We start from the raw sequence: 57671 nt of genomic DNA on the forward strand, positions 1-57671 counted from the left end.
CTGCCGTCCTCCCGGTCCAACGCCTCGAAGAACCGCGCCTTCAACACCGCGAAATCCACGATCCCCGCAACTCCCTGAACTCCAGGGTGTTGCGGGGATCGATAGAACCCGCCGTGGGCTCCGGCGGGGCGCTGTCGTGGGTGTCATGGGTTCAGCTGATGGAGACCTCGGGCTCGCCGGAGGCGATGCCGTCCTTCTCCATCTGTTCGGCGATCTTGAGGGCTTCCTCGATGAGGGTCTCGACGATCTTGGACTCGGGCACCGTCTTGATGATCTCGCCCTTGACGAAGATCTGGCCCTTGCCGTTGCCGGAGGCGACGCCGAGGTCGGCCTCGCGGGCCTCGCCGGGGCCGTTGACGACGCAGCCCATCACGGCGACGCGGAGCGGCACCTCCATGCCCTCCAGACCGGCACTGACCTGGTCCGCGAGCTTGTACACGTCCACCTGGGCGCGACCGCACGACGGGCAGGACACGATCTCCAGGCGGCGCTGCTTCAGGTTCAGCGACTCCAGGATCTGGAGCCCGACCTTGACCTCCTCGGCCGGCGGCGCGGACAGCGAGACGCGGATCGTGTCACCGATGCCCTCGCTGAGCAGGGCGCCGAAGGCAACGGCGGACTTGATGGTGCCCTGGAACGCCGGTCCGGCCTCTGTGACGCCGAGGTGGAGGGGGTAGTCGCTCTGCGCGGCGAGCTGGCGGTAGGCGTTGACCATCACGACCGGGTCGTTGTGCTTGACCGAGATCTTGATGTCGCGGAAGCCGTGCTCCTCGAAGAGGGACGCCTCCCAAAGGGCCGACTCGACGAGCGCCTCGGGCGTCGCCTTGCCGTACTTCTTCAGCAGTCGCGCGTCCAGCGAGCCGGCGTTCACGCCGATCCGGATCGGGGTCCCGGCGTCCTTGGCGGCCCGCGCGATCTCCTTCACCTTGTCGTCGAACTGCTTGATGTTGCCCGGGTTCACCCGCACCGCCGCGCAGCCCGCGTCGATCGCCGCGAACACGTACTTCGGCTGGAAGTGGATGTCAGCGATCACCGGGATCTGCGACTTCCGGGCGATCGTCGCGAGGGCGTCCGCGTCGTCCTGGGTCGGGCACGCCACCCGGACGATCTGACAGCCCGATGCGGTCAGCTCCGCGATCTGCTGCAGCGTGGCACCGATGTCCGACGTACGTGTCGTCGTCATGGACTGCACCGAAACCGGCGCGTCCCCGCCGACCGCCACCGACCCGACCTGGATCTTGCGGCTGACCCGCCGTACGGCGAGCTGGGTCGGAACGGTAGGCATTCCGAGAGAAATCGCAGTCATGCGCTGAGCATCCCCAAGGTTTGGATCAACGTCCCGAGATCGGCGGGCTCCGGCTTTCGAGGTTACGGCACCGAGGACAAGCTGAGGCACACGGCGTCCGGCGTCCGCACAAAATGTGGGCCACCGGACGCATCACGCGCATCCTTCGTCACTCGGGGTACATCGGGTGCGTCTGTCGTCCCGGTCAGGAGATCTTGACCGGATTGACGACGTCGGCCACCAGCACGAGCAGTGTGAAGCAGATGAACACTCCGGCGACCACGTAGGCGACGGGCATCAGCTTGGCGACGTCGAAGGGACCCGGGTCGGGGCGCTTGAAGACGCGCGCCGCGTTCCGGCGGAGTGCCTCCCACAGGGCTCCCGCGATGTGACCGCCGTCCAGCGGCAGCAGCGGCAGCATGTTGAAGAGGAACAGCGAGAGGTTGAAGCCCGCCAGCAGGAACAGCATCATCGCGATCTGGTTCTGCGCCGGAACGTCCAGCGTCATCACCTCGCCGCCGATCCTGGCCGCGCCGATGACACCCACCGGGGAGTCGTCCGCGCGCTCGCCGCCGTCGAAGGCCGCGTTCCAGAGTGCGGGGATCTTGGACGGCAGGGCGACGATCGAGTCGACGCCGTTCTCGAACATGTCGCCCATGCGGACGACCGAGTCACCGAAGGAGAGCGGGACGATCTCCGTCTGTGCGGCGAATCCGAGGTAGCCGGCGGAGACGAACTTCCCGGGGATCACCTCGCCGTCGGAGTCCTTCTTCGCCACCGCGTTCTTCGCGAGCACGGCGTGCAGGGTCTGTTCCTGACCGTTGCGCCGGACCGTGATGGTGGCGGGGCCGACCGTGTCGCGGATCTTGTCCGAGAGCACGGACCACTCGTCGGTCCGCTGTCCGTTGAAGGCGACGATCTTGTCGCCCTCGCGGAGTCCGGCCGCCTGGGCGGGCGAGACCGGGTCGGACGACTTGCAGGTCTCGCGCTTCTCGCTCTGGGAGATCACGCACTTCTGGACGCCGGCGACCTCGGTCGTCTGGGTCTGGAACCCGAAGGTCATGGCCACGCCGAGGAAGATCGCGACGGCCAGGATCAGGTTCATGAACGGCCCGGCGAACATGACGATGACGCGCTTCCACGGCTTGCGCGTGTAGAAGAGGCGCTTCTCGTCGCCCGGCTCCAGCTCCTCGAAGGCGGCCGATCTGGCGTCCTCGATCATGCCGCGCCACGGCGACGTGGAGCGTGCCTCGATCCTCCCGTCGGGTCCCGGCGGGAACATCCCGATCATGCGGATGTAGCCGCCCGCCGGGATGGCCTTGAACCCGTACTCCGTGTCGCCCTTCTTGCGCGACCAGATCGTCGGGCCGAAGCCGACCATGTACTGGGGTACGCGAATGCCGAAGAGCTTCGCGGTGGAGAGGTGTCCCAGTTCGTGCCAGGCGATGGAGAAGAGCAGCCCGACGACGAAGACGGCGATACCCAGAACGGTCAACAGGACCGACGTCATACTCATGCGCGCGCCTCCGCTGCGGCCTCGGCCGTGAGTTCCCGGGCCCGGGTCCGTGCCCAGGCCTCCGCTTCAAGGACGTCCGCGACGGTCAGTGAAGTTCCCGCCGGGGGTGTTCCGTGTTCGGCCACCACCGCGGTGACGGTGTCCATGATGCCGTTGAACGGCAGCCGTCCGGACAGGAACGCGTCGACGCACTCCTCGTTGGCGGCATTGAACACCGCCGGAGCGGTGCCGCCCAGGGCGCCCACGTGCCGGGCCAGGCCGACGGACGGGAACGCCTCGGTGTCCAGCGGGAAGAACTCCCAGGACGAGGCCTTCGTCCAGTCGAAGGCGGGGGCGGCGTCGGGGACGCGCTGCGGCCAGCCGAGGCCGATGGCGATCGGTCCGCCCATGTCGGGCGGGGTGGCCTGGGCGAGCGTCGAGCCGTCGGTGAACTCCACCATGGAGTGCACGAAGGACTGGGGGTGGACCACGACCTCGATCCGGTCGAAGGGGATGTCGTAGAGGAGGTGCGCCTCGATGACCTCGAGCCCCTTGTTGACCAGGGTCGCGGAGTTGATCGTGATGACCGGGCCCATGGCCCAGGTCGGGTGCGCGAGCGCCTGCTCCTTCGTGACGTCCGCCAGCTCGCTCCTGGTGCGTCCGCGGAACGGGCCGCCGGAGGCGGTGACGACGAGCTTGCGCACGTCGTCGCGCTTGCCGGCCGCCAGCGCCTGGAAGAGCGCGGCGTGCTCGGAGTCGACCGGGATGATCTGGCCCGGCGCGGCCAGCTCCTTGACCAGCGGACCGCCGACGATCAGCGACTCCTTGTTGGCCAGTGCCAGGGTGCGGCCCGCCCTGAGCGCGGCCAGCGTGGGCGCCAGGCCGATCGAGCCGGTGATCCCGTTGAGCACGGTGTGGCAGTCACTGGCGGCCAGCTCGGTGGCCGCGTCCGGACCGGCCAGGATCTCGGGGAGCTGTTCCCCGGCCCCGTACCGCCCGCTCAGCGCGTCACGCAGGGCGGGCACCGCCTCGGGAGCGGCGACCGCGACCGTGCGTACCCGCAGGCGGTGGGCCTGCTCGGCGAGGAGGGCGACCCGCCCGCCCGCCGCCGAGAGCGCGGTGACACGGAAGCGGGCGGGATTGCGCATTACCAGGTCGATGGCCTGGGTGCCGATGGACCCGGTGGAGCCGAGGATGACGAGATCCCGGCGTCCTTCCACGGCGTCGAAGACGAGGTGCGGGTCTGCCAGGGGGGCGGGGCTGTCGCTCATGCCCCCCATTGTTGCCGCATCCGCTGTGTGCGTGGACACAGCGTCCCTCACGCCGTACCTGCCTGTCCCCATTCGCCGGGTTCCCCTCGCTCGTCGCGCTCCGGCCGCCGCCCGGCCCTGTGGCCCTCAGAAGTGCGTGGTCACGCCGAACTCCGCGCGCAGCCCGGCCATGTCGTGGAGGTCGGCCGGGCCGGGACCGTACCCCTGGTGGAACTCGATCTGCTGCCGCACCGAGATGCAGGGCACCGGTGTCCCGCCGATGGTGCCGGTGACGAAGCACTCGGCCGGGTAGCGGAAGGGCGCCTGCGGGTCCGGCGAGGACTGGACGGCCGAGCCCTCGGGGGCGAACCGCAGGGGGTGCAGATCGATTTCGGGTCCGGAGGGGTGGCTGAGGACGAACCGTACGGGGCGCCGGTCGAGGGTCTGCGTGTAGCCGACGGCCGTCAGGGCGGCGACCAGGGCGGGTTCCTGCTCTTCGCGGTGCAGCAGGTCGAGGTCCCGGTGCTCGCGGGTCTCGGCGCCGATCAGGGCGTCGACGCCCCAGCCGCCGGCGATCACCACATCCGTACCGGCCTCGCGCAGCACCGACAGGACGGACAGCACATCGGCGCAGGACATCATGGGCGGAGCGTAGTGGCGCGTAGTGGCGCCTGCCCACCGGTTCACGCGCTTTTCGTGAGGTGCTCCGCGAAGGCGGCGAACTCCTCGTGGAAGCGGGGGTAGGTCTTGCGTACGCAGCCGGGGTCGTCGTAGGTGAGGCCGGGGGTGCGCAGGCCGGCGACGGCGAAGGACATGACGATGCGGTGGTCGCCGTGGGTGGCGATCTCGGCGGCGCGCGGGGTGCCGGGCCGGATCTCGATCCAGTCGGGGCCGGTTTTGACGGTGATGCCCATCCGCCGCAGGTTCGCGGCGCAGGCCTCCAGCCGGTCGCACTCCTTGACCCGGGTGTTGCCGACGTCCTCGATGCGTACCGGACCGGAGGCGTACGGGGCGATCGCCGCCAGCGTCGGCATGGTGTCGGAGATGTCGCGCATGTTGACGGTGAGGCCGTGGAGCTTCCCGGTGGAGCGGACCGTGGTGGATTCGGCGCCCGTGCGCACCTCGGCGCCCATCCGGCTCAGTACGCCGACGAACCCCAGGTCCCCCTGGAGGGCGCCCGTGCCGAGTCCGGGGACGGTGACCTCGCCGCCGGTGAGTGCGGCGGCGGCGAAGAAATAGCCGGCGGTGGAGGCGTCCGGCTCGACCGCGTAGGTGGTGGCCCGGTAACCGCCGGGCGGCACGGTGAAGACGTTGCCGCCGGGGCCGCCGCGGGTGACCTCGACGCCGAAGGCGCGCATCATCGCCAGGGTGATCTCGATGTAGGGCGCGGACACCAGCTCCGTGACGGTGATCCGCAGTCCGCTCTCCGTGAGCGGGCCGAGCATCAGCAGCGCGGTGAGGTACTGGCTGGACTGCCCGGCGTCCAGGGTCAGTTCACCGCCCTTGATGCCCGCGGCCCTGATCCGCAGCGGGTGGTGGCCCTCGGCCTCCTCGTGGTGGAGGTCGACGCCGAGGAACCGCAGCGCCTCGGTGAGCGGGGCGAGGGGGCGGCGGCGCATCTGGGCGGAGGCGTCGAAGCGGTAGCTGCCCCGGGCGCCGGCCGAGGCGAGGGCCGGCAGGAAGCGGGCGGTGGTCGCGCCGTCGCGGCAGTAGATGTCGGCCTCGGTGGCGGCGGGTCCGGCGGGGCGGCCCTCGATCCGCCATCGGTCCGGCTCCTGGACCACCTCGTAGCCGAGGCCGGTGAGCCCCTGCGCGAAGCCTTCCGTGTCGTCCGAGCTCAGCGGACGCAGGAGGGTACTGGTGCCGTTCGCGGCGGCGGCCAGGAACAGGGCGCGCGCGGTGACGGACTTGGAACCGGGGACGTGGATGACGCTCACGGGCCCCCATCCTGCCGTGTCGCGCGCGGGGGGGGGGGGGGGGGGGGGGGGGGGGGGGGGGGGGGCGGCCCGCGGGGGGGGGGGGGGGGGGGGGGGGGCGGGGCCCCCCCCCCCCCCCCCCCCCCCCCCCCCCCCCCCGCCCCGGGCGTCAGCGGCTCAGCGGACGGGCCGGTGCACGTTGTCCCGGGTGGACGGGCCGGGGGTGGCGTCGGCGATCCACGGGCCTTCGCCGCTGGGGTCGATGATGCCCTCCTCCAGCCAGGTGTAGGTGCCCGACAGGACGCCTTCGGTGACGCGCCGGTCCAGGTCGTCGGTGTTGGACCAGAGCCGGGTGAAGAGTTCCTCGACCCGGACGCGGGACTGGTGGCAGAAGGCGTCCGCGAGCTGGTAGGCCTCGCGGCCGTGGTCGTCGCCGGTGCGCAGGAGTTCGGCCCGGACGCAGGCGGCGCTCATCGCGAAGAGTTCCGCGCCGATGTCGACGATCCGGCCGAGGAAGCCCTGTTTGGTCTCCATCCGGCCCTGCCAGCGCGACATGGCGTAGAAGGTGGAGCGCGCCAGTTTGCGGGAGGAGCGTTCGACGTAGCGCAGGTGGCTGGACAGGTCGGCGTGGCCCGCGGGGTTGAACTCCGCGTAGGTGCCGGGGAGCTGTCCGGGTCCGGTGACGAGCTTGGGCAGCCACCGGGCGTAGAAGCCGGCGGCGTTGGCGCCCGCCTTCGCCTTGGCGGAGAGCGGCTTGTCGGGGTCGATGATGTCCCCGGCGACCTTCAGGTGGGCGTCGACGGCCTCCCGGGCGATCAGCAGGTGCATGATCTCCGTCGAGCCCTCGAAGATCCGGTTGATGCGCATGTCCCGGAGCATCTGCTCGGCGGGGACGGCCCGTTCGCCGCGGGCGGCGAGGGAATCCGCAGTCTCGAAACCCCGGCCGCCTCGGATCTGGACGAGCTCGTCGGCCATCAGGCAGCCCATCTCGGAGCCGAGCAGCTTGGCGAGCGCGGCCTCGATCCGGATGTCGTTGCGGTTCTCGTCAGCCATCTGGGAGGCGAGGTCGACGACCGCTTCGAGGGCGAAGGTGGTCGCGGCGATGAAGGAGATCTTCGAGCCGACCGCCTCGTGCCGGGCGACCGGCCTGCCCCACTGCTCACGGACCGCCGACCACTCGCGGGCGATCTTCAGGCACCACTTCCCGGAGCCGACGCACATGGCGGGCAGCGAGAGCCGCCCGGTGTTGAGCGTGGTGAGCGCGATCTTGAGCCCGGCGCCCTCGGGTCCGATGCGGTTCGCCGCGGGGACGCGCACCTGATGGAAGCGGGTGACGCCGTTCTCCAGGCCGCGCAGGCCCATGAAGGCGTTGCGGTTCTCCACGGTGATGCCCGGAGAGCCGGCCTCGACCACGAAGGCCGTGATGCCGCCCTTGTGTCCCTCGGACTTCGGGACTCGCGCCATGACGACGAGCAGGTCGGCGACGACCCCGTTGGTCGTCCACAGCTTCACCCCGTCGAGCACGTAGTCGGTGCCGTCCGGTACGGCGGAGGTGGCGAGTCGGGCCGGGTCGGAGCCGACGTCCGGTTCGGTGAGGAGGAACGCCGAGATGTCGCTGCGGGCCAGCCGGGGCAGGAAGGTGTCCTTCTGCTCCTGGCTGCCGAAGGTCTTCAGCGGCTGGGGCACGCCGATGGACTGGTGGGCGGAGAGCAGGGCACCGATCGCCGGGCTGGCGGAGCCGACCAGGGCCAGGGCCTTGTTGTAGTACACCTGGGTCAGGCCCAGACCGCCGTACTTCACATCGATCTTCATGCCGAGGGCGCCAAGTTCCTTGAGGCCGTTGATCACCTCGTCGGGGATCCTGGCCTCGCGCTCGATCAGGGCCCCGTCGACCCTGCTGTCGCAGAAGTCGCGCAGCCGGGCGAGGAACTCCTCGCCGCGCCGGACGTCCTCGCCCGCGGGCAGCGGATGCGGGTGGATCAGGTCGAGGCGGAAGCGGCCCAGGAAGAGTTCCTTGGCGAAACTGGGTTTGTGCCAGTCCCGTTCCCGCGCCTCCTCGGCCACCTGGCGCGCCTCGCGCTCGGAGACCTTGGGCGTGTGCTGTGGTGCGGATGGCCGTTGTGCGGATGGTGCGGACATGAGGAGCTCACCTCGCCGCTTCGTCGGGGGTCTTCTACTCGTCCGTATGTACCCGATTCCTGCCGGCGCCACCATCCTCGGGACGCCGATCGGGTCGCCCGCCACTCCAGTGACCGGGCCCGCTCGCGCAATCGCGGAACGGCTGGAACGGAGCTGAAGGTGTCCCGGATCCACGCGGTGGCACGGGGGCGGACTGAGCCGTGGAGGCCGGGGGGGACGTTCTTCGACAGGTGCGGTGGTGTCAGCGGTACGGCGACCGGCGGACGGACAGGATCGCGACGTCGTCGTGCCGGCTGCCCCCGCCGGCGAAGGCGCGCGCGTCGTCGTACAGGGCCCGGGGCAGTTCGGTGGGCGAGAGGGTGACGCGCCCGTTGAGGCGTTCGGTGACGGGGTAGAACGAGCCGTCGGCGTCGCGGGTCTCGGTGAGTCCGTCGGTGGTCAGCAGCAGTGTCGAGCCGGGCGGGAAGGCGAACCACTCGACGGTCGTGGGCTCGACGGCGAGTTCGGCGAGGCCGAGGGGGACGCCGGAGGTGAGTTCCGGGGTGATGACGGCGGCGTCCTGCACCAACTGGGGCGCGATGTGGCCACAGTTGATGACCTGCACCTCGCTCTGCGCATCGATGTTCACGATGAGTGCCGTGACGAACCGTTCGTCGTCGCCGGTCTGCGCGGCGTAGGAGTTGTGCCGTACGACCGAGGTGTCCAGGGCGTCGACGAGCGCCGTCAGGGTGGGTTCCCGGTGGGCCGCCTCGCGGAAGGCGCCGATGACGGCGAACGCGGCGCCGACCGCGGGCAGGCCCTTGCCCTGGACGTCGCCGATCAGGACGCGGGTTCCCCACGGGGAGACGACGACGTCGTAGATGTCGCCGCCGATGAGCCGGTCCTCCTGGACCGGCTCGTACACACCGTCGACCAGCACGTCGTCGGTGAGCAGCGGCAGCGGGCGCAGGATGTGGCGCTGCATCGCCGCGGCGGTGGAGCGCAGCCGCAGCATCTCCGTCTCGCGCCGGATACGACGGTGACAGGCGTAGACGGCGGCGAGTCCCAGGGCGCAGGTGAGCAGCATCATGAGGAGCCTGTCGAGCCACGACCGCCCGTCTCCGTGCCGGATCAGCACGGTGGCGACGACCACGGCCGTGGTCCACCCGGCCACGAACATCGTCTGGCGCGCGGTGCACAACGCGGACGCCGCCCCCGGCAGGAACACCAGGAGCCCGAGAAGCCACACCGGGGACGCGGACAGGGCGCCGAGCAGCACCACCAGGAGGGTCAGCGAGACCACTGCGATCACCACGGCACCGTCGCTGGGGGCTTCGACGGTTTCGAAGGGGCGTGCGGATCTCGTCGAGCGCGTGCGGGGCACGGGACCTCCCGGGCAGACGGTGTGCTCTCCGTACGTTAGGCAGCCCCGGCCGGGGCGGAGCCGCGCCCCGCCGGAAGGCGCCGGGTGGGCCCGGCAGGTCAGCGGGATATGGTTCGGCCGCAATGAATCCGATCGGTCCACCCGGGCTGCGCCAAGGCCCTCGGCGGTGGCCCGCCCGAGGGAGAGCCGGATGCTGCAGGCACTGGGACTGGGCCCGGCCGAAGAGGCCATCTACACCGCGCTGCTGGCCCGCCCGGCGGCCTCGGCGCCCGAACTCGTCCGGCAGACCGGGCTGACGGAGGCCGAGGCCACCCGCGTCCTGCTCGACCTGGCGGCGCGCGGACTGGTGGTGAGCGCCGCCGGGGCCGGGGGCGGGGTGGCCGAACCGGACGGGGGCGGGCCGGGCCCGCACACCGCCCGCTACCGGCTCGCGCCGCCCTCGGTGGCGCTGGCCCCGTTCCTCGTCGAACAGCGCAACGCGCTGCACCGGGCCGAGACCGCGTTGTCCATGCTGAGCGAGCAGTACCGCACCACCGCCGGGCACTCCGCCGGCAGCGTCGTGGAGCCGGTCGTCGGCGTCGAGCAGGTCGCGCACCGGTTCCACCAGCTGCAGCGGGGCGCCCAGCGGGAGCTGCTCGTCTTCCTCATCGGCCGGCCCATCGCGGTGCCGCGCGAGGACACCGACGCGTCGGAGAGCTCCGCGCTGGAGCGCGGCGTCGATTTCCGGGTCGTCGCCGCCAGGGACTACCTCGACGGGCCCGAGGTGGCGAGCGACATGCGGGCGGCCATGACGGCGGGTCTGCAGCTCCGCCTGGTCGATTCGTTGCCGCTGAAGATGGTCGTGGCGGACCGGGAGCGGGCCATGGTGCCGCTGGACACCGCGGACGCCGGCGGTGAGCCGGGCGCCATCGTCGTGTACCGCAGTGGACTGCTGACGGCCCTGGTCCACCTCTTCGAGAAGGAGTGGGTCCAGGCCCGGCCGCTGTATCCCGCCACCACGGGTGTGCGCGTGGAGCCGGTGGGCGAGCGGCGGCCGACCGAGGGGGAGCTGGAGGTTCTCGCCCTGCTGCTGGCGGGGATCTCCGACCGGCGGGCGGCCTCCCAGCTCGGCTTGTCCATCCGCACGGTGGAGCGACGGACCCGCCGTCTGATGGACCTCGCCGGAGCGGATTCGCGCCTGCAGCTGGGGTGGCACGCCGCCCGTGCGGGCTGGCTCTGACGGCAAGCGAGACCGGCCGTGTGTCGGAATTCCGACATGCGGGCGACCCGTCACGCGTGACGCCCCTATGCCATTCGCGTGTCTGCCAGGCTGCAGCGGCAGCACAGCTGTTCACGCCACCGAGTGGGGAGATTCATGCGCTCCGTCATGCGAATAGCCTTGGGCACGGCCACCGCCGTCGCCCTGGCCTTCACCGCGGCCACGCCGTCCGGGGCAGCGGATCCGCCGCCCGCCGGCGCCGCGGGCAAGAGACCGGTCGTCGGCAGTGCGGCCGCGGCGAAGAGCGGCGGGCAGGCGACGGTCACGCTCGTCACCGGCGACCGGGTGCTGGTGACCACGGACCCGTCGGGCCGTAGTTCCGCGGCGTTGCTGCCGCGCGAGGACGGCACCCGCCCGTTGATCCAGACCCGCCAGGTGGGCAAGGACCTCTACGTCTACCCCGACACCGCCTCGCGGGCGATCGCCGAGGGGAGGGTCGACGAGCAGCTGTTCAACGTCACCGGGCTGATCCGTCAGGGCTACGACGACGCGCACACCGGCTCGCTGCCGCTCATCGCCACCTACGGGAAGGGCGTGGACGTCGCGAAGAGCGCGCCGCCCGCGCCGCGCGGCTCCGAGCGGGGGCTGAGCCTCCCGGCCGTGGACGGAGTGGCCCTCAAGGCGGACAAGGACACTGCCGCCGCCTTCTGGCAGGACGTCACCGGCGCCCGCTCCCGGGCCGCGGCCACGCTGAAGAAGCTGTGGCTGGACGGCAAGGCCGAGGCCACGCTGGACCGTTCCACCGCGCAGGTGCACGCACCGGAGGCCTGGGCCGCCGGATACGACGGCAAGGGCACCAAGGTCGCCGTGCTGGACACCGGCGTGGACTCCGCGCACCCGGACCTGACGGACCGGATCGCCTCGTCCAAGAACTTCACGGACTCCCCGGCCACCGACGACAAGGTCGGCCACGGCACCCACACCGCCTCCACGGCTGGCGGGTCCGGAGCGGCCAGTGACGGCCGTCAGAAGGGCGTCGCCCCGGGCACCTCGCTGCTCATCGGGAAGGTCCTGGACGACCGGGGCTCCGGCCTGGATTCCTGGATCATCGCGGGCATGCAGTGGGCCGTCGACCAGCAGGCCGACGTCGTCTCGATGAGCCTGGGCAACCCGACGGTCGGGGACTGCACGGACCCGGTGGCCGAGGCCACCGGCCGGCTCTCGCAGGACACGCACACCCTGTTCGTCGTCGCCGCGGGCAACGCCGGTCCGGGCGCCGAGACCGTCTCGTCGCCCGGCTGCGTACCCGGCGTGCTGACCGTCGGCGCCGTCGACCACGACGACACCACCGCGCCCTTCTCCAGCCGCGGCCCCGTCGCCGTCACCCACACCCTCAAGCCCGAGATCGCCGCCCCCGGCGTCGGCATCTCGGCGGCGAGTGCGGGCGGCCGCGGCGTCTACGCCTACCGGACGATGTCCGGCACCTCGATGGCCACCCCGCATGTCGCGGGCGCCGCCGCCGTCGTCCGCCAGGCCCACCCGGACTGGACCGCGCAGCAGATCAAGGCCGCCCTGGTCTCCTCCGCCCGCACCGGCGGGAAGGTCGCGGGCGCCGACGAGACCGGCGGCGGGGTACTCGACGTGTTCGGCGCGGTGAACCAGCAGGTGGTCTCCGTACCGGCCGTGCAGGCCGGCAGCTACAACTGGCCGCAGGACGCCTCGGACCGCACCACGGTGCGGGTGCCCTTCACCAACACCGGCACGAGCGCCGTCACCCTGGGCCTGAAGGTCAGTGGTGTGCACGGCAACGACGGCAGCGATGTCGTCTCCGGCGTCGTCGGGGTCGCGAGGGACAAAGTGCGGGTCGCCGCCGGCGCCACCGTCCGGGTGCCGCTGCGGATCGATCCGACCGCCCGGCTGAAGGACTCCCAGTACGGCGCCGTCACCGGCCGCCTCCTGGCCACCGGCGGCGGGGAGCGGGTCTCCGTACCCGTCACGCTGTACGTCCAGCCGGAGACGGTCACGCTCCGGGTCAAGCTGATCGACCGGCACGGCGCGCCCGCCGCGGGCATCTCGTCGCTGGACCTGGCCGGCCTCGACACCGACACGGGGGAACGCCGCACCAACAACGGCGCGGGCGCCCAGACGTTCCGCGTGCGCCCGGGTGCCTACTCCCTCAGCAGCTTCGTGGGCAGCTACGGCGCGGACAAGGCGCCCGAGTCGGTCAGCTACCTCGCCAACCCGCAGCTGCGGATCACCCGTGACACCACCGTCGTCCTCGATGCCCGCAAGGCCCACCGGCTGAGCCTGCGCACCGAACGCCCCTCGACGGTGGCCAACACGACGCTCAGCTACGCCCGCACCTGGGACGACACCTGGCAGCTGTCCGGTTCGGTGGTGGCCGACTCCGTCCAGGAGTTCTACGCGGACATCGACGGACGCGCCGCGAAGGGCACCTACGAGTTCCGTCCCACCTGGCGCGCGACCGGCTCCCAGGACGGCAGGCCCTACGTCTACAACCTGTCCTTCCCGACGCGGGGCCCGCTCCACGCCGACCGGGTCTTCAGGCCGAAGGACGCCGGGCTGGCCCGGGTCAGCGAGACGTGGAACGCCATGGGCAAGGCGGGCGGCTACGTCGACGCGATGTTCGTCCGCCCCTCCGGCGGCTACAGCGCCTACCTCCCCGTGGCCCCGATGGACACGGTCCACGTCCCCGGCACCCGTACCGCCTACTACACGGCCGGCGACGACGCCTGGTACCACGGCGCGATGACCAGCTTCCCGTTCGCCGCGTTCATGGGCGACCAGGAGCGCAGTTACCGGGCCGGCGAGCGGCGCGACGAGGAGTGGTACGGCGGCCCCCTGCGGCCGGCCGCACCGCGCGACGCCGACGGCAAACCGATGCTGGCCGCCGAGCGGCAGGGCGACCTGATCGGCTTCCAGAACGCACTCTGGCTCGACGAGTCCGGCGACCACTGGACCTACGGCGGGTCGTTCGGTGACCTCGGCAAGCTGGTGCTGAAGCGCAACGGTGAACAGATCGGCAGCAGCTACGATCCGTACGGTGTGTTCACCGTGCCGGACGAGGACTCCGCGTACGAACTCACCCAGATCCTGGAGAAGATCCCGTCCGCGGACGGCAACTGGCTGCGCTCCACCGCCGCCACCACCACGTGGAGCTTCCGCTCCCGCCGGGAGCCGGACGTCTACTCGCGCGGCCTGCCGGTCCTCACCCCCAAGTACGACCTGCCGGCGGACGGCATGAACACCCTGCCTGCGCGGGGCGGCATCAAGGTCGGCCTGTCGGTCGAGGGCCATGCCGGGTACACCCCGGGCGCGGTCACGGCGGCCGCGTTCTCCTACTCCTACGACGGCGGCGCCACCTGGACCCGGGCGCCGGTCCAGCAGCACAAGGGGAAGTGGACGGCCGTCCTGGACCACACCGGCGCCGCCGGCCGGCAGGTCATGACGAAGACCGCCCTCACGGACGCCAACGGGAACGCGGTCACCCAGACCATCACCCGCGCCTACGACGTCCGGTAGCGGCACACGACGGCAGACGGCCGGGCAAGTCACCCACGAGGGGTGACCTGCCCGGCCGTCGCCGGTCCGACAGGGTTACAGGGCGAGACCGGTGAGGACCAGGACCCGCTCGTAGGTGTAGTCGTCCATCGCGTACCGGACGCCCTCCCGGCCGGTGCCGGACTGCTTGGTGCCGCCGTAGGGCATCTGGTCCGCGCGGTACGAGGGGACGTCGCCGATGATCACGCCGCCGACCTCCAGGGCGCGGTGGGCGCGGAAGGCGGTCTGCAGGTCGTGGGTGAACACGCCTGCCTGGAGGCCGTACTTGGAGGAGTTGACGGAGGCGAACGCCTCGGCCTCGCCGTCCACCTTCTGCACCGAGAGCACGGGTCCGAAGACCTCCTCGCAGGAGAGGCTGACGCCGTCGGGGAGGTCGGTGAGGACGGTCGGGGCGTAGGTCGCGCCGTCGCGCTTGCCGCCGGTGAGCAGTGTGCCGCCGGCCTGTACGGCCTCGTCGACCCAGGACTCGACGCGCTTGGCGGCGTCCTCGTTGACCAGCGGGCCGACGTCGGTGGCGGCGTCGGACGGGTCGCCGGTGACCTGGGCCCCGACGGCCGCGACGATCTTCGGGAGCAGCCGGTCGTAGACGGCGGCGTCCGCGATGACGCGCTGCACGGAGATGCAGGACTGGCCGCCCTGGTAGTTGGAGAACGTCGCGATGCGGGTCGCGGCCCAGTCCAGGTCCGCCTCGGAGGCGTAGTCGCCGAGGACGACGGCCGCGCCGTTGCCGCCGAGCTCCAGGGTGCAGTGCTTGCGCGGCACCGAGTCCATGATCGCGTAGCCGACCGGGGCGGAGCCGGTGAACGAGATCACGGGCAGCCGCTCGTCCTGGACGAGGGCGGGCATCCGGTCGTTGGGGACCGTGAGCACCGACCAGGAGCCGGCCGGCAGGTCGGTCTCGGCCAGCAGCTCGCCCAGGATCAGGGACGAGATCGGGGTGGCCGGGGCGGGCTTGAGGATGATCGGGGCGCCGACGGCGATGGCCGGGGCGACCTTGTGGGCGCTGAGGTTCAGCGGGAAGTTGAACGGGGCGATGCCCAGGACCGTGCCGCGCGGGAAGCGGCGGGTGAGGCCGAGCCGGCCGGTGCCGCCGGCGTCGGTGTCCAGGCGCTGGGCCTCGCCGCCGTTGAAGCGGCGGGCCTCCTCGGAGGCGAACCGGAACACCGAGACGGCGCGGCCGACCTCGCCGCGTGCCCACTTGACGGGCTTGCCGTTCTCGGCGGAGATCAGCTGGGCGATCTCCTCGGTGCGCTCGGTCAGGCGGCGGGCGACGTGGTCGAGCGCGGCGGCGCGGACGTGGGCCGGGGTGGCGGCGAACTCGTCACGCACGGCGTGGGCGGCGGCGACCGCCTCCTCGACCTGGGCCTCGGTGGGCACGCTGACGGTGCCGACGAGGCGGCCGTCCCAGGAGTTGGTGACGTCGAAGCTTTCCTCGCCGGTGGCCTCGCGGCCGGCCAGCCAGAAGGCGTGGGTGGAGGTCATGGAGGTTCCGGCCCTTCGATGTCGTGGGGTGTTCCGTCCCCCACCGTAGGGGCGCGCCGTCCGCCCGGCGTTTGTCCGGCGTGGAGCAGAGGTCCTCCGGGGTACGCCGGTTTGTCGCAGCCGACGGCCCGTTCCTACGACGCCGTCGGGGGGCTGGTGACCTTGAGGGCCAGCCAGAGCTCCATCCGGCTGTCCGGATCGTCCAGCGAACGGCCGAGGATCTCCTCCACCCGCCGCATCCGGTAGCGCAGGGTGTGCCGGTGCACCCCCAGGTCGGCTGCGGCGGCGTCCCACTGGCCGTGGTGGGAGAGCCAGGCCCGCAGCGAGGCGACCAGATCGCCTCGGCCCTTGGTGTCGTGTTCGTACAGGGGGCGGAGCATGGCGTCCGCGAAGGCGCGCACCGCGTCGTCGGCGAGCAGCGGGAGCACCGAGCCGGTCGCCAGCTCCTCGTGCTCGACCAGTGCCCTGCCCCGCCGGCGGGCCACCGACAGGGCCTGTTCGGCCTGCTTGTACGCGGCCGAGACGGCGATCGGGCCCGCGGGGGCGGAGAGGCCGACGACCACCGGGGTTTCGTCCGCCGGTTCGTGCGCGGGCCGTTCCTCCTGGGTCTCGGCGTAGCCGGTGCAGGCGCCGACCGCGGCGCCGCCGTCGGCGGCCAGGACGACGAGGCGTTCGCCCTCGGGGACCATCAGCACGGTCTCTCCGGACCGGGAGGCCGCGCTCTCCATCGCCTCGGCCAGCTGCGCGGTGGCCGAGGGTTCGGACGCCTCCGCGATGAGCAGCCGGAAGGGGGCGTCGAGCAGCCCGCCGTAGAGGTCTCCGGCGACCGCGCGCGCGTGGTCGGGCTGGCCGGCGAGCAGCATCCGCAGCACCGCGGCACCGAGCCGCTGTTCGGCGCCCTGGAGCGAGCGGGAGCGGGCGGTGGTGAGGGTGAGCAGGGCGACCGCCGAGTTCACGGCGTACCGTTCCGCGGTGCCGAGGGCCGCCCCGGTGCCGACCGCGAGGGCGCCGCGGGCCCGGCGGCCGGTGCCCAGGGACTGGAGCTCGACCCGGTCCTCGCTGCCGCCGACGACCACGCTGGCCGGGGCCGGGCGGTCGCGCAGGCGTTCCACGTCCGGGGTGAGCCGGGCGGCGCGGCGGGCGGCCCAGTCGGGAGCGGCCGCCACGACGGCCCCGGAGGCGTCGTACAGCGCGGCCCAGCCGTCGACGTGCGCGGCGAGCCGGGTGAGGAGTTCGCCTGGGCCGTCCCCGGCGAGCGCCGCCCTGGTGAGTTCGCGCTGCGCCTCGAAGCCGGCGGTGACGGCCCGGTACTGGTCGGCGGCGATCTCCGAGGAGACCGCCTTGGCGATGGCGATGAACGGGGTGCGGCGGGGCACCTCGATCAGCGGCAGCCCGGCTTCCTCGGCGGCGTCGATCAGCGCCTTGGGTACGGCGTCGTAGTTGACGCCGACGGCGAAGCCCACCCCGACGACGCCGGATCCGGCCAGCCGTCGCACGTACCGCTGCATGCCCTCGGGGCTCTCGGCGTCGAGGTTGGTCGCGGTGACCAGCAGCAGCTCGCCGCCCTCCATGTAGCGGACGGGGTCGGCCAGCTCGCTGGCGTGTGCCCAGCGCACGGGTGTGTCGAGCCGGTCCGCTCCCGCACGGACCGTGAGTTTGAGCGCCGAGTGCTGGACGAGCGAGGCGAGCGTGGGCGGCATGGGACGGGCGACCTTTGGGAGGGGGCGTCTGGGCGGGGCGCCTGAGTGGGGCGTCGATTGCGCCGTCACGTATGAACGGCCGCTATCGATTCTGCCAGGGCGGCAGGGTTCCCGTAACCGCTCTCAGCCCCTCCTGTACCGCCGCTCCCTCGGATACCCGTCAGCCACCCAGTTTCATCAGGAGCGGAGGGGCGTGCCGGCCGTCGACCGTGGTGAGGGAGACCACCGCGTGGCCCGCCGCCAGTTCGTAGGCGAGCCCCGAGGCGGACCAGCGTTCCCGTTCGACCTGGCGCACGGTCACGGCGTCCGTGGTCACCGCCTTGCCGGTGGCGAACTTCCGCAGGGCGTGCAGGGCCCGGGTGAGCGGCTGGTCGGCGAAGACGCCGTGCTGGGCGACCTCACGGACCTCCACCCATTCCTTGCCCCAGGCCTCGGCGAAGCGTTTCCCGTCCCAGGTGGAGACACCGGAGAAGGCCATGCTGCAGCCGACCGAGCCGAGCAGCGCGGTGTGCAGCGGCTCGGGCACGTCTTCCAGGGTCCGCAGGGCGAGGACCGCCCCCGCGTTGACGGACCGCAGCCGGCGGATGCCCCGGACGGTCTCGGCGGTGATGGTGTGGGTGGCGTCGTCCAGGACCAGGCAGACGAACAGCGAGCGGTCCGAGCGGGCCGCGGTGATCGCGTTGAACTGGGCGAGGACGAGGCGGGCCAGTACCTGGGACGCCTCCGCGTGGGCGCGCTCGGGGAGATCGATGCGCACCCGCAGCGGGTGCTGTTCAAGGGAGCGCAGCGAGAACGGCCGGGCGTCCTCGCCGGTGGCGAAGAATCCGGCGAAGGCCGGCCGGTCGAGGACCGCGATCCGGTCGGCCAGGACGGCGGCCGGATCCCCCGCGCCGCCCGCCTGCCGGGCCCGCGCGTCCAGCTCGCGCAGCATCGCGTGCCCGCCGGCCACCTCCAGGGCCTGGCGCAGCGCGGTCAGCGCGGGGACGGACCCTTCGAGGAGCTCGCGGAGTTCGGGCACGCCGGGGAACCTGCCGTGGACGGCGCGGTAGGGCCCGAGGAGGCGGCCGAGCACGGTGCCCGCGCGCCGGCTGTCCAGGCCGGGGAGGTCACCGACCAGCCCTTCCGCGAGGGTGGCCGCTGCCTCGTCGGGGTCGGTGGTGCCGCCGTAGAGGTCGAAGTCGTGCACGGAGGCGGGGTCCCCGATCCGGACGACGACGTCGTAGGCGTCGTCCGGTCCCAGCTGTGCGCCCGCGCCGCCGACGGCGAGCACCGCCGCCTGGCCGGTGAGCGCCCCGATGGCGAGGGATTCGATGACCGGCCGGACCACCCCGGCGGTCTTGCCCGAGCCGGGCGGGCCCACCGCCAGGAGCGAGGTGCCAAGCGACGCGGGCTCCAGGGCCAGGCCCGAACCGCGGCGCGGATAGGGGTTGCGCGGGTCGTCCGCGCAGCCGCCGATCCGGACCTGGCCGGTGAGCGGGTCGTGCGGGGCGGTGCGCAGCGGGAGATCGCGGTCGCCCGAGGGGTGCAGATAGGCGCCCGCGCCCTTGCGCAGCACGGTCTCGGTGAAGGAGGCGAGGCGGTCGGGGCGGGTCCGGGCGACGGCCCAGGCGTGCCGCAGCCGTACGCAGTCGACGTCGTTCATCCGGCCGGTGCGCACGGCGGCGGTCAGCGCCTCCGCCGCGTCCATCCGGCCCGCGGCCCGCAGCTCGGGCCAGTCCGCCGGGGCGGGGCCGGTCTCGGGGGCCGTCCGGGGGCGGTCGGGGACTGTTCCGGGCCGCTCCGGCTCCTGGTCGCGCAGGCGTCGCAGGAAGGGGCCGAGCTCCTTGGACCACTGGCCGATCCTCGCGAAGGGCCAGACGATCGCGGTGCCGATCAGTGCGTAGAGCACGATCGAGACGAGCAGCGCCGCGTACTGGTTGCCGCCGCCCTGCATCCAGCTGGTGGGCACGGCGGGCAGGACGACGTCGGCGAGCGGCACCCGCCGGGTCCAGACGAGCCAGACGGTGAGCAGCGCGCCGGCCACCGTGGTCAGGAACCTGGCCCGGTCCAGGCGGTCTCCCGCGAAGTAGCGGAAGAGGTCAGCCCAGGCACCGATCCGGGCGGCCCAGAAGCCGAGGGCGAGCACGAGGAGCTGGTAGTAGAGCGTGGTGGAGTTGACCACCAGGGCGGGCGCGTCCTTACGGAGGCCGCCGAAGGACCACCACTCGGGTCCGGTGATGATCTCGATCGGCTTGAAGACGTAGGGGACGGCGCGCTCGGTGAGCAGCAGCCACAGCAGGAGCCACAGGACCAGCGTGGCGGCCGGTCCGACCAGGGAGGGGCGCGGCGGCCGCTCGGCGGGCCTGGGCACGTAGGCATAGCGCCACACGCCGGGATCGCTGTCGGGGCGCGGCGTGTTCAGCCAGTCGGCGGTGGGCGATCCCGGCCCGGCGGGGCGGTGCTGGACCGGCATCGCGGCGGGGCGCGCCGGCCCCACCGTCGGCAGGAACGCGGGCGGGGCCGTCGGCGGCGGCCCCGGCGGGCGCGCGGGAGGCGGTCCGGCCGGGTGCGGCACAGAGCCCTTGGGGTGGCCGGCGCGGCCGTCGGGCGGCTGCGCACCCCGCGTGCCCCGGGTGCCGTGCGTGCCTTCGTTGTCCATGAACCGTTGCCCCCTGACCAGCCAGGTCCGACCGCTGCACGGCCAATCTAGTGCGCGGACACGGGGAGTTCAGCAACGCGCCCGGATAGTGACGGGGAACGGGCCGCCTCGCCCCCGTACCGCGTTCCGTCCATCCCCGTACCGCGTTCTGTCCGTCGCGGACAACGACACCCCCGCCACCACTCCCGATCGGAGCATGCCCGCGCACCGTCCCCACCCCTAGCCTGCAGAAACCGAAGCGTCCGAAACACCCCCCAGGAGCCCCGCATGACCGCAATTCCGCAGGAGCGCCGCGTCGTCACCGCCATTCCCGGCCCGAAGTCGGTGGAGCTGCAGGCCCGCCGCCTCGCCGCGGTCGCCGCCGGTGTGGGCTCCACACTGCCGGTGTTCACCGCCCGTGCCGGTGGCGGGATCATCGAGGACGTGGACGGCAACCGGCTGATCGACTTCGGTTCCGGTATCGCGGTGACGTCGGTCGGCGCCTCCGCCGAGGCCGTGGTGCGGCGGGCGTCCGCGCAGCTCGCGGACTTCACCCACACCTGTTTCATGGTCACTCCGTACGAGGGGTACGTCGAGGTCTGCGAGCAGCTCGCCGAGCTGACGCCGGGCGACCACGCGAAGAAGTCCGCGCTGTTCAACTCGGGCGCCGAGGCCGTCGAGAACGCGGTGAAGATCGCCCGCGCCCACACCAAGCGCACCGCCGTCGTCGTCTTCGACCACGGCTACCACGGCCGGACCAACCTCACCATGGGCATGACGGCGAAGAACATGCCGTACAAGCAGGGCTTCGGCCCGTTCGCGCCCGAGGTCTACCGGGTGCCGGTGGCGTACGGCTACCGCTGGCCGACCGGTGCGCAGAACGCCGGGGCCGAGGCGTCCGCGCAGGCCATCGACGAGATCACCAAGCAGATCGGCGCGGACAACGTCGCAGCCATCGTCATCGAGCCGGTACTCGGCGAGGGCGGGTTCATCGAGCCGGCCAAGGGCTTCCTGCCGGCGATCGCGCGGTTCGCCAAGGACAACGGCATCGTCTTCGTCGCGGACGAGATCCAGTCCGGCTTCTGCCGCACCGGCCAGTGGTTCGCCTGCGAGGACGAGGGCATCGTCCCGGACCTGATCACCACCGCCAAGGGCATCGCGGGCGGCCTGCCGCTCTCGGCGGTCACCGGCCGCGCCGAGATCATGGACGCCGCGCACGCGGGCGGCCTCGGCGGCACCTACGGCGGGAACCCGGTCGCCTGCGCGGGTGCGCTCGGCGCCATCGAGACGATGCGCGAGCTGGACCTGAACGGGAAGGCGAAGCGCATCGAGGAGGTCATGAAGGGCCGCCTCGCCGAGATGCGGGCCAAGCTGCCCAACGGCGACATCATCGGTGACATCCGGGGCCGGGGCGCGATGATCGCGATCGAGCTGGTGCAGTCCGGCACCAAGGACCCGAACCCGGCTGCGGCCGCGCAGCTCGCCAAGGCCTGCCACGCCGAGGGCGTGCTGGTGCTCACCTGCGGCACGTACGGCAACGTCCTGCGCTTCCTGCCGCCGCTGGTGATCGGCGAGGACCTGCTGAACGAGGGCCTCGACGTGATCGAGCGGGCGTTCGCCGGCGTCTGAGGCGTGCGGGCCCCGGAGCGGCGCGGCGTTTCCTCCGGGGATGCCCGGCGCCCTGGTGAGGGCCTGTGAAGAAGGTGTGCGGGGGCGATGGCGGGATAACGTTGCCGCTGTCGGACCCCCCACCGCCTGACGTACGGTTTGCGCAGATGAGAGAAACACCCCGCCCGCAGGGGACTGCCGGCGACACCGGGTCGGAGCTCCACCGGCACCGCCCTGGTTGTGCCTTCGCGCACACCACTGGAGCTTCGGGCTCCGGAACTCCTCACCGATCGGATGGCCGCCCGTCCCACACCCCCCGGGGCGCGCGGCACACCGGTCCGACCGTCCGCCCCGGAACAACCCCCCCTGTTCCGGGGCGGACGGCTCTTCTCGTTTCGGTGGTCTCCGGCCTGCTGGCCCTGTTCGCCCTCACCACCTGGCAGATCGCGGCCGACGGCCCGCTGCGCGGCCTCGACGAACGCACCGGCCGGGCCCTGGTGGGCCGGGGTCCGGCGGGGCTCACCGAATTCCTCGCGGATCTCGGCAACACGCAGGTCGCGCTCCCGGTGCTGGGCTGCGCGATTGTCTGGTCACTGGTGCGCGGTGCGCGCCGCGCCCCGGCCACGGCGGCGCTCACCATGGCCGCGGTGCCGCTGCTCGTCGTCCCGCTCAAGGACTGGATCGCCCGCCCCGGGCCGCTGACCGACGCCACCGGCTACTACCCCTCGGGCCACGCGGCGACCGCGGCGGTGGCGTACGGGGCCGCGGCGCTGCTGCTCGCCCCGTACCTGCGGCGCTCATGGATGATGCCCGTGGCCGCCGTCCTGCTGACGGCGGCGACGGGCATCGGTCTGGTGCTGCGCGGCTACCACTGGCCGCTGGACGTGCTGGGCAGCTGGTTCCTGTGCGGGCTGCTGCTCATGCCGCTGGTGACGGGGCGTTCTCAGCCGCCGAAGTAGGCGTCGAAGTTCTTCGAGAACTCCCAGTTGTTGAAGCGGTCCCAGTTGATCGACCAGGTCATCAGTCCGCGCAGTCCGGACCAGGTGCCGTGGGTGGCGTACGAGCCGCAGTCGGTCTTCTTCGTCAGGCAGTTCAGCGCCTTGGTCACCTCGGCGGGCGAGGTGTGGCCGTTGCCCGCCTGGGTGGAGGCCGGCAGACCGATCGAGACCTGGTCGGGGCGCAGCCCCGGGAAGACCTTGGTCTGGTCGCCCGCCACCGGGAAGCCGGTCAGCAGCATGTCGGTCATCGCGATGTGGAAGTCGGCGCCGCCCATCGAGTGGTACTGGTTGTCCAGGCCCATGATGGAGCCCGAGTTGTAGTCCTGGACGTGCAGCAGGGTGAGGTCGTCGCGCAGCGCGTGGATCACCGGGAGGTAGGCGCCGGCGCGCGGGTCCTGGCCGCCCCAGGGGCCCGAGCCGTAGTACTGGTAGCCGAGCTGCACGAAGAAGGTCTCGGGGGCCATGGTCAGGACGAACTTGTCGCCGTACTTGGCCTTGAGGGTCTTGACCGCGGAGATCAGGTTGACGATGACCGGCGTGGTGGGGCTGCGGAAGTCGGTGTCGCCGGTGTTCAGCGAGAGCGAGTGGCCCTCGAAGTCGATGTCCAGGCCGTCCAGACCGTACTCGTCGATGATCTTGCTGACCGAGGAGACGAAGGTGTCGCGGGCGGCGGTGGTGGCGAGCTGCACCTGTCCGTTCTGGCCGCCGATGGAGATCAGCACCTTCTTGCCGGCGGCCTGCTTGGCCTTGATGGCCGCCTTGAACTCGGCCGCCGACTCGACGTTCGGGCACTCGGCCACCGGGCAGAGCGAGAAGCGGATGTCGCCCGAGGTGACGGAGGTGGGTTCACCGAAGGCGAGGTCGATGACGTCCCAGGAGTCGGGCACGTCCGCCATCCGCGTGTAGCCGGAGCCGTTGGCGAAGCTGGAGTGCAGATAGCCGACGAGGGCGTGGGCCGGCAGGGACGTGCCGCCCTCCCCCCCGCTGCCGCCGGTCTTGGTGGTGGCGGGCACCGCGGCGGACTTGGCGGACTCGCCCGCCGCGTTGGTCGCGGTGACCTGGAAGCTGTACGCGGTCGAGGCGGCGAGGCCGGTCACGGTCGCGGAGGTGCCGGTGGTGGAGAGGACCTTCGTGCCGCCCCGGTAGACGTTGTAGCCGGTGGCGCCCGAGGAGGCGGTCCAGGACAGCGGGACCGAGGAGGCGGTGGCGGTGCCCGCCTTGAGGCCCGCCGGTACCGCCGGGAGGGCGACCGGGTCGCCGCCGGGGCCGACGAGGCTGAGGTCGTCGGCGTAGTAGGCGGGCGTGCCGTACCAGCCGTGCGTGTACACCTTGACCGAGGTGGTGGACGCGCCGGTCTTGAAAGTGGTGGTGAGCTTCTGCCAGGCCCCGGCGGACTGCGTCCAGGTGGACACGTCCGTCGTGCCGGTGCCCTCCGCGCCCAGGTAGACGTAGCTGCCCTGCACCCAGGTGCTCAGCGTGTACGTGGAGTCCGGCTTGACCGTGACGGCCTGGGAGCACTTGGCGTAGTCGCTGCCGGCCGGGGTCGCCTTCAGCGCCGAGGTGCCGCCGTGCACCGGGGTGCTGACAACGGCTCCGCTGCCGCCGGTACAGCTCCAGCCGTCCAGGCCGGCCTCGAAGGTTCCGTTGCGCGCCAGCTCGGCGTCGGCCGCCGCGGCGCTCGGCGCCGAGGCCGCCAGGCCGCCGGCGGCCAGCAGGGCGGCCGTGAAGGCGGCCAGCAGTCCGGTAATGCGGGCAGGGGGTCCCGTACGTTCCACAACGGCCTCCGTGCAGGGGGGAATTGGGTGGCCACAACATGGTCCAGACCAATCCGGTTGTCAAGACCTCTGGCAGCCACCCCGCTATTCCCGGCTCCCCGCCGCAGCCTCGTGCATCGCCAGTTCCAGCAGCGTGGCGTCGGTGAGCGTGCCCGAGCCGTCCGGCGGAATCAGCCAGCGGACCCCGCCGGCGGCGGACCGCCCTGGGTGGGGCACCACGATCCAGGTGCCCTGACCTGCGCCCCGCACCCCCGTCCCGATCCAGCGGTCGACGGTGCCCGGCGGCACGAAGAACCCCATGCGGGCGTCACCGAAGTCGGCGAGGACCGGCCCCGGCCGGTCGATGAGCCGGGTGAGCACATCGAGCGTCGGGTAGCCCAGCGCCCCCGGCAGGATCAGCACGTCCCAGCGCCGGCCGGCGGGCAGGAGCGCGATCCCCCGCGGATTGCGCTCCCACTCCCACCGGCAGGCGTCGGGGTCCGGTGCCACCGACACAAGCCACTCGACCGCTGCCCTGACTCCCGAGCCAGCCATGACCCGCCTCCGTTCCGTATGCGCACCCGCGGGGAGTCGCGGGTGCGTTCACGGGAGAGAGAGCGGTGGGGCCGATCCATTACGCGGGTTCGGCTACCAACCGGTAGTGAACTGGGTCACGCCCGGCTCAGCTGTCGAAGCCCAGCCCCAGCCGGTCCATCGTGCGCAGCCACAGGTTGCGGTGGCCGCCGTTGTCGTCGGCGCGGGCCAGGGAACGCTTCGTCAGCTCGATCCCGGCCCATGCGAAAGGCTCCGGCGGAAACGGCATGGGCTTGCTGCGCACCATCTCCAGCGCGGTCCGCTCCGTCTCCTCGCCGGCCAGCAGGTCGAGCATCACATCGGCGCCGAACCGGGTGGCCCCGACGCCGAGTCCGGTGTATCCGGCGGCATAGGCGACCCGGCCCTGATGGGCGGTGCCGAAGAAGGCGGAGAAACGGGAACAGGTGTCGATCGCGCCGCCCCAGGCGTGGGTGAACCGCACTCCCGCCAATTGCGGGAAGCATTCGAAGAACTGCCCGGCGAGCTTCAGGAACGTTTCCGGCCGCTGGTCGAGAGAGGCACTGAGCCGGCCCCCGTACGGATAGATCGCGTCGTATCCGCCCCACAGGATCCGGTTGTCGGCGGAGAGCCGGAAGTAATGGAACTGATTGGCACTGTCGCCGAGTCCCTGCCGGTTCTTCCAGCCGATCGCGGCGAGCTGTCCGGCGGTCAGCGGCTCAGTCATCAGCGCGTAGTCGTAGACCGGGACGGTGTACGGGCGTACCCGCTTCACGAGCGAGGGGAAGATGTTCGTGCCGAGGGCGACCCGGCGCGCGAGCACCCTTCCCTGCGGCGTGCGGACCGCCATTCCGGTTCCGGTTCTGGCCAGCTCCAGGCCTCGGGTGTGCTCGTAGATCCGGACACCCAGGTCGAGGCAGGCCTGCTTCAGGCCCCAGGCGAGCTTGGCCGGGTGGAGCATCGCCACCCCACGGCGGTCCCAGAGGCCACCCAGGAATGTCGGTGAGTCGACATGGGCGCGCAACGCGTCACCGTCCAGGAACTCGACGCCGCCAAAGCCGCGCCGCTCCAGCTCCTGGTGCCATTCCCGCAGCTCTTCGAGCTGGTGGGGCTGGGTGGCGACATCGATCTCACCGGTGCGTTCGAATTCGCAGTCGATGCCGTAGCGGGCGACCGCCTCCTCGATGGCGTCGAGGTTGCGCGCGCCCAGCTCCTCCAGCTTCTCGATCTCGCCGGGCCAGCGCTCCAGCCCGTTGGGCAGGCCGTGGGTGAGGGAGGCGGCGCAGAATCCGCCGTTGCGGCCCGAGGCGGCCCAGCCCGTCTCGTGCCCCTCGATCAGTACGACATCGCGTTCCGGTTCGCGCTCCTTGGCGAGCAGCGCGGTCCACAGTCCGCTGTAGCCGGCCCCGATGACGAGGAGGTCGCAGTGCTCGTCGCCGGTGAGCGCCGGGAGCGCTTCGGGCCTGCCTGGGTCGTCCAGCCAGAACGAGACCGGCTTCGCGTCGGCGATTGACTGGGCGGCGGTGCTCATGGCAACTGGGGCCATGTTTTCCAACTCCTTCGGGACTTTCAGGGTCGTGCGCTGTTCTTTCGCCGGTTCGCTATCAGCTGGCCGGCGAGAACCACCAGTACCGCAATGATGAACATTGCCGTACCGATGACGTTGATCTGCACGGGCGTGCCGCGCTGTGCCGATCCCCAGACGAACATGGGGAACGTCACGGTCGAGCCCGCGTTGAAATTGGTGATGATGAAATCGTCGAAGGAGAGCGCGAAAGCGAGCAGCGCTCCCGCGGCGATTCCCGGGGCGGCGATCGGCAGGGTAACCCGCACGAAGGTCTGCACGGGCCCCGCGTAAAGGTCGCGCGCCGCCTCCTCCAGCCTCGGGTCCATAGACATCACGCGCGCCTTGACCGCCGTCACCACGAAGCTGAGGCAGAACATGATGTGCGCGATGAGGATCGTCCAGAAGCCCAGCTGCGCGCCCATGTTGAGGAACAGGGTGAGCAGCGAGGCGGCCATGACGACCTCGGGCATCGCCATCGGCAGGAAGATCAGCGAGTTGATCGCGCCGCGCGCCCGGAAGCGGTAGCGGACCAGGGCGAACGCGATCATCGTGCCGAGCACGGTCGCGCCGACCGTGGCCCAGACGGCGATCTGGAGGGAGAGCGAGAGCGAGCCGCACATGTCGGCCACCCCGCAGGGGTCCTTCCAGGCGTCCACCGAGAAGCGCTGCCAGGAGTAGTTGAACCGCCCGTTGGGCTTGTTGAAGGAGAACACCATCACGACGATGTTCGGCAGGATCATGTAGGCGAGGGTCAGCAGACCCGCGATGACGATGATGTGGCGTCGCAGCCAGCGCAGTACGGGCATCAGACCAGGTCCTCCGTCCCGGAGCGGCGGATGTAGACAGTGACCGCGATCAGTACGACCGCCATCAGGATGAAGGAGAGCGCGGCCGCCGTCGGATAGTCCAGGACGCGCAGGAACTGGGTCTGGATGACGCTGCCGACCATCTTGGTGTCGGTGGAGCCCAGCAGTTCCGCGTTCACGTAGTCACCGCTGGCCGGGATGAAGGTCAGCAGGGTGCCGGAGACGACGCCCGGCATGGAGAGCGGGAACGTCACCTTGCGGAAGGTGGTGGCGGGGGTGGCGTAGAGGTCCCCGGCCGCTTCGTGCAGCCGGCCGTCGATCCGCTCCAGCGAGGTGTAGAGCGGCAGGATCATGAACGGCAGGAAGTTGTACGTGAGGCCGCAGACCACGGCCATCGGGGTGGCCAGTACCCGGTTGGACTCGGTCCAGCCGAGCCAGCTGGTGACGTCCAGGACGTGCAGGGTGTTCAGTACGTCGACGACGGCGCCGCCGTCCGCGAGGATCGTCTTCCAGGCGAGCGTGCGGATCAGGAAGCTGGTGAAGAACGGTGCGATGACCAGCACCAGCACCAGGTTGCGCCAGCGGCCGGCCTTGAACGCGATGAGGTAGGCGAGCGGGTAGCCGAGCAGCAGGCACAGGATCGTCGCGGTGCCCGCGTACAGCAGGGACCGGACGAACTGCGGGTAGTAGTCGGCCAGCGCGTCCCAGTACGTCTGGAAGTGCCAGGTGACCTCGAACCCCTTCTCCAGGGATCCGGTCTGGACGGAGGTCGAGCCCTGGTAGATCAGCGGCAGCGCGAAGAAGACGACGAGCCACAGGATGCCGGGGAGCAGCAGCCAGTAGGGGACGAGACGCTTGCGGGTGGAGGGCTTGCGCACCTTCGGCTCCTCGGCGGGAGCGGGTGGCGCCTCCTGGGTGACGCTCACGCCGCGTCCTCCACCGTCTCCACGCCGGCGGCGATGTCCTGGGTGGCGTCCAGGCCGAAGGTGTGCGCCGGGTTCCAGTGCAGGACGACCTCGGCCCCGGGGGTGAGCCTGGAATCGCGCTCGATGTTCTGCTCGTACACCTGGAGCGACTTGCCCGCCGGGCTCTCCACCACGTACTGCGTGGAGACGCCGATGAAGCTGGAGTCGACGATCCGTCCGGTGACCCGGTTGCGGCCGTCCGCTATCGCGTCGGCGTCGTCGCGGTGCGCGAGGGAGATCTTCTCGGGGCGGATGCCCAGGAGCAGCTTGCCGCCCTGCGCGGTCGGCGCGGGACATCGGTCACTGGGCAGCCGCAGCTTCCCGCCGCCGGCCGATACGACGAGGTCGGCGCCGGCGGCGACGACCTCGCCCTCGATGAGGTTCGAGGTGCCGAGGAAGTTGGCGACGAACGTCGTCCGGGGGTTCTCGTAGAGGTCGGCGGGGTTGCCCAGCTGCTCGACCCGGCCCGCGTTCATCACCGCGACGGTGTCGGCCATGGTCATGGCCTCCTCCTGGTCGTGGGTGACGTGGACGAACGTGATGCCGACCTCGGTCTGGATGCGCTTGAGTTCCAGCTGCATCTGGCGGCGGAGCTTGAGGTCGAGGGCGCCGAGCGGCTCGTCCAGGAGCAGCACCTGGGGGTGGTTGATCAGGGCGCGGGCGACGGCGACACGCTGTTGCTGGCCGCCGGAGAGCTGGTGGGGCTTGCGCCGGGCGAAGTCGCCGAGCTCGACGAGCTCCAGCATGTCGTCGACCTGCTTCTTGACCGACTTGATGCCGCGCCGTCGCAGTCCGAAGGCGACGTTCTCGGTGATGTCGAGGTGCGGGAAGAGCGCGTAGCTCTGGAAGACCGTGTTGACGGGCCGCTTGTACGGGGGGAGGGCGGTGATGTCGCGGCCGCCGAGCGAGACGGTGCCGGTGGTGGCCTCCTCCAGGCCCGCGATCATCCGCAGGGTGGTGGTCTTGCCGCAGCCGGACGCGCCGAGCAGCGCGAAGAAGGAGCCTTGCGGAACGGTCAGATCGAGCGGTTGCACGGCGGCGAAGGAGCCGTACGTCTTGCTGATCCCGGTGAGGCGGACATCGCCGCCTGTCTGCTGCTGTGTCATGGAGGGCGGTCCCAGTGGTGTCAGAGGGAGATCGGGTGTCTTCGGGACGGGGGCGGTGTCAGGCGCCGATGAGCTTGGCGAACTTCTCCTCGTACGCCGTCTCTTCCTCGGCGGTCAGGGACCGGAAGGCGTGCGAGGCGGCCGCCATCTTCTTGTCCGGGAGAATCAGCGGGTTGTCGGCCATCGACTTGTCGATCTTGGCGAGTTCCTCGCGGACGCCGTCGACCGGGCAGACGAAGTTGATGTACGCGGCGAGCTCGGCGGCGACCGGCGGCCGGTAGTAGTGGTCCATGAGCTTCTCGGCGTTGGTCTTGTGCCGTGCCTTCACCGGGACCAGCATGTTGTCGCTGGATATGACGTAGCCCGCGGCGGGTATCGCGTACTTGATGTCCGGGTTGCCGGCCTGGAGCTGGATGATGTCGCCGGCCCAGGCGACGCAGGCGGCGATGTCGCCCTTGTCGAGGTCCGCGGTGTAGTCGTTGCCGGTGAACCGGCGGATCTGGTTGCGGTCGACGCCCTTCTGGATCCGGCCGATCGCGGCGTCGTAGTCGGCGTCGGTGAAGGTGGCGGGGTCCTTGCCCATGTCGAGCAGGGTCATGCCGATGGAGTCTCGCATCTCCGAGAGGAAGCTGACCCGGCCCTTGAGTTCGGGGTCGTCGAGCAGCTGGCTGACGGAGTCGATCCTGCGGCCGCCGGTCGCCTTGGAGTTGTAGGCGATGACGGTGGGGATGCCGGCCCAGGGGTAGGAGTAGGCGCGGCCCGGGTCCCAGTCCGGGGAGCGGAACTGGGCCGAGAGGTTGGCGTAGGCGTTCGGCAGGTTGGAGGCGTCGAGCTTCTGCGCCCAGCCGAGCCGGACGATACGGGCGGCGAGCCAGTCCGTGACGCAGATGATGTCGCGGCCGGTGTCCTGGCCGGCCGCGAGCTGCGGCTTGATCTTGCCGAAGAACTCGACGTTGTCGTTGATGTCCTCGGTGTACTTGACCTTGATCCCGGTCCGCTCGGTGAACTGCTCCAGAGTGGGCCGGTGCTTGCCGTCGTCGGTGACGTCCATGTACTCGGTCCAGTTGGAGAAGTTGACCTGCTTCTCCTTGGCCGAGTGGTCGTCGGAGGCGGCTGCGGCGTCCCCCTCCCGCTTCGCGGGAGGGATTCCGCACGCGCCGAGCAGGCCGAGCCCGCCGAGTGTGAGCGCGCCGGTGCCGGAGGCGCGCAGCAGTGATCGGCGGGTGAGGGCTCCCCTGCCGCTGGTCAGAGTGCGACGCATCGCGGCCAGCTGGGCCGCCGAGAGACGCTCGGGCTCGTACTGCTCCATGCGCGTTGCCCTTTCGGGTGGGTGTGCGGCCGGACTGGCCGGGTTATCGGTCCCCGAAGATCGTGCGGTGCCAGTCCTTGCGGGCGACCGCGGTGTTGTCGTACATGACGTGCTTGACCTGCGTGTACTCCTCGAAGGAGTACGACGACATGTCCTTGCCGAAGCCGCTGGCCTTGTATCCGCCGTGCGGCATCTCGCTGATGATCGGGATGTGGTCGTTGACCCAGACACAGCCCGCCTTGATCTCGCGGGTGGCGCGGTTCGCCCGGTACAGGTCGCGGGTCCAGGCGGAGGCGGCGAGCCCGTAGGGGGTGTCGTTGGCCAGCTCGATGCCCTCGTCGTCGGTGTCGAAGGGCAGGACGACCAGGACCGGGCCGAAGATCTCGGCCTGGACGATCTCGCTGTCCTGGGCCGCGCCGGCGATGAGGGTCGGCCGGTAGTAGGCGCCGTCGGCCAGTTCGCCGCCGGGGGCCTCGCCGCCGGTGACGACGGTGGCGTAGGCGCGGGCGCGCTCGACGAATCCGGCGACCCGGTCGCGCTGGGCGTGGCTGATCAGCGGGCCGAGGTCGGTGTCCGGGGCGAACGGGTCGCCGACCCGGACGGTCTCCATCAGCTCCGCGACGCCCTGTACGAAGGCGTCGTACAGCGGGCGCTGGACGTAGGCCCGGGTGGCCGCCGTGCAGTCCTGGCCGGTGTTGATGAGGGAGCCGGCGACCGCGCCGTTGACCGCGGCCTCCAGGTCGGCGTCGTCGAAGACGACGAAGGGGGCCTTGCCGCCAAGTTCGAGGTGGAGGCGCTTGACGGTGGAGGTGGCGATCTCCGCGACCCGCTTGCCGACGGCGGTGGAACCGGTGAAGGAGGTCATCACGACGTCGGGGTGGCCGACGAGGTGTTCGCCGGCGTCCTTGCCCGCACCGTTGACGATGTTGATCACGCCGTCCGGGATGCCGGCCTCGGTGGCCGCCTGCGCGAACATCAGCGAGGTCAGCGGGGTGATCTCGGCGGGCTTCAGCACGATGGTGTTGCCCGCGGCGACGGCCGGAAGGATCTTCCAGGCGGCCATCTGGAGCGGGTAGTTCCAGGGGGCGATGGAGCCGATGACGCCGATCGCCTCACGCCGTACGTACGAGGTGTGGTCGCCGTCGTACTCGGCGGCGGACTTGCCCTCCAGGTGGCGCGCGGCGCCCGCGAAGAAGGACGCGTTGTCGACGGTGCCGGGCACGTCGAACTCGGTGGAGAGCTTGACCGGCTTGCCGCACTGGAGGGACTCCGCGTACGCGAAGTCGTCCGCCTGCCGGGCGAGGACCGAGGCGAACCGGTGCATCGTCTCGGACCGCTCGGCCGGGGTGGCGCCCGACCAGCCGGGGAACGCCTCCCGCGCGGCGGCGACGGCCGCGTCGACGTCGGCGGTGCCCGCGAGCTCGTAGGTGTGGACGGTCTTGCCCGTGGCCGGGTTCACCACGTCGTGACTGCGTCCCGAAGTGCCGGGTCGCAGTCTTCCGCCGATGTACTGCGCGCCGTCCGCGAAGCGGTCCTGTACCTGGAAGCTGTTGCCCATCACGCTCTCCTCCGCCGCTGTTCCCGGAGTACGGGGCGGCGTAGCTTCTGCTCGATTTGAGTGCCGATCCTGACAGAGGGGACCCAGCCCAACAAGTGATTCCGTTGTTGCCTTTTGGTTACGCAACGGAATCTGTCGACCATGTGTCGCGTCAGTGCGGAATTCCCCGTACGTAGTGTCAGTGGCGAATGCCAGACTCACGTGTCATGGAACACATGAACGACCTCGTGGCGCGGGCCGGGCGGGGCGAGAAGGTGAAGTACCTGAGGTTCTGGGGGCACCGGCCGCGGGCCGACGGGGAGATCGGTGCGAGCTGCCTCAGCCAGTGGTGGCCGTCGCCGTTCACGGTCGACGGGGTGACGTACGCGTCGGCCGAGCACTGGATGATGGCCGGCAAGGCGCGGCTGTTCGGCGACGCGGAGGCACAGGCCCGTGCGGTGGCGGCCAGGAGCCCGGCCGAGGCGAAGAAGACGGGCCGGCTGGTGCGCGGCTTCGACGAGGCGGTCTGGGAGCGCGAGCGGTACGGGCTGGTGGTGACGGGCAGCCTGCACAAGTTCGGCCAGGATCCGGCGCTGCGGGAGTTCCTGCTGTGCACGGGCGAGCGGGTGCTGGTGGAGGCGAGCCCGATGGACCGGATCTGGGGGATCGGGCTGGCTGCGGACGATCCGCGTGCGCAGGACCCGGCGGCCTGGCTGGGGCTGAATCTGCTCGGCTTCGCGCTGATGGACGCGCGGAAGGGGCTGCGGGAGGGCACCGGCCGGATATGAAACGGCCCCTGGGGTGATGCGGGAGCCCCGGGCGGGCGGCGCTGCGCCCGCCCGGGGCCGACGGCACTGCCGTTAGCGGATCACACTGGCGAACGGGGATCCGGCGACCGGCGAATCAATGACCTGCGAGGCCGAGTACGGCTCGTAGTCGTAGCCGCTGTCGTCATCGGCGTCGCTCGCGATGGCCCAGATGACCAGTCCCAGGAACACGGCACTGACGACGATCCCGACCGAACCGAGGATGACACCGGCGAGGGCCACTCCCCCGTTGTCGGCCTCGCCCCGGCGGACCCGGCCCCGGCCTATCAGGCCGAAGATCAGCGCGAGGACGCCGAGTATGATCCCGAGCCCGTACAGGCAGAAGAGCGCCACCGCGATGATGCCGAGCACCATCGAGGCGATCCCGAGCCCGTTCGCGGGCTGCGGCCCCCAGGCGTTCTGGCCGTAGCCGGGGTAGCCCGGGTAGCCGCCGCCGTACTGCGGGGCCTGCGGGGCCGGGTAGCCGTACTGGCCGGCGGGCTGCTGCGACGGCGCCCCCGGGTACCCGTACTGACCGGCGGACGGCGGGCTCTGCTGACCCGGGCCGTTGGGACCGACGGGCGGTGGCGGCACGGACTCCGGGCCGTACGGGCCGCCGGGGCCCGACGGCTGCCCCGTACCGGCCGGGGGGCCGAAGCCGGGCGCGGGACCGGCGGAGCCGGCCTGCGGTCCGTCGATGCCCGGCATCGCGCTGACGGTCGGCTGGTCGTGCACGGCCGGCGGACGGGCGTCCGACGGGCTGTTCTTCTCCAGCGGCACCCTGTTGTCCGGCGGAGCCCACGGATCGCGCGGCACGGCCCTGTCCTCGGGCTGCTCTGTGTTGTCTGACATGGGCCTCCCCCATCGTGATGCCCGTCATGCTACGGCTAGGGTCTTTCGTTTGGATCAGGCTGGATCGGGGAGCGGGGTCCGGTGTCGTGCATCGCAAGGCGGAGGATTGAGGCAACGCGGAGCCGTTGGTGAGTGACGACAACGCCGCGAGGTGCGGCGCCGGACCCCGCGAGCCCAGCATGATCCGGACGAGAGGCCCTTGCCTCCGTCCTACGATGACTTCCGTCCGCCGCCCGGTTCCCACCTGTGTCCGGGCCCCGCGCCACCCCCTGCTCCCGGAGGATCCGTTGTCCGATCTGCACCCCTTCATCGCGGGGCTGCCCAAGGCCGAGCTGCATGTTCACCACGTCGGTTCGGCCTCGCCCCGCATCGTCGCGGAGCTGGCCGCGAAGCACCCCGACTCCAAGGTCCCCACCGCCCCCGAGGCGCTGGCCGACTACTTCTCCTTCACCGACTTCGGGCACTTCATCGAGGTCTACCTCTCGGTCGTGGACCTGATCCGCACCCCGGAGGACGTCCGGCTGCTGACCTTCGAGGTCGCCCGCGACATGGCACGGCAGAACATCCGCTACGCGGAACTGACCGTCACCCCGTTCTCCTCGACCCGGCGCGGCATTCCGGAACAGGGCTTCATGGAGGCAATAGAGGACGCCCGCAAGGCGGCCGAGGCCGAACTCGGGGTGGTGCTGCGCTGGTGCTTCGACATCCCGGGCGAGGCCGGGCTCGAATCCGCCGAGGAGACCGCCAGGCTCGCCGTCGACCTGCGGCCGGAGGGGCTCGTGTCCTTCGGCCTCGGCGGGCCCGAGATCGGGGTGGACCGCCCGCAGTTCAAGCCGTACTTCGACCGCGCCATCGCGGCGGGCCTGCACTCCGTGCCGCACGCCGGCGAGACCACCGGACCGGAGACGATCTGGGACGCGCTGACCGCGCTGCGCGCCGAGCGCATCGGCCACGGCACCAGCTCCGTCCGCGACCCGAGGCTCCTGGAGCACCTCGCCGAGCACCGGATCGCGCTGGAGGTCTGCCCCACGTCGAACATCGCGACCCGCGCGGTGGCGGACATCGAGGAGCACCCGGTCAAGGAGATGGTGAAGGCCGGTGTGCTGGTCACGATCAACAGCGACGACCCGCCCATGTTCGGCACCGACCTGAACACCGAGTACGGGGTGGCGGCCCGCCTCCTGGGGCTCGACGAGCGGGGGCTCGCCGGACTCGCGAAGAACGCCGTCGAGGCGTCCTTCCTCGACCCGGCCGGCAAGCGCGGGCTGGCCGAGGAGATCGACACGTACACCACGAGCTGGCTGGCGGACACCGGCCGGTGACCCCTGCCGGTGACAATGGCCCCATGGCCACCCCTGTCACCGCCGTCGCCCATCGCGGCGATCCGTACCGTGTCCGCGAGAACACCCTCGCCTCGATCCGCTCCGCCCTCGACCGGGGGGCGGACGCGGTGGAGATCGATGTCCGGGTCACCCGGGACGGTGTGCCCGTCCTGCTGCACGACGCCACGCTGGAGCGGCTGTGGGGTCATGACGTGCGGCTGGACCGGCTCACCCGGCAGGAGCTGAGCGAGCTGACGGCGGGCGGTGTGCCGACCCTGCGCGAGGCGCTGCTCGCCGCCGGGGCGCACCGCGTCATGGTCGATCTGCCCGGCTCCACCGAGGACTCGGTGCGCAGGACCGTCGGGACGGTACGGGAGTGCGGGGCCGGGGAGCGGGCCTACTACTGCGCGGGCCCGGAGGCGATGCTTCGGGTCCGGGCCGCCGATCCGTCCGCCGAGATCGCGATGACCTGGACGACCCTCGTACCGCCCCGGGCCGCGCTGCTGGCGGCGGTGCGGCCGCGCTGGCTGAACTACCGGTTCGCCCTGGTGAGCCGGGAGCTGACGGACCGCAACCACCACGACGGGCTGCTGGTCTCGGCCTGGACGGCGGACACCGGGCGCACCATGCGCAGGCTGCTGCGGGACGGGGTGGACTCCATCACCACCAACCGGGTCGATGTACTGCACAAGCTGATCGCCAACTCCCCGGACCACACCTCCCCTTGATCGGTCCGGCATCATGGACGCCACCTCATCGTCCCGATGCCAGGCCGGCACCCGAGGAGCAGACGTGTCCGTCCCCCACCGCAACTCCCTCCCCGCCCAGGTCCGTATCGACGTCGCGCACAACGCCCGGGTCTGGAACTACTGGCTCGGCGGCAAGGACCACTTCCCGGTGGACCGGGCCGTCGGAGACCGGGTCACCGGCATGTATCCCAGCATCAGAGAGGTGGCGCGGGCCGACCGGGCGTTCCTGGGCCGGGCGGTGCGGTATCTGGCCGGTGACGCGGGCATCGGCCAGTTCCTGGACATCGGAACCGGTCTGCCGACCGCGGACAACACCCACGAGGTCGCCCAGCACACCGCGCCCGACGCCCGCGTGGTGTACGTCGACAACGACCCGATCGTCCTGGCGCATGCCCGCTCGCTGCTCACCAGCTCGCCGGAGGGCGCGAGCGAGTACATAGAGGCGGATGCCCGCGACCCGGAGCGGATCCTGCGGGCGGCCCGGCCGACGCTCGACCTGGACCGGCCGGTCGCGGTCATGCTCCTGGGCATCCTCAACTTCGTCCTCGACACGGACGAGGCGCTGCGCATCGTGCGGCGGCTGATGGACGCGGTGCCCTCCGGCAGCTACCTGGTCCTCACCCACCCCACGCTGGAGCTGGGCGGCGAGGGCAACGAGGCGGCGATGCGGTTCTGGAACGAGAACGCCACGCCCCCGATCACCGCCCGCAGCCGCTTCGAGTTCGCCGCGTTCCTGTCCGGTCTCGACCTCGTCGAGCCGGGCATCGTCTCGTGCGCGCGCTGGCGCCCCGCGCCCGGCACCCGGGCCGCCGAGGTGGCCCAGTTCGGCGCCGTGGCCAGAAAGCGCTGAGGGCACCGGGTGCACATACGGGATGTCACGGCGCGGGCCCTCACAGCCGGGCCGCGCACCGTCGACCTGCTCATCGCCCTGCTGGTGCAGGCCGCCGTCACCATGCCGTTCGTCGTGCCGCGCGCCCCGGACCTGCCGGCCGCGACCTGGACGTCGTACGGGCTCACGACCCTGCTGGTGCTGCCGCTGATCGCCCGCCGCCGGGCACCCGTCGCGGTGCTGATCGCGGTGCTCGCGGCCGGCGCCCTGTACAAGTTCGCCGTGGACGGGCCGGGGCAGCCGCTCACGTACACCGGGCTGGTGGCGTTCTACACCGTCGCCGAGCTCTCCTCGCCGCCGAAGCGGCTCGCGATCGCGCTGGTCACGGCGCTGGGCGTGCTGGGCTCGACCGGGATCGACAGCGCCGACATGCGGGAGCTGCTGTTCTCCCTGTTCGTGTTCGCCGCGGCCTACGCCTGCGGGCGGCTCGCCGTGACCCGGAAGGCGTATCTGCGCGCGGTGGAGGACCGGGCCCGCCAGCTGGAGCTGACGCACCGCATCGAGGCCGAGCAGGCCGCGACCCGTGAAGGGGCCCGGATCGCCCGGGAGATGCACGACATCCTGTCCCACGCGGCGAAGGGTGAGGGCATGGACGCCACGGCGATGAGGACGGTGGTGGCCGCGTTCGGGGCGCCGGACGAGGAGTGAGGCGGGGCGCGTGCGACGCCCCGGGGCCGCCCGGATCCGGCGTTCGGATCCGGGCGGCCCGGTGGCAGCGGCGGGGCGGGGAGCCCGCACCGCCGGGCGTCACCTGCTGTTACCGCTCCCCCGCGCGGCAGCCCCGTCGATCACGAACTGCGATCCGGGTTCGACCAGGACGTCCCCGTCGCGCGAGCCGCTGATCGTCACACCGGTGAGCGTGGCGCCGCCTCGCGCGCCGCCCATGGCGAGGATGCCGGAGCCGTTGGCGGAGCCGGAGATCTTCACGTTGCTGACCTGGACGTCCGGCATGGCGCCGCCGCCGGTCTTGAACTGGATGCCGTCGTACGTCGAGTCCTCGATGTCGGTGTCGCGGATGGTGACACCGGGGATGTCGGAGCCCTGTGCGAAGAGGGTGATCGCGCCGAACTCCTGGTCCTCGTTCCAGAACGCGCCGCCGGTGCGGTAGAGCCCGTTGTTCGCGATCAGGGTCTGTCCGGAGAAGGGCACCGGGTCGTGATCGGTGGCCAGCATGATGCCGGGGTAGTTCATGGTGTCGTACACCAGGTTGTTCTCGATGCTGTTGCCGTAGCCGCCGTAGACCGCGATGCCGTTGGCCCGCCACGGCAGCTGCACGGTGTTGTTGCTGAAGACGTTGTCGTGGCCGACGTCGGTCGAGGGGTCCTTGACGTACTTGCTCGCCCACACCGCCAGCGCGTCGTCCCCGGTGTTGCGGAAGGACGAGTCGGTGACGGAGGAGTTGCGGGTGCCGTTGGTGAAGTTGATGCCGTCCGCGTAGGTGTCGCGGATGCGCATCCCGCTGAACTCGAGGCCGTCGCCGGGTCCCCACAGCTCCGGGATGTTGGTGTAGTCGCGGCCGACCCAGGCGGCGACGTTGGCGTGCTCGATCCACACATTGCTGATCTTGGTGTTCTTGCCGAAGCGGCCGTTGAGACCGACGCCGCCCTCGGCGTTGCCGTCACCGCCCCGGATGGTGCCGGAGCCGAAGATCGCGATGTCGGAGATCTTGGTGTTGTCGTCGATGTCGAAGCCGAAGTTGCCCTCGTGCGGGTGGTTGATGCCGCCCGCGTCCTGCGGCGGGGTCAGCGTGTACAGCTGCGAGTGCCACATGCCGGCACCCCGGATCGTGACGTCACTGATGCCGACCTGGTTGTACTCGCCCCGGTTCAGCGGGTCGTCGGTAAGGATCTTCTGCTCCTGCCGCCACTGCCCGGCCGGAATCCACACGCAGTCGATGTCGCCGTTCTGGTCGGCGGTGACGGCCGCCTGGATCGCGTCGGTGTCGTCGTTCCCGTCGTCGGGGACCGCCCCGTACTCGGTGATCGAGGTGCACTCGGCGGGCTTGCTCGCGGGCGGCGCCACCTGCTCCAGGTCGACCAGGTCGACGACGTAGTACGCGGCGTCGTCACCGGCGTCCCGCTGGAGCTTGAAGGTGGTTCCCTCGGGATACGTCTTGTCGAGCAGCGCGTGCGACTCGTCGAACAGCCGCCGCGCGTCGCCGCCGGGGGTGTTCGTCAGCCCTTCCGGCTGGTCGGTGTTGCCGTACAGCCAACTGTGCTTGGACGACAGGTCCAGCTTCTGGACGAACACGCCGTCGGCGTAGAGGCTCAGCGTCTTCTCCTGGCCGCCGCCGCCCGGGGCGTCGGGTATGGAGTTGCGGACGACGATGGAGTTGGTGCTGCCGGTCGAGGTGAACTCCACGTGCTCACCCGTGGAGTCGAGGCGGACCGACTCGCGCCCCGATGACTCGGTGGCGAAGTTGGTGTGCCCGAAGGTGCGGGTGGCGTCCGCCTCCAGCAGGGTGCCGTCGTAGGTGCTGTCCTCCGCCTCGTACTCGGTGAACGGGGTCGAGGCGCCCCGGGCGGCGGCGGACGCTTCGGGGGCCACCGGCGCCGCGTGCGCGGCGGTCGGTACGAGCCATGCGGCGGTCAGTACGGCGCCGAGGGTGACGGCGGTGCTCCGCCGGTTCCAGTCTCTCCTGGTCACAGCGTTCCTCTCGATGTGGGGGGATGGTGCGTGGGGTACGGGTCCGCGCTAGTTGCCGCTGCCCGGCTGCGGCCAGGCGGTGCAGTCGTCCCAGGTGGTGTCCCAGCCGGTGTTGCCGCCGCCGTCGGTGAGCGTGAAGGTGCCCGAGCCCTCGGGGTAGGGGCAGTTGTAGACACCGGCCGCGCCGACCCCGGTGGCGGTGACGTTCGACATCGTCACCGCGCCGGGCGTCTCGGCCTGCACGACGACCGTGCCGACCCCGTCGACGGCGGAGCCGTCGACCGTGACGTTCCTGACGTCCTTGCCGGTGCCGCCGCCCGAGACGAACTCGTAGGCGCTGTAGGGGCTGTCCTTGATGGTGGTGTCGGTGATGTTCACGTTCGCCTCGATGGCGCTGTCGTACGCGTCCACGCGCAGCGCGCCCATCGGGTGGCCCCAGTTGGGGTTGATGGCCCCCGTGCGTACGAGGGTGTTCCCGGCGACGGTGATGGTGCCGCCGAGGGGGAAGAACGGGTCGGCGAACTTCTGGTTGGAGATGGCGATGCCGCTGCCCAGCGCGTTGGTGTCGCTGATCAGGTTGTCCTTGACGGTGATGTCGCTGCCGCCGTAGATGGCGATGCCGTTCGCCAGGTTGGGCTGGGAGATGGTGTTGTTCGCGAAGGTGGAGCCGGTGTCGGCGGCGTTCAGCGACCACATGGCGAGCGAGTCGTCGCCCTGGTTGCGCAGGAAGTTGTCGCGCACCTGCACGCCGTGGGCGCTGCCGTTGAGGTTCAGGCCGTCCGCGGTGGTGTCGAGGATGCGGTTGTTCTCGACGACCAGGTTGTCGTTGTCGCCGGTCAGCCAGAGGCCGACCTTGAGGTGCTGCAGCCACATGCCGCTGACCCGGGAGTCCGGGCCGAGGGAGCCGTTGACGAAGTTGTCCGGGTTGCTGTCGACCCGCTCGGTGACCTCTCCGATCACCGCGAAGTCCTTGATGGTGACCTTGCCGGCCGAGCCGCTCTGGTTGATGAACCGCGAGGCGTGCACGACCGAGTGCCAGCTGCCCGCGCCCTGGATCGTCACGTTCTCGACGCCGCTCAGCTCGGAGTCCAGCCTGAAGTCGCCCGCCGGGATCCACACCGTGCCGCCGGCCGCCTTCGCCTCGGTGATCGCGTCGCGGAAGGCCTGCGTGGAGTCCTGCTGCCCGGTGGCGTCGGCGCCCTTGTCGACGACGGAGACCGCGCCGGACGGCTCGGCGGCGGGCCCGTCGACCTGTTCGAAGTCGGCCACGTCGACGGTGACCTCGGTGGCGGCGGCCTCCAGCTTCACCTTGTCGCCCGCCTGGAGGTCGCGCCCGAGCAGCAGGCGGGCGTTGTCGAAGAGGTGGTGGGTCTTGGCGCCGGCGATCCAGGGGGTGTCGACGTAGCTGTACTTGGAGGTGACGGCCAGCGACGCGTCGAGCTTCGTGCCGTTGACGTAGACGGCGAGTGAACCGCTCTGCCCGTCGGGCACGTTGTAGGCGACGTTCACCGCGTTGGCGGCCGCGCCGAGGGTGAACTCGACGCTCTGCCCGCTGCTCAGGCGCACCGCCTGCCGGCCCGAGGCCTCGGAGGCGAGGGTGCCCTGGGTGTGGTCGGGCCCGATCTTCTGGCCGGTGGTGGTGGCGGACTCCGCCTCGGTGGAGCTGAACGGGAGGGTGGCGCCGGCGGCGGCGACCGTTGCCGGCTCGGGGGCCCGCTGGGCGGAGGCCTGGCCGGTGACGCCGATGACGGTGCCCACGAGGGCGACGGCTACGGCGAGGACGTACGAACTGCGCGTGGGGGATGACGTGCGCATGACACTCCATTCCTACTGTGACTGGTGCTTCCTGGTGGGGGAGGTGGGGGGCGGGGGAAGCGCCTGACACTCAAGCATCACGAACACATGAGCACAAGATGTCGCGCAGGTATCGCAAATTATTGACAGTGCAGCGAAACAACCAACTGGCGCCCGGGTGCGGGGTGCGCGGAACGCGTCGCACGCCGGGCCGCAGCACGAGGAACCGGCACCACGCGCATTCCGCGCAGTGCCGGTTCCTGGTGCTCAGTACCCGCCGAAATCCCTGGTCATGGGCGAGCGGGGCGGTGCCTCACAATCCGACTATGGAGTTCCACTTCTTGGCGAACTCGGTGCGCTCCTCGGAGGTGATGTCGCGGGCGATGGCGAGCCGCTTGCGCATGGCGTCGTCGGGGAAGATCAGCGGGTCCTCGGCGAGTGCGGCGGTCTCCTCGTCCTTGGAGGAGGCCAGCACCTCGCGGGCGGCCGGGACCGGACACACGTAGTTGACCCAGGCCGCCAGTTCGGCGGCGACCTCGGGCTCGTAGTAGTAGTCGACGAGCTTCTCGGCGTTGCGCTTGTGGTGGGCGAGGTTGGGGATCATGAGCGACTCCGCCCAGAGCTCGGCCCCCTCCTGCGGCACGACGAACTCGATCTCGGGGTTGTCCGCCTGGAGCTGGATGACATCGCCGGAGTAGGCCTGGCAGGCAAGCACATCGCCGGTGGAGAGGTCCTTGATGTAGTCGTTGCCGGTGAAACGGCGAATGTGCTTGGTCTTCACCAGCTTCTCCACCTGGTCGCAGATGTCGTAGAAGTCGTCGCGCTTCCAGCGGGTGATGTCGACGCCGTTGCCCTGCATCAGCAGCGCGAAGGACTCGTCGAGCCCGGACAGCAGCGTCACCTTGCCGCGCAGGTCGTGCGCCCACAGGTCGCTCAGGTGCTTGATCTCGCGGCCCAGCTTCTTGCGGTTGTACGCGATGCCGGTGATCCCGGACTGCCAGGGCACGCTGTGGGTGCGGCCCTTGTCGAAGGCGGGCGAGCGCAGCTGCGGATCGAGGTACTTGGCCACGTTGGGCTGCTTGGCCCGGTCCATCTCCTGGACCCAGCCGAGCCGGACGAAGCGGGCGGCCATCCAGTCGCTGATGACGACGAGGTCGCGCCCGGTCTGCTGGTGGTTCATCAGCGCGGGACTGATCTTCCCGAAGAACTCGTCGTTGTCGTTGATCTCCTCGGTGTACGTGACGGAGATCCCGGTGCGCTTGCTGAACGCGTCCAGGGTGGGCCGCTTCGACTGGTTCTCGTCGTCGGTGTCGATGTAGAGCGGCCAGTTGGCGAAGTGCAGGGTGTGGTCACTGGCGGAGGAGTCGCGCCCGGCCCGGTCGCCGGGCTTCACATAGGCGGCGGGCACACCGCAGCCGGCCAGCGCGGCACCGGCCGTCCCCGCCCCGAGGGCGCGGAGCACGGACCGGCGGGACATGGGGTTCTTCGGGATCGCTCGCACCTGCGCAGGATGCCCGTCGGCGGGTACGCCGGGCAATGGACCAACCGTCCAGCGGTGGCCGCCCGCCGCGCACACCCTGTCGAGGGCGGGCGGACCCCAGGAACATGTCTTCGGCCCCGGGAGGCATGGATACGGCTCCCGGCGACGCGGAATCGGCCCCGGGGAGCACGGATACGGCCCCCGGGCACTCGCACAGTGCGCCCGGGGGCCGTATCGGTACCGTTCGAGCGGCGGTCAGCCGTCGAGGGAGGTCATGACGTGCTTGATCCGGGTGTAGTCCTCGAAGCCGTAGGCGGAGAGGTCCTTGCCGTAGCCGGACTTCTTGAAGCCGCCGTGCGGCATCTCGGCGACGAGCGGGATGTGGGTGTTGATCCACACGCAGCCGAAGTCGAGGTTCTTGGACATCCGCATGGCGCGGGCGTGGTCCTTGGTCCACACCGAGGAGGCCAGGGCGTACTCCACGCCGTTGGCCCACTCCAGCGCCTGCGCCTCGTCCCGGAACGACTGGACGGTGATGACCGGTCCGAAGACCTCGTGCTGGATGATCTCGTCGTCCTGCTTGAGGCCGGAGACGACGGTCGGGGCGTAGAAGTAGCCCTTCTCACCGACACGGTGGCCGCCCGCCTCGACCCTGGCGTGGGCGGGGAGGCGCTCGATGAAGCCGCTGACCTGGGCGAGCTGGTTGGCGTTGTTGAGCGGGCCGTAGAGCACGTCCTCGTCGTCCGGCTGTCCGGTCTTCGTGTCGGCGGCGGCCTTGGCCAGCGCGGTGACGAACTCGTCGTGGATGGACTCGTGGACCAGTACGCGGGTGGCGGCCGTGCAGTCCTGGCCCGCGTTGAAGTAGCCGGCGACCGAGATGTCCTCGACGGCCTTGGCGATGTCGGTGTCCTCGAAGACGACGACGGGCGCCTTGCCGCCGAGCTCCAGGTGGACCCGCTTGACGTCCTTCGCTGCGGACTCGGCGACCTGCATGCCGGCCCGTACCGAACCGGTGATGGAGGCCATCGCGGGGGTCCGGTGCTCCACCATCGCGCGGCCGGTGTCCCGGTCGCCGCAGATGACGTTGAAGACGCCCTTGGGCAGGATCTGCCCGATGATCTCGGCGATCAGCACGGTGGACGCCGGGGTGGTGTCGGACGGCTTGATCACCACGGTGTTGCCCGCGGCGAGCGCCGGGGCGAACTTCCAGACGGCCATCATCATCGGGTAGTTCCACGGCGCGACCTGGGCGCAGACCCCGACCGGCTCGCGGCGGACGATGGAGGTCAGCCCCTCCATGTACTCGCCGGCCGAGCGGCCCTCCAGCAGCCGGGCGGCGCCCGCGAAGAAGCGGATCTGGTCGACCATCGGCGGGAGTTCCTCGGTGCGGGTGAGCCCGACCGGCTTGCCGGTGTTCTCGGACTCGGCCGCGATGAGGTCCTCGGCGCGCTCCTCGAAGGCGTCCGCGATCTTCAGCAGGGCGCGCTGGCGCTCGGCGGGGGTGGCGTCGCGCCAGGCGGGGAAGGCCGCGGCGGCGGCTTCCATGGCGGCATCCACGTCGGCGCCGCCGGAGAGCGGGGACGTCGCGTAGACCTCCTCCGTCACCGGGTTGACCACGTCGATGGTCCGCCCGTCGGCGGCGTCGCGGAACTCTCCGTTGATGTAGTTGCGCAGACGGCGCACCTCGGTGGTCACAGCCGGCCCTCCTGCTCTGAAGTCCAATGGGTGAGACGCCCAGCGTAGTCGCTCGGGTAACGCTTTCGACATACCCAACCGCCGTGAACTTCGGATTCGGTGAGATTCAGGTCCCTCAACAACGAATTTCATCGATCGAGGGTTGCGAGACAGACGAGTCCCGGTGCACAGTGGCTCCGTGGCCAGTCGCAGCGCAGACTCCAGGACCGGGAACGGATCGTCCTCAACCGTCGATGCCGTGTCCCTCGCAATCATCGAGCAGCTCCAGGAGGACGGGCGTCGTCCGTACGCCGCGATCGGCAAGGCCGTCGGCCTCTCCGAGGCGGCCGTGCGACAGCGCGTGCAGAAGCTGCTCGACCAGGGCGTGATGCAGATCGTCGCCGTCACCGATCCGCTCACCGTGGGATTCAGACGGCAGGCGATGGTCGGGATCAACGTCGAGGGCGACCTCGATCCCGTCGCGGAGGCCCTGTCGGCCATGGCCGAGTGCGAGTACGTGGTGATGACCGCGGGCTCCTTCGACCTGATGGTGGAGATCGTCTGCGAGGACGACGACCACCTGCTGGAGACGATCAGCAAACGCATCCGGGCCATTCCCGGAGTGCGCTCCACCGAGAGCTTCGTCTACCTCAAGCTCAAGAAGCAGACCTATATGTGGGGAACCCGATAGCCGTGAGCAAGGACCTCAGCCGGACCGCGTACGACCACCTGTGGATGCACTTCACCCGCATGTCGGACTACGAGAACGCAAGCGTTCCCACCATCGTGCGTGGCGAGGGCACCTACATCTTCGACGACCAGGGCAAGCGCTACCTCGACGGCCTGTCCGGCCTGTTCGTGGTCAACGCCGGCCACGGCCGTCACGAGCTCGCCGAGGCGGCGTACAAGCAGGCGCAGCAGCTGGCCTTCTTCCCGGTGTGGTCCTACGCCCACCCCAAGGCCGTCGAACTGGCCGAGCGCCTCGCCGACTACGCCCCGGGCGACCTCAACAAGGTCTTCTTCACCACCGGCGGCGGCGAGGCCGTCGAGACCGCTTGGAAGCTGGCGAAGCAGTACTTCAAGCTCAAGGGCAAGCCGACCAAGTACAAGGTCATCTCGCGCGCGGTCGCCTACCACGGCACCCCGCAGGGCGCCCTGTCCATCACCGGACTGCCGGCCCTCAAGGCCCCGTTCGAGCCGCTGGTGCCCGGCGCGCACAAGGTGCCGAACACCAACATCTACCGCGCCCCGCTCTTCGGCGACGACCCGGAGGCCTTCGGCCGCTGGGCCGCCGACCAGATCGAGCAGGAGATCCTCTTCGAGGGCCCCGAGACCGTCGCCGCGGTCTTCCTGGAGCCGGTCCAGAACGCCGGCGGCTGCTTCCCGCCGCCGCCCGGCTACTTCCAGCGGGTCCGCGAGATCTGCGACCAGTACGACGTGCTGCTCGTCTCGGACGAGGTCATCTGCGCCTTCGGCCGGCTCGGCACGATGTTCGCGTGCGACAAGTTCGGCTACGTACCCGACATGATCACCTGCGCCAAGGGCATGACGTCGGGCTACTCCCCGATCGGCGCCTGCATCATCTCGGACAAGCTCGCCGAGCCGTTCTACGAGGGCGACAACACCTTCCTGCACGGCTACACCTTCGGCGGTCACCCGGTCTCCGCTGCGGTCGGCCTCGCCAACCTCGACATCTTCGAGAAGGAAGGCCTCAACCAGCACGTCCTCGACAACGAGAACGCCTTCTTCACCACGCTGCAGAAGCTGCACGACCTGCCGATCGTCGGTGACGTCCGGGGCAACGGCTTCTTCTACGGCATCGAGCTGGTCAAGGACAAGGCCACCAAGGAGACGTTCACCGACGAGGAGACCGAGCGCGTCCTGTACGGCTTCCTCTCCAAGGCGCTGTACGACAGCGGCCTCTACTGCCGGGCCGACGACCGGGGCGACCCGGTGGTCCAGCTCGCCCCGCCGCTGATCTCCGACCAGTCCACGTTCGACGAGATCGAGTCCATCCTGCGGTCCGTCCTGACGGAGGCCTGGACGAAGCTCTGACCGATCGCTCGACCGGCTGATCGAGCGAGCCAGGCTTGACCACCGCTTGCCCCTCCACGGACGGTCCCGCAGCGGTCATTTCATACGGTCCACACGGCCCGGATGCGCCCAATCGAGTGGGAAGAGGCGCACCCGGGCCGCGTGCTGTGCGCACACCGCGGTCCGAATCCCTACGGTGCCGAGTGACCGATCGGCCCCCTCTTCGTTCCCCCGTACGGGGGAACGGGATATCTGATCTGAACCGAGGTGTACGCCAATGGTGGCCCCGCCGGACAACGACGTGATCTGGGCGCGCTCCCTGCACCACTCCCACAACGGCTCACCCGCGCTCGGCGGGGTGTCCCTGGGGATCCGCGACGGCGAGATCCTCGCCGTGACCGGCCCGCGCGGCAGCGGCAAGACGACCCTGCTGCACTGCCTGTCCGGCCAACTGGTGCCCACCGAGGGCGAGGTGTGGTTCAACAGCGTCCCCGTCCACACCATGGGCCCCCGGCTGCGCGAACGGCTGCGGCGCGACAAGTTCGGCTGGATCGCCCCCGAGCCACAGCTCGTCCCGGAGCTGACCACCTGGGAGAACACCGCCCTTCCGCTGCTGCTGCGCGGCGTCTCGCGCCGGGAGGCCAAGAAGGCCGCCATGGAGTGGCTGGAGCGCCTCGACATCGGCATGTGCGCCAGGAAGCGGCCGCACACCCTCCAGCAGAGCCAGCGGCAGCGGATCTCGGTGGCCCGCGCGCTGGCCACCGCCCCCGCCGTGATCTTCGCCGACGAGCCCACCGCGACCCTGCACCGCACCGACCGCACGCACGTGCTGCGCACCCTGACCAGCGCGGCCCGCTCGCACGGCATCACGGTGGTCCTCGCCACGCACGACGCGGAGATCGCCGCCCTCGCGGACCGTGCGGTGCCGCTGCTGGACGGGCGCCGGGTCGCCACGGTCAAGCCGGCCGCCGGGACCGACACGGAGGGCCGCGCGGCGTGCTCGCTCTCCGTCTAGCCCGCGGTTCCCATCCACTGGTCCTGGTGCGGCGGCTGATGGTCGCGGCCGCCTCCGCCGGGGTCGGCTTCCTCCTGCTGTGCACCCTGGGCTACGCCTCCGGGCACCCGGCGCACTCCGCGGGCTCCGTGCTGCGGCTCCTGTGGTGCTTCGTGCCGCTGGCCGCCACCGTGCAGTTCGCGGTCGCGGTGGCCCGTACGGACCCGAGCACCCGCCCGCGCGCCGGACTGTCCGCCGTCGGCCTCGGCCCGGTCCGGCTCAGTGTGCTCGCCGCGGTCTCCACCGCCGTCTCGTGCACCCTCGGTTCCATGGTGGCGCTGCTCTTCTTCCTCCACCTGCGCGGCGACCTGTCCGGGCTGCCGTTCGACGGTGCGGCGGCCGGGCTGCTGGACGCGGAGGCGCCGCTGCCGCTCGCCGCCGTCCTGGTCCTGCTGACCCTGGTCCCCGCGGCGGCGGCGACGGCGAGCGCGCTGGCGCTGCGCACGAGCCCGGTGCGGGCGGCGGGCGTGCAGGACGGCTCGCAGGACCTGCTGCCCGAGGAACAGGTGCCCGCTCCGGCCGCCCCGCCGTCCGGACTGCCCTGGGGCGTCGCCCTGACGGCGGCCGGCCTCGCGGTCGAGGCGTACGCCAGCCGCGGCTCGTCCGGCAGCCCCTTCCCGCTCCCCGGAAAGCTCGACTCCACCCCGGCCTGGGTCCTGGTGGGCTGGACGCTGACGGCGATCGGCCTCGCCACGGCCGGCCCCGGCCTGACCCATCTCGCCGGACGGCTGCTCCAGGCGGTGCGCCCGGGAGCCGTACGGCTGCTGGCCGGCCGGGTGCTGATGGACGAGGCACGCCGGATCGGCCGGCCGCTCGGCATCGTCTGCGCGGTGCTCTCGGCGGTCATCGCCGCGTTCGCCCTGTACGGGACGGGCCCCCGGCCCTTCGGACCGCTCACCGCGCTCGGCGCCGTACTCGTCATCGGCTGCACGACGGCGACACTGCTGACGTCCGCGCTGGAGGCGAGGCAGGCCCGCGCGGAGACGGCACGAGCCCTGCTGCGGCTCGGCGCACCGGCCTCGGCGCTGCGGGCCGCCACCGCACTGCGCGCGGCCGTGCTGCTCCTGGTCTTCGCCCCGCTGACCTGGGCAATCGCCGAGCTGGCCGCCCTGCCGCTGACCGGGTGAACCGGGTGCGCCCGGCCCGTCCGTAGCATGAGGGCGTGGAGAACCCGGACGCAAGCATTCCCGCACCAGGCGGCGAGATCGAGTCGCTCGCCGAATTCGACGCGGCGGCCGCCGCCGGCTCGCTGGCCGGGCGCCGCGTCCAGTCCGTCGACCTGACGGAGCGCGGCGCCGCCCTGCTGGCCGCCGACACCTCGGGCGCCGTCTTCCTCGGCTGCCCGATGGCACCCGACGCGGCGGCGAAGGTACGGGCCGACGGCGCGTTCGTCTTCCCGCCGGTGCCTGGCCTCCCCTTCGACCCCTACCGCGGCCTCCTCTACTCCCCCGACGCGCTCTACGACGGGCTGACGAAGGGCGGTTACGAGGAGACGCCGGACGCCCGCGCCTACCGCTGGTTCCAGGCGACGCGGTCGAACGGTGACGCGTTCGCGTCGATGCTCCGCGCGCTCCACGACGACGCGGTCTCCGACGCGCTGGAGGAACTCCTGGCCGGGGCTCGGGTGGTCGGCGTGATGGGCGGCCACGCGACGGCCCGGGGCAGCGATTCGTACGCGGGCGCGGCCCGCCTCGGCCGGACCCTGGCCCGTAGCGGTCTCACGGTCGCCACCGGCGGCGGACCGGGCGCGATGGAGGCGGCGAACCTCGGCGCCTACGCGGCCCCGCACCCCGACCCGATGCTGGACGAGGCCTGCGGACTCCTGGCCGCCGCACCCTCGTTCACCCTCGACGTCTCCGACTGGGCCCTGGCTGCGTTCGCCGTGCGGGAGCGATGGCCGGGCGGCGGCGGCTCGGTGTCGATCCCCACCTGGTTCTACGGGCACGAGCCGCCGAACCCGTTCGCCGACCACATAGCCAAGTACTTCGCCAACGCCCTGCGCGAGGACGGGCTGCTGGCCCGCTCGACGGCGGGCGTGATCTTCCTGCCCGGCGCGGCCGGCACCGTCCAGGAGATCTTCGACAGCGCCACCCCGAACTACTACGGCTCACGCGGCGAACCCGCCCCGATGGTGCTGGTGGGCCGGGACCACTGGACCCGCGAACTGCCCGCCTGGCCCCTGCTGCGGGCGCTCGCCGCAGACCGGCCGATGGCGGCCCGGATCGCGCTCGTCGACACGGTGGAGGAAGCGGCCGGGGAACTCGCCCGGCTGTCGGCGGAGTAGCGGGGAGGCGGCGGGCCATCCATGACAGCGCACCGTAGCCCCGGGCCGTCACTCACCCCGCACCGCCGCCCCGCCCCGGGTCGTCGGACAGGAGCCGCGCCAACCGTTCGTACGTTCCGTCCCAGCCCCACTCCGCCACGCCCCGTCGGCGTGGGCGGTGGTGGAGCTCCGGGAGCGGGCTGCTGGCCGTCCGGGTCGGTGACGACGGGCCGGGGCCGGGCGGGCCGCTGAGTGAGGGCACCGGCCACGGGCTGGTCGGGATGAACGAGCGGGCCGCGCTGCTCGGCGGCAGCTGGACGGCATCGAAGCGGCGCGCGGGATCATCGCCGGATCGGGCGGTGCGACCAGGGCGCTGATGCTGACGACGTTCGGGCTCGACGAGTACGTGTACGACGCGCTGACGGCCGGAGCCGGCGGGTTCCTGACCGGCCGGGAGGTGGAGGTGCTGGTCCTGATCGCACGGGGCCTGTCGAATACGGACATCGCCGACCGGCTCACCATCACCGCGCACACGGTCAAGACCCATATCAACCGGCTGTTCGCGAAGATGGAGCTGCGGGACCGGGCGCAGGCGGTGATCCTGGCGTACGAACTGGGCCTGGTCGTGGCCGGGGCCGGTCCGGGCGGGACACGCACCGCGGGACCGGGTGCGGGCCGGTGAGCCGCGCCCGGTCAGAACACGGCGGGCAGTACGACGCTCTCCGCCGCGTCGAAGGTGACGCCGACGGCCGCGCCCTCCTCCGGTGTGCCGCGCAGCGGGCACTCGGCGTCCAGAGCCGGCCCGTGCTCGGGGTGCAGCGTCACGGCGACGTGGTTGCCTCGGAAGGTGCGGGTGGCAACCGTGCAGCGCAGGCCGTCCTCGGGGGCGCCGATCCGGACTCCGGCCGGACGCACCAGCAGGTCGCAGGCGCCCTGCGGTGAACCGGCGGGCACCGGCACCTTTCCCCAGTCCGTGTCGGCGGCCTCGCCGGTGACGGTCGCCTCCACCACGTTGTCGAAGCCGAGGAAGCGGGCGACGAAGGCCGATGCGGGGTGCTGCCAGACCTCCAGCGGGGTGCCCACCTGGGCGATGCGCCCGTCGCGCATCACGACGACGCGGTCGGCGAGCGCGAAGGCCTCGCCCTGGTCGTGGGTGACGGCGAGCACGGTGGTGCCCAAGCGGGCGAACAGCGTGCGCAGTTCGACGACGAGGCGTTCGCGCAGGCTGCGGTCCAGCTGGCCGAGCGGCTCGTCCAGCATCAGCAGCCTGGGCCGGGGCGCGAGCGCGCGGGCCAGGGCGACACGCTGCTGCTCGCCACCGGAGAGCGCGGCAATGGCCCGCCGCTCGGCGCCGGGCAGCCCCACCAGGTCGAGGAGCTCGGCGACCTTGCCGTCCCGCTCGCTCCGGCCCACGCCGCGCATCCGCAGCCCGAAGGCGACGTTGGCGCCGACGTCCCGGTGCGGGAACAACTGGTGATCCTGGAACATCAGGCCGAGCCCGCGCCGGTGCACCGGTACCCCGGCCTGGTCCGCCCCGTCGAGCAGTACCCGCCCGCCGTCCGGCTGCTGGAGACCCGCGACCACCCGCAGCAGCGTCGACTTCCCGCTGCCGCTCGGGCCCAGCACACAGACGATCTCGTGGTCGGCGACCTCCAGGTCGACCGCGTCCAGCACCGCCCGGTCGCCGAAGCGCACCGTGGCCGATTCGAGTGTCAGCATCGTGTCGGCATCCTTAGAACTCCCCGGATCGGTCGGTGCGGATGCGTTCGAGCAGCAGCAGGGACACCGCGCACACGAGCATCAGAATGGTGCTGAGGGCCATCGCCTGCCCGTAGTTGAGATCCCCGGAGCGCCCCAGCAGCCGCGCCACGGCCACCGGCAGCGTCGGGTTGTCGGGCCGCGCGATGAACACCGTGGCGCCGAACTCCCCCAGCGACACGGCGAACGCGAAGCCCGCCGCCACCAGCAGCGCCCGGCGCACCAGCGGCAGGTCCACCTCGCGCCAGGCCCGCAGTGGTGAGGCGCCGAGCACCGCGGCCGCCTCGCGCAGCCGCCCGTCCACCGCGCGCAGGACCGGCAGCATGGTCCGTACGACGAACGGCACCCCGACGAGCGCCTGGGCGAGCGGGACCAGGATCCAGGAGGTCCGCAGGTCCAGCGGCGGCTTGTCCAGGGTGATCAGGAAGCCGAAGCCGACGGTGACGGCGGAGACCCCGAGCGGCAGCATCAGCAGCGCGTCGAAGCCCCTGACCAGCCGCCCGGCCCGCCTGGTCAGCGCCGCCGCGGCCAGGCCTCCGACGACCAGCGCGATGGCGGTCGCGACCAGGGCGTACCGCAGCGAGTTCCAGATCGCCTCGATGGGCGCGACCAGGAACGTACCGCTGTTCGCGGTCGCCGAGCCCAGCGCCCGGTAGTAGCCGAGACCGTGACCGCCGGGCAGTTCGAGCGAGCGCTCCACCAGGATGGCGAGCGGCAGCAGGATCAGCACCAGCACGGTCAGCAGAACCCCTGTGAGCAGCGCCCACTGAGCCGCGCCGCGCGGGCGGCGGGCGGTCTGCGCCGGGTCGACGAGCCTCAGCGCGGTCTCCCTGCGCCGTACGGTCCAGGCGTGCACGGCGAGGATCGCACCGACCGCGGCGAACTGCACGAGCGTGAGCACCGCTGCCGTGGGCAGGGCGAGCAGCTGCGCGGTCTGGCGGTAGATCTCCACCTCCAGCGTGGAGAATCCGGGGCCGCCGAGGATCTGGACGACGCCGAAGGAGGTGAAGGTGAAGAGGAAGACCATCAGCGCGGCAGCGGCCACGGCGGGAGCCAGCGCCGGAAGCGTCACCCGCCGCCAGGCGGCGAACCGTCCGGCGCCCAGGACCCGCGCGGCCTCCTCCTGCCTGGGGTCGAGCTGCGACCACAGCCCGCCGACGGTGCGCACGACGACCGCGTAGTTGAAGAAGACATGGGCCAGCAGGATCGCCCACACCGTGGTGTCGAGCCGGACGCCCCAGAGGTCGTCGAGGAAACCGCCGCGCCCCAGCAACGCCAGGAACGCCGTGCCCACGACGACGGTCGGCAGCACGAACGGCACCGTGACGACCGCGCGCAGCAACTGCTTGCCCGGGAAGTCGAACCGGGCGAACACATAGGCGCCCGGCAGGGCGATCAGCAGGGTCAGCGCGGTCGAGGCGAGCGCCTGCCAGAGCGTGAACCAGAGGACTTCGCGGATGTCCGGCCGGCTCAGCACCTCACCGATCCGGCCGAACTGCCAGACGCCGCCGTCCTTGAGCCCGCGTCCGACGATCGCGACGACGGGGTAGGCGAAGAACACCGCGAAGAAGGCGACGGGCACGGCCATCAGGCCGAGCCGCACCGCGCTCCCGCGCCGCGACCGGGCGCGCGCGGCCTTCCCGCGCGCTCCCGGTCCGCGTACGGGAGGCTTCGCTACTTCACTACGAGCGAGGACCATGACTGGACCCAGTGCTCACGGTTCTTGGCGATCGTGTCCGGGGCGACGGTCGCCGGCTTGTCCGCGGTGGTCCCGAACTTCGTGAAGAGTTCCGGCACCTTCGCGCCCTTGGTGACCGGGCTGACGAACATGTTGAGCGGCATGTCCTCCTGGAACTTCTTACTGATCAGGAAGTCCAGCAGGGCCTTGCCGCCCACCTCGTTCTTCGCGCCGTCGAGCAGACCGGCGAACTCGATCTGCCGGAAGCACGTCCCGGTGGCGACCCCGGTCGGGGCGGTCTTGGGCTGCGGGTCCGCGTACAGCACCTCGACGGGCGGGCTGGAGGCGTAACTGACCACGAGCGGCCGGTCGGCCTTGGCCTTCTTGCCGCCGGCCGAGCCGGAGAACTCCTCGTTGTACGCCTGCTCCCAGCCGTCGACGACCTTGACGCCGTTGTCCTTCAGCTTCTTCCAGTAGTCCTGGTAGCCGTCCTCGCCGTGGGCGGCGATGCTGCCGAGGAGGAAGCCGAGGCCGGGCGACGAGGTCGCGGCGTTCTCGGTGACGAGGAGGTTCTTGTACGCGGGCTTCGCCAGGTCGTCGAAGGACTTCGGCGGTGCGAGCTTCTTGTCCGCGAAGTACCTCTTGTCGTAGTTGACGCAGATGTCGCCGGTGTCGACCGGGGTGACCCGGTGCTTGGCGGCGTCCAGCTGGACGTCGGACGCGACCTGGCCGAGGCCCTTGGCGGCGTACGGCGTGAAGAGGCCGTTGTCGAGGGCGCGGGACAGCAAGGTGTTGTCGACGCCGAAGAACACGTCGCCGCGCGGTGAGCCCTTGGTCAGGATCTCCTGGTTGAGTGCGGCGCCGGCGTCACCGCTCTTCAGCACCTTGACCGTGTAGCCGGTCTCCCGGGTGAACTCCTTCAGCACGCCCTTGGACGCGTTGAAGGAGTCGTGGCTGACGAGCGTGACGGTTTTGGAGCCGGAGCCCTTGGTGCCGCCCGAGCCGCTGCCGGCGGCCGAGTCGTCGGAGCTCCCGCAGCCGGCGAGCGCGGTCGCGCCGATCGCCGCGGCGACGGCGGTCACCGCGATCTTCTTGGTGGTGCTCATGTGATTCCTCCTGGGGTGACCAGGAAGAGACGCGGCCCTGCCCGCGCCGGCGGAGAACCGGAAGCGGGCAGGGCGCAACAGCTTGAGTAAGGTCCGAACTTCCTACCCGGAATGACCCGGGCGAGGTTCAGAGGGTCTGCGGCCAACCTGTCCTTGGTGCCGCACTCTCAGCGCTGTGGCGCTCCCCTGTCGGAATATGAAGTTGAATTCACGCCCAGGCTACACGGCCGATTCCGGCCTCAGCGCTCGGTAGCCGCGAGCTGGCCGCAGGCACCGTCGATCTCCTGGCCGCGGGTGTCCCGCACGGTCACCGGTACCCCGTGGGCGGCGATGGCCTCGACGAACGCCTTCTCGTCCTCGGGCCGCGAGGCGGTCCACTTCGAGCCCGGGGTCGGGTTCAGCGGGATCAGGTTGACGTGGACCCGCTTGCCCTTGAGGAGCCGGCCCAGCCGGTCGCCGCGCCAGGCCTGGTCGTTGATGTCACGGATCAGCGCGTACTCGATGGAGATGCGGCGACCGGACTTCTCCGCGTACTCCCAGGCCGCGTCCAGCACCTCGCGCACCTTCCACCGGGTGTTCACGGGAACGAGGGTGTCGCGCAGCTCGTCGTCCGGGGCGTGCAGCGAGACGGCGAGACGGCACTTGAAGCCCTCGTCCGCGAAGCGCAGCATCGCCGGCACCAGGCCGACGGTCGAGACGGTGATCCCGCGCTGCGACAGCCCCAGCCCATCGGGCTCGGGGTCGGTCAGCCGGCGGATGGAGCCGACCACCCGGTTGTAGTTGGCCAGCGGCTCGCCCATGCCCATGAAGACGATGTTGGAGAGCCGCGCCGGGCCCCCGGGGACCTCGCCGTCGCGCAGCGCCCGCATGCCGTCCACGATCTGGTGGACGATCTCCGCGGTGGAGAGGTTGCGGTCGAGACCGGCCTGTCCGGTGGCGCAGAACGGGCAGTTCATCCCGCAGCCGGCCTGGGAGGAGATGCACATCGTGACGCGCTCGGGGTAGCGCATCAGGACGGACTCGACGAGCGTCCCGTCGTGCAGCTTCCACAGCGTCTTGCGGGTGGTGTCGTCGTCGCAGCTGATGTGGCGGACCACGGACATCAGCTCGGGGAACAGCGCCTCCGCGAGCTTGCCCCGTGACCCGGCCGGAATGTTGGTCCACTCCGACGGGTCGTGCGCGTACCGCGCGAAGTAGTGCTGCGAGAGCTGCTGGGCGCGGAAGGGCTTCTCGCCGGTCGCGGCGACGGCTTCCTTGCGCTCGGCGGGCGTGAGGTCGGCGAGGTGCCGCGGCGGCTTCTTGGCTCCGCGGGGCGCGACGAAAGTGAGTTCTCCGGGCTTAGGCATGGTTCTTCCAGTGTCGCAGACCCGCGGCGGTGCCTCCGCCCCCCGCCGACGGGGCCCGGCGGAGCGGCGCTGAGCCGGGCCGGACGGGGTATCCGGTGGAACAGGGACGGCCCGCCGACCACACAGGAGGTATCAGCCGTGCACACCGTGAAGCGCTGGTTCAGTCACAGCCTGCCCGCACAGGCCCTGGTGCTCTTCGTGCTGGGACTGGGCTTCGGCGCCGTGTTCCGCCGGGACGATCATCCGGCCTTATGGGCGGTCCAGAGCCTGCTCTACACCGCCGTGATCATCGGGGTCGTGGCGTACCAGCGCCGCAGGGCCGGCCGGGCGACCGGCGCGCGGCCCGGCACGGTCGTCGACCTCAGCCGCAGGCTCCGGCAACGCGAGGTACCCGAGGACCCCGAGGAGCGGGTGCTCATGGGGCGGCTGGTCGAGGACCAGCTCGGGAAGATGGAGCGGGGCAGCCGGTGGCTGCCCTACTGGCTGGGTCTGCTGGGCCTGATCGCGGTGGGCATGCTGGTCCTCGGGGCCGCCACCGGCTCACTGGCCTTCCCCGTGGTCTTCGCCGTGGGCGTGATCGCGTTCTGTTGCGGGGTCCTGTGGATGCACAAGCGGACGATGGGGCTCCTTCACCACATGCGCTCGGCCCTGCGGGACCGTGTCTGACCTCACCGGACACGAGTGAGGGCCCACCGTCCGGAGACGGTGGGCCCTCACTCGTGGCGACGCGTACGGTCGTTCAGCCGGAGCCGACGAAGATCACCATCAGCAGCCAGACCACCGGCGCGGTCGGCAGCAGCGAGTCCAGCCGGTCCATGATTCCGCCGTGTCCGGGGAGCAGCGTGCCCATGTCCTTGATCCCGAGGTCCCGCTTGATCATGGACTCGCCGAGGTCACCCAGGGTGGCGCTGGCGGCGACCGCGAGGCCGAGCAGCAGGCCCTGCCACCAGGAGCCGTCGTCGATCAGGAACTGCATGCACAGCGCGCCGGCCACCATCGCGAAGCTCACGGCACCGAAGAGGCCCTCGCGGGTCTTTCCGGGGCTGATCCGGGGGGCGAGCTTGTGCTTGCCGAACCGCCAGCCGACGGCGTACGCGCCGGTGTCGCTGACCACGGTCAGCAGCAGGAAGGTCAGCACCCGCATCGGTCCGTCGTCCGCCGTCAGGAGCATGGCGACGAAGGTGGCCAGGAACGGTACGTAGAACGCGGCGAAGACGCCGGCCGTGACGTCCTTGAGGTAGCCCTCCGGCGGTTCGGTCATCCGCCAGACGAGCACCGCGAGGGCGGTCAGCGCCATGGCGGCCCAGGCGCCCTCGGCACCTCGCGCGTAACCGGCCACGACCATGGCGGCGCCACCGACCGCGAGGGGTACGAGCGGCGCCTTGATCCCCTTGCGCTCCTGCAGGCGGGAGGTGAGCTCCCACAGGCCCACGACGACGGCGACCACGATCACCCCGACGAAGACGGCCTTGACGACGAAGAGCGAAGCGACGACGACGGCCCCGAGGCCCACGCCGACCCCTATGGCGGCTCCCAGATCACGGCCCGCACGTTTCTTCTGCGGGGGCGGCGGCGCGGTGGACATGGGCTCCTGCGGCTTCTCGTCGCGGAACAGGGGGCCGCCGCTCAGGCGTGCGGCCCCCTGGTCCCGGTCATCACGGCTCTCTGCGTCTCTACCTGCGTCGGGAACGTCCGGCACGATGGGCATGGGCCGAGTCTGCTGGGCGTTATGCACATCGTATGCAGGACCCGCCGGAGCGGCCCACATCTCGGGAGCGGCCCCGTGGCCGGCGTCCTGCGGGACGCCCCGGGAGGAGTCGTTCATCAGACTTCGAGCAGCTCGGCTTCCTTGTGCTTCAGCAGCTCGTCCACCTGCGCGACGTACTTCGCGGTGGTGTCGTCGAGCTCCTTCTCGGCGCGGCGCACCTCGTCCTCGCCGGACTCCTTGTCCTTGACCAGCTTGTCGAGGGTCTCCTTGGCCTTGCGGCGGA

Annotated in this window: 43 protein-coding genes, 2 pseudogenes and 1 riboswitch (1 of these 46 running past the window's edge); of the genes and pseudogenes, 16 read left to right on the top strand and 29 right to left on the bottom strand. The window is 71.2% G+C overall.

What is annotated here, in order from left to right:
* Nucleotides 1-151 precede the first annotated feature (151 nt).
* From ispG to ACGFU6_RS29260, 7 genes are all read right to left on the bottom strand, one after another.
* Nucleotides 152-1306 (bottom strand): flavodoxin-dependent (E)-4-hydroxy-3-methylbut-2-enyl-diphosphate synthase, encoded by a 1155-nt coding sequence (gene ispG / locus ACGFU6_RS29230; RefSeq protein ID WP_123523229.1) that lies wholly within the window; start codon nt 1304-1306, stop codon nt 152-154.
* A 184-nt stretch (nt 1307-1490) separates the two neighbouring features.
* On the bottom strand, nt 1491-2801 hold the full coding sequence (locus ACGFU6_RS29235) for a M50 family metallopeptidase (RefSeq protein WP_393615236.1): 1311 nt from the start codon (nt 2799-2801) through the stop codon (nt 1491-1493).
* Nucleotides 2798-4051 carry a 1-deoxy-D-xylulose-5-phosphate reductoisomerase gene (gene dxr / locus ACGFU6_RS29240; protein WP_393615238.1) on the bottom strand — a complete coding sequence of 418 codons (1254 nt, stop codon included), beginning with the start codon at nt 4049-4051 and terminating at the stop codon, nt 2798-2800. The genes ACGFU6_RS29235 and dxr overlap by 4 nt, the downstream gene beginning before the upstream one ends.
* A gap of 126 nt (nt 4052-4177) precedes the next feature.
* A complete protein-coding gene (locus ACGFU6_RS29245; protein WP_393615240.1) occupies nt 4178-4672 on the bottom strand; it encodes a nucleotidyltransferase domain-containing protein in 495 nt (164 codons plus the stop codon).
* Between the two features lie 41 nt (nt 4673-4713).
* Nucleotides 4714-5967 (bottom strand): 3-phosphoshikimate 1-carboxyvinyltransferase, encoded by a 1254-nt coding sequence (gene aroA / locus ACGFU6_RS29250; RefSeq protein ID WP_393615242.1) that lies wholly within the window; start codon nt 5965-5967, stop codon nt 4714-4716.
* Between the two features lie 156 nt (nt 5968-6123).
* Nucleotides 6124-8085, bottom strand: a complete 1962-nt coding sequence (locus ACGFU6_RS29255) for an acyl-CoA dehydrogenase family protein (protein WP_393615244.1) — start codon at nt 8083-8085, stop codon at nt 6124-6126.
* A 241-nt stretch (nt 8086-8326) separates the two neighbouring features.
* Nucleotides 8327-9448, bottom strand: coding sequence for a PP2C family protein-serine/threonine phosphatase (locus tag ACGFU6_RS29260; RefSeq protein WP_393615246.1), 1122 nt, complete (start codon nt 9446-9448; stop codon nt 8327-8329).
* A 190-nt stretch (nt 9449-9638) separates the two neighbouring features.
* On the opposite strand from ACGFU6_RS29260, the gene ACGFU6_RS29265 reads away from it, so the two are divergent.
* Both ACGFU6_RS29265 and ACGFU6_RS29270 read left to right on the top strand, forming a co-directional pair.
* Nucleotides 9639-10667, top strand: a complete 1029-nt coding sequence (locus tag ACGFU6_RS29265) for a helix-turn-helix domain-containing protein (protein ID WP_393615247.1) — start codon at nt 9639-9641, stop codon at nt 10665-10667.
* Nucleotides 10668-10802: 135 nt separating this feature from the next.
* Nucleotides 10803-14189, top strand: coding sequence for a S8 family serine peptidase (locus ACGFU6_RS29270; RefSeq protein ID WP_393615249.1), 3387 nt, complete (start codon nt 10803-10805; stop codon nt 14187-14189).
* Between the two features lie 75 nt (nt 14190-14264).
* Here ACGFU6_RS29270 and ACGFU6_RS29275 read toward each other — a convergent pair whose 3' ends face one another.
* The 3 genes from ACGFU6_RS29275 to ACGFU6_RS29285 all read right to left on the bottom strand — a co-directional run bounded on the left by ACGFU6_RS29275 (nt 14265) and on the right by ACGFU6_RS29285 (nt 20048).
* Entirely contained in the window at nt 14265-15710 is a 1446-nt protein-coding gene (locus ACGFU6_RS29275) for an aldehyde dehydrogenase family protein (protein ID WP_393615251.1), read from the bottom strand.
* A 134-nt stretch (nt 15711-15844) separates the two neighbouring features.
* Nucleotides 15845-17410 carry a PucR family transcriptional regulator gene (locus tag ACGFU6_RS29280; RefSeq protein ID WP_393615253.1) on the bottom strand — a complete coding sequence of 522 codons (1566 nt, stop codon included), beginning with the start codon at nt 17408-17410 and terminating at the stop codon, nt 15845-15847.
* 160 nt (nt 17411-17570) lie between these two features.
* On the bottom strand, nt 17571-20048 hold the full coding sequence (locus ACGFU6_RS29285) for an ATP/GTP-binding protein (protein ID WP_393615255.1): 2478 nt from the start codon (nt 20046-20048) through the stop codon (nt 17571-17573).
* A 267-nt stretch (nt 20049-20315) separates the two neighbouring features.
* Between ACGFU6_RS29285 and gabT the strand changes: the two genes are divergently transcribed.
* Nucleotides 20316-21656: a 4-aminobutyrate--2-oxoglutarate transaminase gene (gabT, locus tag ACGFU6_RS29290; RefSeq protein WP_393615257.1), complete on the top strand. Its 1341-nt coding sequence runs from the start codon at nt 20316-20318 to the stop codon at nt 21654-21656.
* Nucleotides 21657-22033: 377 nt separating this feature from the next.
* Nucleotides 22034-22594: a phosphatase PAP2 family protein gene (locus ACGFU6_RS29295; RefSeq protein ID WP_393615259.1), complete on the top strand. Its 561-nt coding sequence runs from the start codon at nt 22034-22036 to the stop codon at nt 22592-22594.
* On the opposite strand, the gene ACGFU6_RS29300 is transcribed toward ACGFU6_RS29295, so the two are convergent.
* The 8 genes from ACGFU6_RS29300 to ACGFU6_RS29335 all read right to left on the bottom strand — a co-directional run bounded on the left by ACGFU6_RS29300 (nt 22579) and on the right by ACGFU6_RS29335 (nt 32250).
* Complete coding sequence (locus ACGFU6_RS29300) at nt 22579-24408, bottom strand: chitinase (protein WP_393615261.1); 1830 nt, start codon at nt 24406-24408, stop codon at nt 22579-22581. The genes ACGFU6_RS29295 and ACGFU6_RS29300 overlap by 16 nt on opposite strands.
* Before the next feature lie 84 nt (nt 24409-24492).
* Entirely contained in the window at nt 24493-24942 is a 450-nt protein-coding gene (locus tag ACGFU6_RS29305; RefSeq protein ID WP_123523242.1) for a hypothetical protein, read from the bottom strand.
* Nucleotides 24943-25069: 127 nt separating this feature from the next.
* Entirely contained in the window at nt 25070-26485 is a 1416-nt protein-coding gene (locus ACGFU6_RS29310) for an NAD(P)/FAD-dependent oxidoreductase (RefSeq protein WP_393615263.1), read from the bottom strand.
* Between the two features lie 23 nt (nt 26486-26508).
* The gene (locus ACGFU6_RS29315) at nt 26509-27312 is read right to left on the bottom strand and encodes an ABC transporter permease (RefSeq protein ID WP_123523244.1); all 804 of its coding nucleotides are present in this window, start codon (nt 27310-27312) and stop codon (nt 26509-26511) included.
* A complete protein-coding gene (locus ACGFU6_RS29320) occupies nt 27312-28238 on the bottom strand; it encodes an ABC transporter permease (RefSeq protein ID WP_073739145.1) in 927 nt (308 codons plus the stop codon). Before ACGFU6_RS29320 ends, ACGFU6_RS29315 begins: the two co-directional genes overlap by 1 nt.
* Nucleotides 28235-29383, bottom strand: a complete 1149-nt coding sequence (locus tag ACGFU6_RS29325; protein WP_393615265.1) for an ABC transporter ATP-binding protein — start codon at nt 29381-29383, stop codon at nt 28235-28237. Before ACGFU6_RS29325 ends, ACGFU6_RS29320 begins: the two co-directional genes overlap by 4 nt.
* Before the next feature lie 58 nt (nt 29384-29441).
* A complete protein-coding gene (locus ACGFU6_RS29330) occupies nt 29442-30692 on the bottom strand; it encodes a spermidine/putrescine ABC transporter substrate-binding protein (protein ID WP_393615267.1) in 1251 nt (416 codons plus the stop codon).
* A gap of 43 nt (nt 30693-30735) precedes the next feature.
* Entirely contained in the window at nt 30736-32250 is a 1515-nt protein-coding gene (locus tag ACGFU6_RS29335) for a gamma-aminobutyraldehyde dehydrogenase (RefSeq protein ID WP_393615268.1), read from the bottom strand.
* Nucleotides 32251-32465: 215 nt separating this feature from the next.
* Between ACGFU6_RS29335 and ACGFU6_RS29340 the strand changes: the two genes are divergently transcribed.
* Nucleotides 32466-33017: an NADAR family protein gene (locus ACGFU6_RS29340; protein WP_393615380.1), complete on the top strand. Its 552-nt coding sequence runs from the start codon at nt 32466-32468 to the stop codon at nt 33015-33017.
* Nucleotides 33018-33089: 72 nt separating this feature from the next.
* On the opposite strand, the gene ACGFU6_RS29345 is transcribed toward ACGFU6_RS29340, so the two are convergent.
* Complete coding sequence (locus ACGFU6_RS29345; protein WP_393615269.1) at nt 33090-33887, bottom strand: DUF4190 domain-containing protein; 798 nt, start codon at nt 33885-33887, stop codon at nt 33090-33092.
* A 287-nt stretch (nt 33888-34174) separates the two neighbouring features.
* Here ACGFU6_RS29345 and ACGFU6_RS29350 point away from each other — a divergent pair, with 287 nt between their 5' ends.
* The 4 genes from ACGFU6_RS29350 (at nt 34175) to ACGFU6_RS29365 (ending at nt 37495) form a co-directional block, all read left to right on the top strand.
* Entirely contained in the window at nt 34175-35209 is a 1035-nt protein-coding gene (locus ACGFU6_RS29350; protein WP_393615270.1) for an adenosine deaminase, read from the top strand.
* Nucleotides 35210-35232: 23 nt separating this feature from the next.
* Entirely contained in the window at nt 35233-35937 is a 705-nt protein-coding gene (locus ACGFU6_RS29355) for a glycerophosphodiester phosphodiesterase (RefSeq protein ID WP_393615272.1), read from the top strand.
* Nucleotides 35938-36001: 64 nt separating this feature from the next.
* Nucleotides 36002-36808: an SAM-dependent methyltransferase gene (locus ACGFU6_RS29360; RefSeq protein ID WP_393615274.1), complete on the top strand. Its 807-nt coding sequence runs from the start codon at nt 36002-36004 to the stop codon at nt 36806-36808.
* Nucleotides 36809-36817: 9 nt separating this feature from the next.
* Entirely contained in the window at nt 36818-37495 is a 678-nt protein-coding gene (locus tag ACGFU6_RS29365; RefSeq protein ID WP_393615275.1) for a hypothetical protein, read from the top strand.
* Between the two features lie 99 nt (nt 37496-37594).
* Here the strand turns inward: ACGFU6_RS29365 and ACGFU6_RS29370 are convergent, their stop codons facing one another.
* The 4 genes and pseudogenes from ACGFU6_RS29370 to ACGFU6_RS29385 all read right to left on the bottom strand — a co-directional run bounded on the left by ACGFU6_RS29370 (nt 37595) and on the right by ACGFU6_RS29385 (nt 44462).
* On the bottom strand, nt 37595-39493 hold the full coding sequence (locus ACGFU6_RS29370) for a glycosyl hydrolase family 28-related protein (protein WP_393615277.1): 1899 nt from the start codon (nt 39491-39493) through the stop codon (nt 37595-37597).
* A 51-nt stretch (nt 39494-39544) separates the two neighbouring features.
* A pseudogene (locus tag ACGFU6_RS29375) lies at nt 39545-41308 on the bottom strand (glycosyl hydrolase family 28-related protein); the annotation flags it as partial.
* Between the two features lie 292 nt (nt 41309-41600).
* Nucleotides 41601-42764 carry a spermidine/putrescine ABC transporter substrate-binding protein gene (locus tag ACGFU6_RS29380; RefSeq protein ID WP_393615382.1) on the bottom strand — a complete coding sequence of 388 codons (1164 nt, stop codon included), beginning with the start codon at nt 42762-42764 and terminating at the stop codon, nt 41601-41603.
* Between the two features lie 258 nt (nt 42765-43022).
* Entirely contained in the window at nt 43023-44462 is a 1440-nt protein-coding gene (locus tag ACGFU6_RS29385; RefSeq protein WP_393615279.1) for a gamma-aminobutyraldehyde dehydrogenase, read from the bottom strand.
* Between the two features lie 163 nt (nt 44463-44625).
* On the opposite strand from ACGFU6_RS29385, the gene ACGFU6_RS29390 reads away from it, so the two are divergent.
* The 6 genes and pseudogenes from ACGFU6_RS29390 to ACGFU6_RS29415 form a co-directional block, all read left to right on the top strand.
* Nucleotides 44626-45132, top strand: a complete 507-nt coding sequence (locus ACGFU6_RS29390) for an Lrp/AsnC family transcriptional regulator (RefSeq protein ID WP_073739130.1) — start codon at nt 44626-44628, stop codon at nt 45130-45132.
* The gene (locus ACGFU6_RS29395; protein WP_393615281.1) at nt 45117-46496 is read left to right on the top strand and encodes an aspartate aminotransferase family protein; all 1380 of its coding nucleotides are present in this window, start codon (nt 45117-45119) and stop codon (nt 46494-46496) included. The genes ACGFU6_RS29390 and ACGFU6_RS29395 overlap by 16 nt, the downstream gene beginning before the upstream one ends.
* 256 nt (nt 46497-46752) lie before the next feature.
* Nucleotides 46753-47490, top strand: coding sequence for an ABC transporter ATP-binding protein (locus ACGFU6_RS29400; protein WP_393615283.1), 738 nt, complete (start codon nt 46753-46755; stop codon nt 47488-47490).
* Nucleotides 47472-48656 (top strand): hypothetical protein, encoded by a 1185-nt coding sequence (locus ACGFU6_RS29405; RefSeq protein ID WP_393615285.1) that lies wholly within the window; start codon nt 47472-47474, stop codon nt 48654-48656. The genes ACGFU6_RS29400 and ACGFU6_RS29405 overlap by 19 nt, the downstream gene beginning before the upstream one ends.
* Nucleotides 48657-48691: 35 nt before the next feature.
* Nucleotides 48692-49813, top strand: coding sequence for an LOG family protein (locus ACGFU6_RS29410; protein ID WP_393615287.1), 1122 nt, complete (start codon nt 48692-48694; stop codon nt 49811-49813).
* Between the two features lie 289 nt (nt 49814-50102).
* Nucleotides 50103-50474, top strand: a pseudogene (locus ACGFU6_RS29415) (DNA-binding response regulator); the annotation flags it as partial.
* An 11-nt stretch (nt 50475-50485) separates the two neighbouring features.
* On the opposite strand, the gene ACGFU6_RS29420 reads toward ACGFU6_RS29415, so the two are convergent.
* The 4 genes from ACGFU6_RS29420 to rlmN all read right to left on the bottom strand — a co-directional run bounded on the left by ACGFU6_RS29420 (nt 50486) and on the right by rlmN (nt 55680).
* Entirely contained in the window at nt 50486-51511 is a 1026-nt protein-coding gene (locus ACGFU6_RS29420) for an ABC transporter ATP-binding protein (RefSeq protein ID WP_393615289.1), read from the bottom strand.
* A gap of 13 nt (nt 51512-51524) precedes the next feature.
* Nucleotides 51525-53138 (bottom strand): ABC transporter permease, encoded by a 1614-nt coding sequence (locus ACGFU6_RS29425; RefSeq protein ID WP_393615383.1) that lies wholly within the window; start codon nt 53136-53138, stop codon nt 51525-51527.
* A gap of 86 nt (nt 53139-53224) precedes the next feature.
* On the bottom strand, nt 53225-54334 hold the full coding sequence (locus ACGFU6_RS29430; RefSeq protein WP_393615291.1) for a thiamine ABC transporter substrate binding subunit: 1110 nt from the start codon (nt 54332-54334) through the stop codon (nt 53225-53227).
* Nucleotides 54335-54415: 81 nt separating this feature from the next.
* Nucleotides 54416-54532, bottom strand: a riboswitch (TPP riboswitch).
* Between the two features lie 41 nt (nt 54533-54573).
* A complete protein-coding gene (gene rlmN / locus ACGFU6_RS29435; protein WP_393615293.1) occupies nt 54574-55680 on the bottom strand; it encodes a 23S rRNA (adenine(2503)-C(2))-methyltransferase RlmN in 1107 nt (368 codons plus the stop codon).
* 138 nt (nt 55681-55818) lie between these two features.
* On the opposite strand from rlmN, the gene ACGFU6_RS29440 reads away from it, so the two are divergent.
* Nucleotides 55819-56346: a hypothetical protein gene (locus tag ACGFU6_RS29440; protein ID WP_393615295.1), complete on the top strand. Its 528-nt coding sequence runs from the start codon at nt 55819-55821 to the stop codon at nt 56344-56346.
* Between the two features lie 73 nt (nt 56347-56419).
* Here ACGFU6_RS29440 and ACGFU6_RS29445 read toward each other — a convergent pair whose 3' ends face one another.
* Nucleotides 56420-57505 carry a phosphatidate cytidylyltransferase gene (locus ACGFU6_RS29445; RefSeq protein WP_393615296.1) on the bottom strand — a complete coding sequence of 362 codons (1086 nt, stop codon included), beginning with the start codon at nt 57503-57505 and terminating at the stop codon, nt 56420-56422.
* Nucleotides 57505-57671: the 3' portion of a ribosome recycling factor gene (gene frr, locus ACGFU6_RS29450; RefSeq protein ID WP_024488459.1), read on the bottom strand. Its footprint extends 391 nt past the window's final position; 167 of the gene's 558 nt are visible here — the last part of the coding sequence; its start codon lies off the right edge, out of view; it ends in the stop codon at nt 57505-57507. Before frr ends, ACGFU6_RS29445 begins: the two co-directional genes overlap by 1 nt.

Source organism: Streptomyces sp. NPDC048462, from assembly GCF_043200175.1.
Classification (GTDB): Bacteria; Actinomycetota; Actinomycetes; order Streptomycetales; family Streptomycetaceae; genus Streptomyces.

Coding starts and splice junctions, on each gene's coding strand:
- ACGFU6_RS29255 (WP_393615244.1), bottom strand. CDS start 8,085: ATGTCCGCACCATCCGCACAACGGCCATCCGCACCACAGCACACGCCC.
- rlmN (WP_393615293.1), bottom strand. CDS start 55,680: ATGCCTAAGCCCGGAGAACTCACTTTCGTCGCGCCCCGCGGAGCCAAG.
- ACGFU6_RS29325 (WP_393615265.1), bottom strand. CDS start 29,383: ATGACACAGCAGCAGACAGGCGGCGATGTCCGCCTCACCGGGATCAGC.
- ACGFU6_RS29315 (WP_123523244.1), bottom strand. CDS start 27,312: ATGCCCGTACTGCGCTGGCTGCGACGCCACATCATCGTCATCGCGGGT.
- ACGFU6_RS29420 (WP_393615289.1), bottom strand. CDS start 51,511: ATGCTGACACTCGAATCGGCCACGGTGCGCTTCGGCGACCGGGCGGTG.
- ACGFU6_RS29445 (WP_393615296.1), bottom strand. CDS start 57,505: ATGAACGACTCCTCCCGGGGCGTCCCGCAGGACGCCGGCCACGGGGCC.
- ACGFU6_RS29345 (WP_393615269.1), bottom strand. CDS start 33,887: ATGTCAGACAACACAGAGCAGCCCGAGGACAGGGCCGTGCCGCGCGAT.
- ACGFU6_RS29425 (WP_393615383.1), bottom strand. CDS start 53,138: ATGGCCGTGCCCGTCGCCTTCTTCGCGGTGTTCTTCGCCTACCCCGTC.
- gabT (WP_393615257.1), top strand. CDS start 20,316: ATGACCGCAATTCCGCAGGAGCGCCGCGTCGTCACCGCCATTCCCGGC.
- ACGFU6_RS29340 (WP_393615380.1), top strand. CDS start 32,466: ATGAACGACCTCGTGGCGCGGGCCGGGCGGGGCGAGAAGGTGAAGTAC.
- ACGFU6_RS29335 (WP_393615268.1), bottom strand. CDS start 32,250: ATGGGCAACAGCTTCCAGGTACAGGACCGCTTCGCGGACGGCGCGCAG.
- ACGFU6_RS29275 (WP_393615251.1), bottom strand. CDS start 15,710: ATGACCTCCACCCACGCCTTCTGGCTGGCCGGCCGCGAGGCCACCGGC.
- ACGFU6_RS29400 (WP_393615283.1), top strand. CDS start 46,753: ATGGTGGCCCCGCCGGACAACGACGTGATCTGGGCGCGCTCCCTGCAC.
- ACGFU6_RS29265 (WP_393615247.1), top strand. CDS start 9,639: ATGCTGCAGGCACTGGGACTGGGCCCGGCCGAAGAGGCCATCTACACC.
- ACGFU6_RS29430 (WP_393615291.1), bottom strand. CDS start 54,334: ATGAGCACCACCAAGAAGATCGCGGTGACCGCCGTCGCCGCGGCGATC.
- dxr (WP_393615238.1), bottom strand. CDS start 4,051: ATGAGCGACAGCCCCGCCCCCCTGGCAGACCCGCACCTCGTCTTCGAC.
- ACGFU6_RS29285 (WP_393615255.1), bottom strand. CDS start 20,048: ATGGACAACGAAGGCACGCACGGCACCCGGGGCACGCGGGGTGCGCAG.
- ACGFU6_RS29245 (WP_393615240.1), bottom strand. CDS start 4,672: ATGATGTCCTGCGCCGATGTGCTGTCCGTCCTGTCGGTGCTGCGCGAG.
- ACGFU6_RS29280 (WP_393615253.1), bottom strand. CDS start 17,410: ATGCCGCCCACGCTCGCCTCGCTCGTCCAGCACTCGGCGCTCAAACTC.
- ACGFU6_RS29355 (WP_393615272.1), top strand. CDS start 35,233: ATGGCCACCCCTGTCACCGCCGTCGCCCATCGCGGCGATCCGTACCGT.
- ACGFU6_RS29270 (WP_393615249.1), top strand. CDS start 10,803: ATGCGCTCCGTCATGCGAATAGCCTTGGGCACGGCCACCGCCGTCGCC.
- ACGFU6_RS29305 (WP_123523242.1), bottom strand. CDS start 24,942: ATGGCTGGCTCGGGAGTCAGGGCAGCGGTCGAGTGGCTTGTGTCGGTG.
- ACGFU6_RS29380 (WP_393615382.1), bottom strand. CDS start 42,764: ATGTCCCGCCGGTCCGTGCTCCGCGCCCTCGGGGCGGGGACGGCCGGT.
- ACGFU6_RS29235 (WP_393615236.1), bottom strand. CDS start 2,801: ATGAGTATGACGTCGGTCCTGTTGACCGTTCTGGGTATCGCCGTCTTC.
- ACGFU6_RS29330 (WP_393615267.1), bottom strand. CDS start 30,692: ATGGAGCAGTACGAGCCCGAGCGTCTCTCGGCGGCCCAGCTGGCCGCG.
- ispG (WP_123523229.1), bottom strand. CDS start 1,306: ATGACTGCGATTTCTCTCGGAATGCCTACCGTTCCGACCCAGCTCGCC.
- ACGFU6_RS29310 (WP_393615263.1), bottom strand. CDS start 26,485: ATGGCCCCAGTTGCCATGAGCACCGCCGCCCAGTCAATCGCCGACGCG.